Origin of the sequence: Halomonas sp. GXIMD04776 (assembly GCF_049808615.1) — a bacterium.
GTDB lineage: Bacteria > Pseudomonadota > Gammaproteobacteria > Pseudomonadales > Halomonadaceae > Modicisalibacter.
The window spans coordinates 1-47602 of sequence record NZ_JBNCAN010000030.1 but is presented as its reverse complement, the minus strand read 5'-3'; the positions used below and the strand labels follow the sequence as shown (position 1 = coordinate 47602).

The following is a 47602-nucleotide window of genomic DNA, read 5'->3' as shown; positions in this document are numbered from 1 at the left end:
CGCCATGGTTGGTCCTCCCCGGTATGCGTTCAGCGGGTGAGACGGAATCGGCGGTCAGAAAATGCTCGCTGGCGGTGATAGGGGAAGTGTCGACGCCGGCATCACGGATTCAGGAATTATCAAGAATGCAACATTCAGCCGGACACCGAAAAATCAATAGAGAAGAAACCTGCATTGATGCCAATCATTTTAGATACCTAGTCTTGATGAATTATGACTATCTCCAGTTCCTTGATGGCGACATCAACTTGTCAGTCAAGCATTTTAGCCAAGCAGCCTTTATTGAAAAAGACGAGCCAAAATTATCTTTTATCAGTGCAAAGAAATATTTTTTTGAACATTCCCCAAAATCTCACCCCCTGCAATGGCTCAAGGCCAAGTTTGCATGTTATTACGAAAACGAAGAATACCCATCAGTCCTTAACCTAAAAAGCGTGCCGATCTACGCTAAAGAATTGCTGGTCCCACGCGAGGTAATGCTTGACCTAATTAAAAATGAAAAAAAGCCAAATGAATCACTACCACCCGAGCTAACAGAGCATCTTCAGACATGGAAAAGCGAGTTCCTCTGCGCTTTAAACATAGCAGCATACAAGCTGTATTCAAATATCAATAAAAAAGACCTCATAGACTCAAAAGTCAAACCTTCACATATCAAGACAACAATAGAAAAAGAGTTATCCGCGAACAACACCAAAGATCAAAAAACGTCGTTATCTGCAACTCTTCTTCGACATGATCACGATCAGCAAAAAGCCAAGGAATACCTCAAACCAATAGAAACCGAACACTACCCTCACTACTTTAGCCATAAACTAATCTACCTTAACGAAAAGTGTAGAAAATATCTTGATGAGTACTCTCTCGACGAAAAGTCCACGCGTCATACAGCCACCAGCATTGAGAGAGATTTAACTGGAGATGGCATTATCCCTGAAAACACGGCCAGACGGATAGCTAGTGAAATAAAGCCAAAATATCATACGCTATGAGAAATGAATTTCCTTGGCCTCCCTCTACGCATGGTTGGTTTGGAGTCCTTTTGGGCTGAGCGAAACCATAGCCGCTCACCAGGAGCTTCGGCTGCCATGATAAAATCCGTCTTTACCATGTACTCAATCACCAGGTTAACCAAAGCGGAATATTTGGCGTCGTCGTAATAATCAAGCCTTCCAACGCCCAGATATCGGTAGTCATTTTTATGTCGGTTGCAATTATAATATCGCCCCTCACCTTCAGATACTACCTGATTATTCCAGTGTTCGCCCAGCATCCTAGCCAAGGTAATGTCTTCACGATGTTTTGACCCGTCAATGAGCACCACTACATGAAAGTGAAACCCACTGCGCACCCCATACTCCAGCTTGGCAAGATAGCCCAACACTCCGGGGACAGCAACGCCACCCACCAAGTCCTTCCGGAACATCTCCCAATTAAGCTTGACGTCCGCTAATGCCTCCGAGAAATTGTCGAGATCGACGTACTTTCCCTTGCGATAGCTCAAGTCGAGGCGCAGGACCTCCAGCCTGGCATATCTGTCTCGCAGGCCATATATGAGCTTGTGTGCGCCCTCCCTGCGCGCCTTCCTAGCATTATCAAGCTTGCGTAGATACCGCCTCATGGACTTGCTGCGGAGCACTCCACGGATCATCTCAACGGCAGCATTAAGTTTAGCTGTCTGGTCACCAGGATCACACACGCCCAGCGTCTCTAAGCCGAGCTCCTCACACGCTGTGTGGAAGGCTTCAACGTAGGGGTGACTATTGGCGATCGGTTTCTTTTTACATGCATCTTCACAGCCATTTAGGATTAGGGTCTTCAACTTCTTTCCAGAGAGGCTGCATGGCCTGACGCGCAATGCTCCACCTTTGTCTTGGCACGCCTCAAACAGTGCCTCATCCGTTTCAAGCAATCGCTCCACTACTGCTTCCACTTCTTTCAAATGGGACAACAGTCTTTCATCAGATTCCTTTTCCCATTCATCGAAAATAGTATCTACATGGAATTCTATTTGTGGCCACTCTACTGCTTCTTTGTCATAAGGTCGCATGACTGCCTCTCATCGTAGGGCATCCCCTCTGGGAAGGGCCTGCCCATCAGTGTACATGTGAGTAGATGAACCCCTAATAACATATACTCCAGAATTACAACAGACACTCAACTACTCTCAAACGCTATAATCATCGTGCCAAACAGAATATTTGGCTTCAGGAATCACGCTATAAGTTAGTGTCAGTAAATTCGACCCGACCCACCCAATGACATAGCCATTAAATGGTCTACTAGCAACCAAGGCATCACATCCACGCATTCGGTTTTATTAGCCATGTACCTGCAGACCTCTCCGCGAACCTCCAACCTCTCCAAAGTCATATTGAGCTTTTGCGAGCTCCGTAGTGCAGTCGGCACTCGCCTTCGGACATCATTCTTCCTAATATATCGCATTCCTTCTTGACGCTTCTTGTTGATCCAGCCAAGTAGCAACTCCTCCTCTTTCTCTTCTTTTGTTGTATATTTAAATATTTGCAGATGCTGCCCGGCAAAGTACATCCCCAAGTGAAGCGCATGATCGACAGCATCAACGCAAATATAAGAGTCAAGACCATTTTCGAAGCTATCCAAGAGGCATGCAAGACGTAATATCTTATCCGTCAACTTTGAAGCATATTCCTCATGGCCATGAAATATTCCTCCGGGATTCATTTCATGTTCAATGGCATTGCCGATGGAAATCATCTTTTTTTTAGCGTCTTCTGACAGCTTCTTTACCCTCCTTGAACCCTCGTCGGACAAGACATCGAGAAACTTCTCAAGATACCCTTCCAGCCTTTTGCAGTACTCCTCATAGTGGCCTTCTTGATGTTCCATTTCCATATAGTAACGACTCCCCACCTTCGAGGTAGGCATAGCCATAAAACATCGTGCCAAAAAACCCGACGAGTGCAAAATCTCGCCATTTTTCTCCAACAATGCGTAAAACACATCTGGCTGAGCATCTATGCTTATAGTGATCCTCGGCCCAACTACCATACTTGAGCCTGAAGTTTTCCTTGTTTTTTTTAAAGTTTCACCTCCATATCCACTATTAAGCAACGGGTAGTCTCTCATCACAGCGCTTGATAGCACTGAGCCACCTTCTCCTGACGCGATGGCAACATATTTACATCCGCGACTCATGCCATCGATGAAAGCTTCAGATGTAGTGTCAGTGTAAACCAACTGCATTTCACGGGGACACTTTGGCCAGTCCTCAAACAAACCATGCATCTTCCTCTCAGCCTCTTCTGAATCTTCTCCTTTTGCCACACTCCTCCTCAACTCTTTCTTTAACACCTTCTCCTTTTCTTCAAAAACCACCAAATCTCTTTGATAGATACGCATGCGCTCAACATACAACTCATCTAGCTTTTCTTGAAAATCATTAATAGGTTGAAAAACTTTACTCTCCACCCCGCTCTTTCGCTCACCTGACTTTGCAAGGATGATAAAATAGCATGATGATGGAATTATTCTCCCATCAGGTGTTTGCGCATCCAGCAGGGGTTGCAAACAAGTAGAAACAGCCGAAATTATCTTAGCCATTATAAGGCCCCGCGGAGCCTTAATAGTCGCCTCAAGATCGTCTGCCAACTTCTCAATCAGCACACCTCCATATAGACACGGGCCTTCCATGGAATTATATCGTGGAAGTATTGTTCGACTATTTTCTATGTCATTCCTAATGTCGTGATAACCAGTCATATTTCTTCCCTTATCTCCCCTCCCTCATTTTGATCCGAGAATCAATCCACTCCTCTACCTCTTGCTCCACCCAAGCGACTGACATGGCCCCACGGCTAACCTGGCGGGGAAATGTTGGATCGTAGTAAGGTGATTTTATGTCCATCCTGTTATAAACACTCGACCTTGATAGGCCTGTACGTAGCACTACGTCTTTCATCTTCAAAAGCACTAGCGGTCTTTTGCCATCTGTGGAATCGCTCATTGCCTTGCTCCCTGTTGATTCGATGGGGCAAGCATGACCAACGAATCTCTAGGGCGCATCTGTTAACAGGTGTGAGGAGATGTTAGCCCAGCGCCAACAGCTGGAAAAAAACGGGACGAATACGACCGACCCTCATGCTATTCGTGCTACCAGTAGCAGGAGTAGCGGCGTAGCGGCGCTGTCCCAATTTTTTTGAGGCCTATATCACTCCTGAGAGCCCAGCCCTTCCAAGGCTTCTCCCAACACCACAGGAGCTCTGATATGCCCCCACCCTGCTCGCGCTGTGTCTCGCAGCGCGTGATCAATCTCGAGACCGCCCGCAAGTTGGGGACCGCTGCCGGCGCACTGACCGGCTCCCTCAAGGGGGCCTATACGTCGATCTACTCCCCTGGCCATCTACTAATGGCACCTACGCAACTTCCTCTCAATCGGGTCGCTTCGGCTGTCATGGCGGCCGCTACAGGCGGCATTGCCGGAGCCGCCGCCGGGCATCAGATGGTGCAGAACCTGTTTCCGCCTGGAGATGGCACACCCTGGCTTTGCCTGAGCTGCGGCCACGCCTTCCGGCTGACGGCCTGATCCTAAAAGCTATGTTCATCAACTATCTGCCGGCGTATTGCCGGCTTTCTTCGTCTAGGAGATTTCTCATGGCACATCTGATCGAACAAATAGCCTATGTCGGCGATACCCCCTGGCATGGTTTGGGCCAGCAGCTCTCCCGTCACCAACCGCTGGAGGTCTGGCGGCAGCAGGCCGGCATGGACTGGCACATCGAGGAATCCCCGGTGCGCTTCATCACCGATGGGGCCGGCCATCTGGGCAGCATCCACTCCTTCCCGGAGCAGAAGGTGCTCTATCGCTCCGACACCCGGACCCCGCTGTCGGTGGTCTCCCAGCGTTACAAGGTGGTGCAACCGGAGGAGGTGCTGGAGTTCTACCGGGATCTCACGGAATACGCGGGTTATGAGCTCGAGACGGCCGGGGTGCTCAAGGGTGGCCGCAAGTTCTGGGCCCTGGCGAAAAGTGGCCTGGGCGGAGCTCTGAAGGGCCAGGATCAGGTCAACGACTACCTGCTGCTGGCCACGTCTTGCGATGGCTCACTGGCCACGATGGCGACGCCGACCTCGGTCCGGGTGGTCTGCAACAACACCCTGACCATCGCCGTGGATGGCATGTCGCAGGGGGTAAAGGTGCCACACAGTACCGAGTTTCGCCCGCAGCTGGTCAAGCAGCAGCTGGGGATCTCGGTATCCCAGTGGGACGACTTCATGTATCGCCTGAAGACGCTGGCCGAGCGCAAGGTCAGCCAGGAGGAAGCGAGGGCCTACTTCCAGTCTGTGATCTGCAATGCCGAAGCACCGCTGGAAGACCCCTCCAAGCTACCCAACGTTCGTGCCCTGAATCGCGTCCAGAAGCTTTTCCAGGGTGAGGGGCGTGGCTCTCGGCTGTGCACGGCGCAAGGCACCGCTTGGGGGTTGCTCAACGCGGTTACCGAGTACGTGGACCACGAGAAGCGCGCCCGCAGCAACGACTACCGCATGGACTCCGCCTGGTTCGGCCAGGGCGCCGGCCTCAAGGACAAAGCGCTGGAGTCCGCCCTTGCGCTGGTGTCCTGAACGGCGTCCTGCGTTCTCCCATTCCTGTCTTTCCCTTACCACAGCATAGAGCCCGGCCCCGCAAGGCCGGGCGTTCCTATTTCTGGAGGTATCGATGCAATCGCCCATGACTTTCGAGATCTGTCATGCCCTGACCCAGCTGACGCGTCAGCTGCTGGAGGCTGGCGAACAAGCGACCGAGACCCACGTGCTGGCCAAGGGCCAGGTCTATCGCGTGGCCGTGTCCCTGGAGCCGGTCCCGACCGAGGAGCTCCCTGACGTCATCCAACGCTATCGATAAAGGAGGCCACCATGGCAACCCCCATTCATCCCAAGACCGACGAGCAGGCACCGATCGCTCAAACCACCCAGGACAGCACCGCGATCATTCAAGTGATCGAGCGGGCCGCCCTCAACCCCGAGGTCGATATCGACAAGATGGAGCGCCTGCTGCAGATGCAGGAGCGGGTGCTCGACCGCCAGGCGCTGATGGCCTACAGCGCCGCGATGGCGGCCATGCAGACCGAACTGCCGAGCATCGCCGAGCGTGGAAAGACCAACAACGGCCACTACGCCACCTTGGAAGACATCGTCGATACCGTGCGCCCGATCATGAAGAAGCACGGCTTCGCGCTGAGCTTCCGCATTCAGACCCAGGAGCGTGGCATCCAGGTGACCGGCGTGCTGATGCACCAGGACGGCCATCGGGAAGAGACCAGCATGCTGCTGCCGGCCGATACCAGCGGCAGCAAGAACGCCGTCCAGGCGTTCGGCTCCTCCACTAGCTACGGCAAGCGCTACGTGCTCTGTGCCCTGCTCAACATCACCACCCGCGGCCAGGACGACAACGGTCACGCCGCCGCCCCGGTCAAGCTGGTCACCCCCTTCCAGGCTGGACAGATCCGGCAGCTGATTGCCGCTTGTCCCCCGGCGACTCAGGAATGGTTCGCCGGCAAGTACGGCGACGCCGAGCAGGTGCCGCGTGGCGACTTCGACAAGCTGCGTGCCTCCCTGCAGAAGCGGTCACAGCCCAACCATCAACATCACTGACCGGCCGGCGCGGGGCCTCCCCTCGCCGGCTTATGCCGTGTCATCGAGAAGGAGAACGTCATGCAAATCCTGACACTGGACCAAGGCACGCCAGAGTGGCATGCCGCCCGTCTGGGCATCATCACCATGTCCGAACTAAAGACTCTGCTGGTCAAGGGCAAGGGGCCGGGAGGCTTCGGTGCCGGTGCAATGAGCTACATGCACCAGCTGATCGGTGAGCGCATCACCGGCGAGCCCTCCAATACCTTCCAAGGCAATGCTCATACACTGCGCGGCCACGAGCTGGAGCCGGTGGCCCGCGATCTTTACCACGAATCCGCTGGGCTGCCACGCCTGGAGCAGGTCGGCATCATCTTGAACCACGGAGTCGGCTATTCGCCGGATTGCCTGGTAGATGGCAACGGCCTCCTCGAGATAAAAACCAAGCTGCCCAAGTATCAGATCGAGCTGCTGTTAGCAGACGAGCTGCCCCAGGAGCATGTGGCGCAGTGCCAAGGAGGGCTGTGGGTCAGCGAGCGGGAGTGGATCGACTTCGTCAGCTACTGGCCAGGCATGCCGCTGTTCGTGAAGCGTGCCTATCGGGACGAGCGGCTGATCCGCAACATCGCCGAGCGCGTCGAGGCTTTCCACGAGGAGCTGGAGCGCCGCATGGCCATGGTCATGGCGGCCTGAGGAGCAACACCATGAACCACCGCAAGCTGAGTGCCGGCGAGACCGCCGGCACCTATCGCATCACCGACACGGTGACCGAAGCTGAGCTTTTGAGCATCGCCAAAGCATTCGCTCGTCGTCGGCTGGCCAGAGGACGCAAGATCACCCAGCCAGCGCTCGCTTTCGAGTATCTGCAGGTGCTGCTGCAGGACTATGAGCACGAGGTCTTCAGCGCCCTGTTCCTCGACAGCCAGCACCGTGTGATCAGCTTCGAGGAGCTGTTCCGCGGTACCATCGACTCGGCCAGAGTCTACCCGCGTGAAGTAGTCAAACGGGCCCTGGCCTGCAACGCTGCTGCGGTGATCCTGGTTCACAACCACCCCTCGGGTGATCCTGAACCCAGTGATACCGACCGACGCATCACCCAGCGGCTTAAGGAAGCGCTGGGACTGGTAGAGATCCGGGTCATTGACCACATTGTGGTGGGCAGCGAAGGGTGTGGGTCTTTTGCGGAGCTGGGGTATCTCTGATTGCGAGTTGCGTCATAAAGCCGGTGCTGCCCCACAGGGCGGCACCGGATATCGTGCTACTTTTTTCCTTCTCAGAGTCCTTGAGCGAATGGCAGCGCCTCCAGAGCGGCGTCGCCGCATTCACGCTCGACCTCGCCGAAGGCCGCCCCGAGCTCTACCCCGAAACCCCGGTCACGCTGGCAAGATGGAAGCGCGAGATCGACGCCACCGCCTGGCTGATCACCGAGATCAGCCACGACCTCAACGATCGTGCGCTGACCAGCTCGGTGGAGATGGAGGTGAGGCAGTATTAAAAAAATCAGCACCACTCCGTTGGTGTTTGGCCGCTCCTTTTCTACCTTTAAATATAACAAACAAAAATAAGAGGACCTCACAATGAAAACCGCCCCCAATAAGCCAATACTTCGTCGCAAATTCTTACTTGGATTCAGTGCAACTCCCGCGCTACTCATAGCCGCTCAACGCCAAGCCTTTGCGGAATGCATCAGCGATGCAGAGACTTACAACGAAATCAGAAGAATTATCCGAAAAGCAACCATGCAAGGAATAAAGGTTTCACTGCAAGGAACGGACGAAGCAGTAGAATCAACACTGAACCAAAAAAGAAGACTAGAAAAAAGAATATCAAACCTTATTAATGAAAGAATATCACGCAACATAAGCGACTACTTCGCAAATGAAACCTGGACATTAACAAACATTCCTCTTGAGGCGATAACTGACTACAGCAATGGCGAACCAATAATCCTGGGGCCAGACCATTTCGAGTACACCAGAGTCAACAGCGCCCCTCCGCAAGAGCCAGAACATTGTGGTTACGTCATAATCAGCTTCATAGGTGAAATGATTGGACTGAGCTTAGACGGAATTGATGCATTCAGAAGAACATGTGAAGAAAACGGCCTTAAAGACAAATTAGAAGACCTTATTTCAAGCATTCGCAACGGAGAGTTTGCAAGGTCGCGCTCGCTCCTAGAATATATTTTGGAAACATTAAACACCAGCGAAAACATTTCTTCCCTTATGGACATTTTAAGCCGAAATGACGCCCGAAAAATAGCCACTTGGTTTGCGGGAAGATGTGTTCCTTTATTTGGATGGGCACTGGTTCTATGGGACTTCGTCAATGCCTTTATCGAATATAGAGAAAGATTCCAAGAGTGCGAGTTATCGTAAATTAGCACTTCTGCCGACAACTAGCTTGTTCACCACCCATACCGCCTGGCCTGGCTCGCCACCACGCCCCGCAGATCCGACTGCCGGGCCCAGATCAACTCATCAGGCCCGGCAGTGGGCATCAGTCGCATCCGCCCGCCAATCCAGTGGCTGCTGAACAGCCGCTGCACTCTGTCCAGCTCCACCACCAGGTCGGCGTGCTGGGCGGGCTTCTGCTCGTCGACCACCAACAGGTCGCCTTCCATCAGCGGGCCGCCCACGCCGGCGTCCTCGCTCACCTCCACCAGGTAGCAGCTCGGGCGGAAGCGCGAGAGGTCGTAGCCGTCCAGCGCGGGGTGGTCGATGCCCAGACACGCCGGGCCCAGGTAGTTCACTCGCATGTCGTCCCTGCCAATTCGTGATCCTGCCACCAGCCGCGCCATACCGGGCCCGGCCGCCTGCGACCCCGGCGCCTTGTTCATATTAGCGTTTGCCTAAGGGTGTGCTGTTGCCGAATACTGTATAAACGAACAGTCTTTGACAAGAGGCACCGCCATGCGTGATCCCGAGATCCGCCATCCGCACCCGGCACCGCCGTACCGGGCCCTGCCCCATCCGCTGGCTACCATTCGCGCCGGCATCTCCGGCTTCCCCTCGCCGGCGGAGGACTACGTCGGCCGCACGCTCGACCTCAACGAGCGGCTGGTGAAGCGCCCCGCGGCCACGTTCTTCATGACCGTCACCGGCGACAGCATGGTCGAGTTCGGCATCCAGGACGGCGACACCCTGGTGGTGGACCGCTCGATCGACGCCCGCCCCGGGCACATCGTCGTCGCCCTGGTCGACGGCGAGGTGATCGTGAAGCGCTACGAGATGATCGGGAAGCGGCCCTACCTGTGTTCCGGCAACAGCCAGTACGCGCCGATCCCGCTCGCCAACCTCGACTGCCAGGTATGGGGCGTGGTGCGCTCGGTCATCCACGAGTACGCCGTATGATCGGGCTGGTGGACTGCAACAACTTCTACGTCAGCTGCGAGCGCGTCTTCCAGCCGCGGCTCGAGGGCCTGCCGGTGGGCGTGATGTCCAACAACGACGGCTGCGTCATCGCCCGCTCGAACGAGCTCAAGGCCCTGGGCGTGGTGATGGGCACCCCGGCCTTCGAGCTGCAGCGGTGGGCCAACCAGGGCCGCATCCACCTGCTCTCGTCCAACTACGAGCTCTACGGCGACATGAGTGCCCGGGTGCGCGAGGTGCTCGAGGAGTTCTCCGCCGGCGTCGAGCCCTACTCCATCGACGAGATGTTCGTGCGCTTCGACGGCTTTGATGCCGCCGCCACCCAGGCCCTGGCGCGCACGCTCTACCGCAACGTGCGCCAGTTCACCGGCATCCCCGTCTGCGTGGGCGTCGCGCCCACCCGCACCCTGGCCTTATCCGTAGAAACGCAAACTTGACTAAAAGCTCTATCAAGTGTGTGTCCTGACTTGTGCAAGTAGTGATATTCACTAGAACCTCAAGCCCAGCCCCAGCCCGTTCACCAGGCAAAGCAAAACAACTGCGTCACTTCCTTGGTGAAAGTCTGAGCGCTGAGCTTGAGCCCCTCCACTATGGTCTGGTAGGGAAACAGTGATCTTGCTCAGTCGCCATTGCCCACTCGCAGGGCCACGAAGTAGGCACGGCCGTCGCGGTTGAGCAGAACCGGCACCGTTTGGTCGTCCGGCAGGTTGGCCAGCAACTCCGTCAGCTGTTGCGGGCTCTCTATCGACTGCTGGCCTAGGCTGACGAGTACATCGCCGGGGCGGATACCGGCTGCCGCGGCGAGGCCGGTCGGGTCGACCTTTGCAATGCGCACCCCGTGCTCGATACCGAGCCGGCGCTTCTCCATCTCGGTTAAGGGCTGGACCGCGATGCCGAGTCGAACCGAGTCGCCATCGGATTGCTCGGGGCCAGCATCCGGCCACTCGCCGACCTCTAACGTGATGCGCTCTCGCTGGCCATCGCGCAACACTCTGAGGTCGACCTCCTCACCAGGACTCGTCTGACCGACCAGGCGCGGCAGCGTGGTGGAGTGGTCTACTTCCTGACTGTTGACCTCGAGAATGACATCACCTGCCTTGATCCCGCCTTTCGCCGCAGGGCTGCCGGGCTCGACCTGGGCGATCAGGGCACCCTCGGCCTGTTCCATGCCGAAGGACTCCGCCAGGTCCTTTGATACCGGCTGTATGCTGACGCCCAGCCAGCCGCGGCTCACATAGCCCTCTTCGCGGAGCTGGTTGGCCACGTCCAGCGCCACATCAATGGGAATGGCGAAGGAGAGGCCCATGTAGCCGCCGCTGCGGGTCAGGATCTGGGAGTTGATGCCCACAACCTCGCCATCAAGGTTGAACAACGGTCCGCCGGAGTTGCCCGGGTTGATCGCCACGTCGGTCTGGATGAAAGGAACGTAGACGTCCTGGGGCAGGGTGCGGTTGATAGCGCTGATGATGCCGGAGGTCACCGAGTGGTCGAAGCCGAAGGGGGAGCCGATGGCAGCGACCCATTGGCCGACTTGAAGGTCGTCGGAGTTGCCCAGCTCCAGGGTAGGCAGGTTGTCGGTGTCGACCTTGAGCACCGCCACATCAGTCTTCTCGTCGGCCCCCACGAGCTCGGCCTCGAGTTCGCGACGGTCGTTTAGTCGCACCAGGATCTTGTCGGCGCCCTTGACCACGTGGGCGTTGGTCATGATGTAGCCGTCTTCATCGAAGATGAAGCCCGATCCCAGTGACTGACGTGGCTCCTCATTGCGATTGGGCGCACCGCCGGGTGGCATCGGGATGCGGTCACCGAAGAACTCTCGAAAGATCTCCGGCACCTCCTGCCCCCCAAACTGCCGAGAGGACGTCATGGACCTCTCGATCTTCCGTGAGGTGGAGATGTTGACGACGGCTGGCGCGGCCTTGTCGACCAGTTCCGTGAAGTCTGGCAGCCGTGGCTCGGCGAGGACTGGCGTCGACAGCATCAAGAGTAAAGCTAGGCTCATCAGCCAGGTGTGCGAGTGAGGCTTGGGTATCACAATGAGCTCCTTCCGGGGCATGGGAGATGGTAACCATGTCTGGTACAGCGCCCACTATGCAAAGTTCCACCACGCCTAGCCCTGGCTCGGCATTCATTATAATTCGAGCTTGAACCTTGAGTTGGTATAGGTTTTATACTATCGCGTCATCAGGTGACACCACAAGGATGACGCATGGGACATCATCACGATCATCCCCATCTTGACCCCACCTCTGGTGACCGTCGGGTGAGCATTGCCATCTGGGCCAACGGGATATTGACCGTTGCTCAGATTGTTGGGGGTATCCTGGCCGGAAGCCTCGCGCTGATCGCGGATGCGCTGCATAATTTTTCCGACATGGCTGCCCTTGTCATTGCCTTTGCGGCCCGCAAGATCGCGAGGCGACCTCCTGACTCTCAGATGACGTTTGGCTATGGACGAATCGAGATTGTCGCAGCGCTGATCAACTACACGACCCTCATTCTTGTTGGGCTTTATCTAATTTATGAAGGCGTCATGCGCATGATCGATCCGCCAGAGATTCAGGGCTGGATAGTCGTCATCATCGGCATTGTCGCTCTTCTTGTCGACGCGCTAACGGCCTTGCTCACCTGGTCGATGCAAAAACATAGTGTCAACATTCGGGCTCTCTTCCTGCACAACCTGTCTGATGCGTTTGCGTCCATCGCGGTGATCATTGGGGGCTCGCTGATTCTGCTTTACGATATGCGCTGGGTAGACCCCGCGATTACGATCGGTATTGCACTCTATATTCTCTATCTTGCCTTTACGGAGATAGGTACCCCTATCCGGACACTGATGCTGGGCTCGCCACCCGATGTCGATGGTCAATCAGTCATTGATCTCCTGCGCAGCGTCGAAGGGGTTGAGGATGTGCATCATGTTCACCTATGGCAAATGCAGGAGAATACCGCCGCACTTGATTGCCACGTGGTGACGACGGAAGAAGGCTGGCAGCAGCTCGAGGCGATCAAGGCGGATATCAAGGCTCAACTGAAAGCGCGCTTTGACATTGGCCACTCCAGCTTGGAATTCGAGCATATTGATCATGCGCACGAGGGAGCCAATCTTTATGGGCATGGATGATACGCCACTATTCCCCGAATTAGGCACCCATCAGCGGTTGAGACCCACTCAGCAGTCCTCTGGTCGTGCTTTCCGCTTAACCATTTGAATTGGAGAAGTCAATGTACAAAAAAGCGACGTTTATCCTGGTTGGTGCGTTGATGCTGATCGCCCTTATCGTGATCGTAGCGAGACCCTCGCTGTTGGGCATGGGCGCCGAGGCGGCCAGCCAAGATGGCGCTCAGGCCGACAATTCGTTGGTGCGCTCACACTCGCCTGTTCTGGGGCCGGAAGAAGCGCCGGTGACCATCGTGGAGTTCTTCGACCCGGCCTGTGAGGCCTGCCGTGCCTTCTATCCGCTGACCAAGCGCATCCAGGAAGAGTATCCCGACCAAGTGCGGTTGGTGGTGCGCTACACGCCCTTCCACGGAGACGTGTCCGATACCGCCATTCGCGTGCTGGAAGTCGCCAGGCGCCAGGACGTCTTCCAGCCGGTGCTGGAAGCGTTGCTGGCCCGGCAGAGCCAGTGGGCGGCTCATGGCAGCTTCGATGAGGCCGCTATTCTGGATATCGCCAGCGAGGCCGGTCTGGACAGGGCTGCAGCAGAGGAACAACTTGACTCCCCTGAGGTACAAGCGGTCATTGACCAGGACAAGGAAGACGTCAAGGCCAACCAGATCCGCCAGACGCCGACCTTTTTCGTCAATGGTGAGCTGTTGGACCCCTTCGGCATGCAGGAACTGGTCGACGCCGTCAATCGTGAGGTGACCGAGGTCGCTGGCGAGGACGATGCGTCATGACACGGCGCTGGTTGCTGCTAGGATTGGTGGGTCTGGGCCCTCTGCTGGCCGAGGCCCATTGGCAAGAGAACACCTTGCTATCCCCGAGCGAACCGGCATCGGCCAGGGCACAGGCTCTCGCACAGAGGGGCTCAGCGCCCTTGGCCGTTCAGCCACCTGAGAGCGTCGCCCAGGAGCTAACTGTGGCGCCTGGGGATACCCTGAACGCACTGCTGCAGCAGCTTGGCGTGAATGCCGAGACGCGCACCCAAGCGTCGACATCGCTGGCGGAGAGGTTCGACCCAAGACGCTTGCGGCCTGGAGACCGTCTCACTGTCACCTCTCTGACGACCGGACAGCCGGTGTCGGTGGCCATCGAGCGTGACTCGGGTATTCAATACGTCGTTACGCTGGGGGAGCGGCCGTCGACGCGGATTGTCCCGCCTCGTCTCGACACCCTGACTCTGGGCCGTGAAGTGGACATCGAAACGTCCCTCTATGCCGCCTTGGCGACAGAGGGGATACCCACGCGTTTCGCCATGGACCTCGAGGTGCTGCTAGGCGGACTCATGGACACAGCCCGAGATATTTCGGGCGCGGAGCGCCTGCAGTTACTGTGGGAAGAGGATCGCCGAGAGGATGGCACGCGAGTCGGGCCTCCCCGTCTGACCTATATGGGATTGGCTGACCCGTCGGCACGACTGGAGATGGTGTGGCCGAAGGACCAGAGAGCCGCCGTGATGCTCTTCAAGGACGGTAGCCTTGTGGAAACGAAGCGGTTCCCGGTGCTCGGCGCACGCCTGACGTCCGCCTTCGGCAATCGACGCCATCCCGTTTACGGTGGGGTACGTCGTCATGACGGTGTCGACCTTGCCGCCCCTCGCGGCACCACGGTCATGGCGACGGCGCCGGGGCGGGTCTCCTTCGTCGGTCGCCGTGGAGGTTATGGTCGTGTCGTGGAGGTAGAGCACGAGATGGGCACTCTCAGTCGCTATACGCATCTCAGTCGCTTCGCCTCCGGCCTGTCGGTCGGGGACGCCATCAATGCCGGCGACACGCTGGGTGAAGTCGGGGCCTCCGGACTCACCACGGGGCCCAACCTGCACTACGAAGTGAGAGTGGGTGACCGACCTGTCGATCCCCTGGAGGAGGGGCAGCGCATCATTCTGGGGGAGTCACCGACACCCCAGGATTATCGAAGCGCGCTCTTCGAGGCTCGTGGTCGTCTGAAAAAAGCCATCGGTACGTCTGGTCTGGTCGCCTTGGATAATCGATAGGCCGCCAGGCTGGCTTGTTGTATGAGACGCAGCGGTGGCCATGTAATGGCTATCGTCGTGTGACTCAACATTCCCTGCAGTACCAATCCTCCAAAGGGGAAGGGTCTATGGAAGGTGTCTCTCCAGTCACGCTGGGGTTTTTGGGTAGTCTTGCCGCCGGTTCGATGACCGCGATCGGAGCGCTACCTATCCTGATCAGCAAGGCGCCCGATCGTGCCGTTCGCGACCTGGCACTCGGATTCGCCGCCGGTGTCATGCTGGCGGCGTCCTTCTTTTCACTGATCATTCCCTCCCTGGAAGCCTCTGGACTGCGCTATGGCGGTAGCGTCTTGCCTGCCGCCATTGCCTGCGCGTCGATACTGATGGGGATGGGGCTGGTCGCCCTGCTGAATGAGCGACTCCCCCACGAGCATTTCGAGCAGGGGCGTGAAGGGCCACAGGCGGCATCGCTTCGCCGAATCTGGCTGTTCATCATTGCCATCACGATCCACAACCTGCCAGAGGGTCTGGCGGTTGGTGTGGCCTTTGGAGCAGGGGGAAGCGAAGGGGGACTTCCCCTTGCCATCGGTATCGGCCTGCAGAATGCGCCGGAAGGCCTGGCGGTGGCAGTGGCATTGCTGGGTGAAGGCTATTCACGCTGGCGATCCTGGACCATTGCCTCCCTCACCGGGCTGGTAGAGCCGCTGGGTGGCCTGCTAGGTGCGGGAGTCGTCAGCATGTCACAAGTGCTGCTCCCCTGGGGGCTGGCCTTCGCCGCCGGCGCCATGCTCTATGTCATCAGCCATGAGATCATTCCCGAGACCCACCGAAGCGGCCACCAGAACAAGGCAACGCTGGGGCTCTCGGTGGGATTGGTACTCATGCTGTTCCTGGATGTCTCGCTGGGCTAGCATGCCGATCCGTCCAGATGCCTACCCCAGATCGTGAGCGCCTCCGTGGGCCCGGTCGCTGATACAAAGCTGATGATCGCTCAACACTTCGATGATCCGGCAGCTTTCGACCTTCCCCCCGGCACACTGGCTGACCATCCGTTTGAGCTCGTCACGCAGTGCGGAGAGCCGCTGCAACCGCGACTCGACCTCCTCCAGGTGGTGCTTGGCAATGGCGTCGACCTCCTGACACGGCATGTCGGGCTGGTCTGACATGGCCAGCAGTTCACGCACCGCTTCCACCGAGAAGCCGAAGTCCCGGGCATGGCGGATGAAGGTCAGCCGCCTGACGGCTTCCTCTCCGTAGCGGCGTTGACCGCCCTCGGTACGTGTCGCGTCGCTCACCAGCCCGATGCTCTCGTAATAGCGAACCGTTTCGGGCTTGCAGCCGGCACGCCGGGCCAGTTCGCCGATGCCGATATTCCTATCCGGGACGTGGGACGTGTCGACAGAGTTGGTCATGGTGGCATCTCCGTAAAAACCATCAGCGTCTGAACTACCCCAGAGTTGCAAGGGAAGGAAAGAGTCCCACCATGAAACTTGAAAGCTGGGTCATGGTTCCTGTCGCGATCGCAATCCCCATGACGATCACGATCGTGCCCGCCACAGGTCTTGTATAGGCACTCCACCTACCGAGCTTCCGGCTGTTTTGCGTCATGACGTTCAGAAAGATCGTGCTAGCCAAGAAAGGAAGTGCCAGACCAAGCGAATAGCTTGTCAGATAGACCATGCCGGCCTGGGCGCTGACAGCACTGCCGGTCGCCATCAGGATGGCTCCCAGGATGGGACCGATACAGGGTGTCCAGCCAATGGCGAAGGACACGCCAAAGATGGTTGCCGATAGCGGTGAGCCACCCTGGACATTGGGTGAAAACTGCAGCGTTCGTTGCAGCAGTGGCAAGCGAAGTATACCGGTCATGAAGACGCCTAGGAGGATGACCACGCCTCCCGTAATCCAGTTGAACTCGTTCCGATAGCCTCGAAGCAACTGACCTATGCTGCTGGCCCCCAAGCCCAGCATGATAAAGATCATGGTGAACCCCAGGATGAAGAAAGAACTGAGAATCAGGGCTTCCAGTCGCTTGTCCGTTTTCCCGGCGCTTCCTCCCGTGACCACCGACAGGTATGCCGGGAGCAAGGGCAGGGTACAGGGGGAAAAGAATGAGACTAGGCCACCCGCGAAGGCGCCCAGCAAGCCAATGGACGACAAGGATTCCAAAGCACCCTCCCTCCCAGAGAACAGCCCGTTGGGATGGAACCGACGGGGCTTGAAGCTATAGCTGCTACAGAGTTTATACTTTTGAAGAGTACATCATCTTACGGAGCCACACCATGACGAAATCGACACGCTTTGAGGATTCATCACCCTTTAAGCTCCGCGTTGAGGGCATGGACTGTGGCGGCTGCGAGCGCAAGGTGGTGGCCGCGCTGGGTCGGCTGGAAGGCATCGAGGAGGTGTCGGCCAGCTCGGTGACCGGATCGGTCACCATACACCCCGAACCACACAGGGCTCCGTCTCATCAGTCGATCGAGCGGATCCTTAACGAGCTTGGCTACCGGCTTGCCGCCGATACCGAGAAGGATGGGTCAGATACCCCTCCAGCGCCCTGGTGGCAGACCGCCAAGGGACGCCTGGTCCTCGTCACGGGGGGCCTGCTGGCTCTGGCCTTGGTCCTTCGCATGACCTGGCCGGTCCTGGGGGGCTGGCCCTTCGTCGCCGCCACCCTGGTGGGCCTGGTGCCCATCGCACAGGGCGCCTGGGGCGCTCTGAAGATGCGCAACCCCTTCACCATCGAGATGCTGATGACCATTGCCGCCCTGGGCGCCCTGGCCATCGATGCCGCGGCCGAGGCGGCGGTGGTGGTCTTCCTGTTTGCCGTGGGCGAACTGCTGGAGGGCGTGGCCGCCTCACGGGCGCGACGCAGCATCTCGGCCCTGGCCGACCTGACGCCCTCCACCGCGAGGCTGTTGGAGGAGGGTGAGACCCGGGAGGTCCCGGCCGCCACGCTCACGCCCGGTCAGCGGGTGCAGGTGCGACCGGGCGATCGCGTGCCCTGCGATGGACGCATCCTGGTCGGCGAGTCCGATCTAGATGAGTCACCGATCAACGGTGAGTCGGTGCCCCGCTCGCGTGCCCCGGGTGACGACGTCTTCGCCGGCACGGTCAACCTCGATGCCGCCCTGGAGGTGGAGGTCACCCGCGGCGCCGAGGACAACACCATCGCGCGGGTCATCCGCCTGGTGGAGGAGGCCCAGGCCGCCAAGGCACCGGTGGCCCGCTTCATCGATCGCTTCGCTTTCTACTACATGCCGGCGGTGGTGGGGCTCGCCCTGCTGATGGCGGTGGTGCCGCCGCTGGTCTCGACCATGGCCTGGTCGGAATCGGTCTATCGCGCCCTGGCCCTGCTGTTGATCGCCTGCCCCTGTGCCCTGGTGATCTCGACCCCCGCGGCAATCGCTGCCGGCCTCTCGGCGGGCGCCCGGCGGGGCCTGCTGATCAAGGGCGGCGCGGTGCTCGAACAGCTGGGCAAGCTGCGCACGGTGGCGTTGGACAAGACCGGCACCCTCACCGCCGGCACTCCCCAGGTCACCGACGTGGAGGACTGGGCTACCGGCCAGGGCGAAAACGAGATCCTGAGACTGGCAGCCGCGATGGAACGTGATTCTAGCCATCCCATCGCGACGGCCATCTTCTCGCATGCACAGAAACTGGGCCTTTCCATCCCCCAGACGAACGGTAACCGCGCCCTTTCGGGGCGTGGCGTCGCCGGCTGGATCGAGGGACGTGAGCTGAGCCTGGTCGCCCCTCGGCACCTGACAGCGCCGACTGCTCTCGATGATGGTCTGCGTGCCCGAATCGCCGAGCTGGAACATGCCGGCAAGAGTCTCGCCCTGCTGGTCGAGAATGAGCGTCCCTTGGGGCTGATCGCCGTACGCGATGAGCCGCGTGAGGACGCCCGGGAGGGGCTGACGGCGCTGTCACGCCTGGGTGTGCAGGCAGTGATGCTCAGCGGTGACAATGCGCGTACCGCCGCTGCCATCGGTGACAGCCTGGGCATCGAGGCGCATGGCGAGCTGATGCCCGAGGACAAGGCGCAGCGCGTTCGTGACTGGCAGGCCGACGGCCGAGGCCCCGTCGGCAAGGTGGGTGACGGGATCAACGATGCCCCGGCATTGGCGGCAGCCGATGTCGGCATCGCCATGGGCGGCGGCACCGACGTGGCACTGGAAACGGCGGATGCGGCGCTGCTCAAGAACCGCGTCGGCGGCATCGCCGAGCTGATCGACCTGTCCCGGGCCACGCTGCGCAACGTCAAGACCAACGTCGCCCTGGCGCTGGGCCTGAAGGCCATCTTCCTGGTGACCACGGCATTGGGCATCACCGGCATGTGGATCGCGGTGATGGCGGATACCGGCGCCACCGTGCTGGTGACCCTGAACGCCATGCGGCTGCTGGGATATCGCTTCTCCCCAGGCAATGCCACGACTGGCTCGGCAAGCCCGCGCTACCAGGCAGCCACGTCATGAGAACGAAACGGATAGCGATGGCGCCGCAGAGCCGCTACTGGTTGGCACTGGCCGTTATGGTCGGCCTGGCCGACCAGGTCATCAAGGGGCTGGTGCAGGCGCTGATGCCTTATGGCCAGACCATCCCGCTGACCCCATTCTTCAACTGGGGTCACTGGTGGAACACGGGGGCGGCCTTCAGTTTCCTCGCCGACTCAGGTGGCTGGCAGCGCTACCTCTTCCTGTGCCTGACAGGAATGGCGGCTATCGTGCTGACGTTCCTGTTGTGCAGGCCCAAGCCCCGCCTGGAGGCGCTGGGGTACAGCTTGATGCTGGGTGGCGCGCTGGGTAATGGTATCGACCGCCTGGCGCGAGGGTATGTGGTGGACTACCTGGACATCTACTGGCGAGAGTGGCACTGGCCCGCCTTCAACCTGGCGGATATCGCCCTGTTCCTGGGTGTCATCGCCTTTGCGATGGCGGCCTTGCATGAACGTCCCTCCCCCAGATTGTCTGAGTGACGGCATGGATGCACAGAACCCGCCAGTCCGGGACATGACGCCTGTCGGACGGCTCTCTCCGGTCCTCGGCTGTTTGTTGGCCCTGACCGCCGGAGGGTTGACCACCCTTAGCGCCGCGCCCTTCACGCTGTGGTGGCTGGGCCCGATAGCGGTGGCTCTGGTCTATGTCAGCATCCATGCCCTGACATCTGCTCAGGCCGCCCTCCGCGGCTGGTGCTATGGCGTGGGCCTGTTCGGCTCGGGGACCTCCTGGGTCTTTGTCGCAATCCACGACTATGGTGATACCGGGGTCCCCCTGGCGCTCTTCCTCACTGGTCTGTTCGTGGCCGGCCTGGCGCTGTTCTATGCCGTGCCCTTCTGGCTCTATCGCCGCGTCGCGGGCCCACGCCTGGCCTTCCTCAGCTTCGCCGGCGCCTGGGTACTCAGCGAGTGGCTGCGCACCTGGCTGTTTACCGGGTTTCCCTGGCTGCTGCTGGGCACCTCTCAGGTGGACTCGCCGCTGGCGGCCTGGGCCCCGGTGGGCGGCGTCTATCTGCTGTCGCTGATCACCGCCCTGACCGGCACCCTGGGCGTGGAGCTCCTGCGCCGCCGCTGGTGGGCCGCGGCGCCCATCGCCGCTCTCTGGCTGACTCCCTTGGCCCTGCCGTCCCAGTGGACCTCGCCGGCCGGCGAGCCGCTGCGGGTCGCCCTGCTGCAGGGCAACCTGGCTCAGTCGATCAAGTGGAAGCCCGAAGGCCAGCGCGAGGCGGTCAACATCTACACGTCGTTAACACGGAAGCAGCCCGACGACCTCGACCTGATGGTCTGGCCCGAGGCGGCCCTGCCGATGTTCGAGGAGAACGCGCGGCCCATACTGGAGCGGGTACAGTCCAACCTGTCGCCCGACACCGCCCTGCTCACCGGCATCCTGCAGCGCGACGGCGGCGACAACTACAACGGCGTGATCGGCCTGGGTAACGCCGAGGGCCAGTATCGTAAGGTGCGTCTGGTGCCTTTCGGCGAGTACCTGCCGCTGAAGCGCCTGCTCGCCGACACCATCGCCTTCTTCGACCTGCCCATGCCGACCATGACCCCCGGGGCCGAGGCTCAGGGGCCGATCCACGCCGCCGGAACCACCATCGGTAACGCCATCTGCTACGAGATCATCTATGCCGATCGTGTCGCCGAGCAGGCGCGCGATGCCGAGCTGTTGCTGACGGTCTCCAACGACACCTGGTTCGGCCGCTCCATCGGCCCCCTGCAGCATCTGCAGATGGCCCGCCTGCGTGCGCTGGAGAACGGCCGGTACCTGATCCGCGCCACCAGCAACGGCGTGACCGCCATCGTCGATCCTCAGGGCCGTCTCATGGCCCGTGCACCACAGTTCCAGGCGACGAGCCTTCGCGGCGAGGTGCTGCCCATGGTGGGAAACACGCCGTTCACCCGAATTGGTAGCTGGCCCACCTGGCTGTTGGCCGCCTTACTGGTGCTGCCTGGATGGCGATTCAACACACGTCGGTCTGGATGATAAGGGTCCAGCCGAAAAGGGAGAGAATGATGGCGTTATCCGAATCCCACTCTGGCACAGCGAGGAAATCTCCATGCTGGCAGCTTCGAACACGCACGCTGATGGGAGTGCTGGCAGGCTGGCTTGTGTTCATTGGCGTTGCTCAGGCCCAGGAGGAGAACAAGTGGCCACTCGGCCACTATCCGCTGCCTGAAAAAGGCAATGTGATCGGCGACACCTACCGCATAGCGGTGGAGGATCGCGAGGATACCCTGCTCGATATCGCCAGGCGACACAACCTGGGGTACAGGGAGATCGTGCGCGCCAACCCGGACGTGAGCATCTGGATTCCCGGCGAGGGTACCGAGGTGACCATACCCGGGCGCTTCATCCTGCCCGCCGCAGAGCGCACCGGGATCGTCATCAACATCGCCGAGCTGCGCCTTTATTACTATCCCGAGGTGGATGACGACGAGACATCACGTGTCGAGACCTATCCTATCGGCATCGGTCGCGAGGGCTTCGATACCCCCCTCGGTGTGACCAAGACCACCATGAACATCAAGAACCCCGCCTGGTATCCACCCGAGTCGGTTCAGCGCGAAGCCAGGGCACGCGGTGAAGAGGCGCCCAGTGTGGTGCCCCCAGGCCCGGACAATCCGCTGGGAGACCATGCCATTATCCTTGGATTCGATGGCTACTTGATCCATGGGACCAACCAGCCGGATGGTATCGGCATGCGTGCCAGTCGTGGCTGTATTCGCATGTTCCCTGGGGACATCGAGTCGATCTTCGACCGCGTGCCCGCCGGCACCCAGGTCCGAATCGTCAACCAGCCCATCAAGATCGGCTGGCATGAAGGGCAACCGCTGGTTCAGGCATTCCCGCCCCTTGAGGGGGAGGGGCACAGCATGTCCACGTTGGTAGAGACCGTCACACGCCTCAACCAGCGCAAGGCCGAGGGCTGGAACTTCGATTATGAACAGCTTCGTGGCCTGTTGGATGACCCCAGCGGTCGCATGGTAGCCCTGAATCCCAAGCCGGAGCCGGATAAAACACCTGACCCTGACTACCAGGGTATCTACGCAGAAATTGCGCTGCGCAGGCCATGACGACGACAACATGTCGGGTCCTGTCAGTCTCGTGATGTTGACTTCAGTCGTGGCTGATACAGGACCTATCGCCCTGTGCAGGGTCACTGGCGGCGCGTTGGCGGTATACCCAACCACTGAACTGGTGCCGTGCCTTGGGGCGCGGCCTTCCTCGCCTCCCAGGCACCGAGGTGCGGGCTCTGACTTCGTCTGCGTTTATAGTCCCACCTTGCCGCATGCCACGGTGGGCTCCTAGTCTCACCGTTGGCATGCCGATTCTGGGGAGGGAAGGGCTATCGACCTCGACGTTGCTCTGGGCTACCTGCTGCCGTGGGAGTTCTCGCTGGCCTGGTCGGGGGCCTGCCTGCTGGCCATCGCGCTCTACCTGCGTGGCCTCCGGCAGCGCCGACGGCGTGGCGAGGCCACCGGCGCAGGCCGAGTCCTTGCCTACCTGCTGGGTGTCGCCACCATCTATGGCGTCACCCAGACCCATTACGACTACCTCGCCCAGTACATGTTCTTTACCCACCGGGCACAGCATCTGGTATTGCATCACGCCGGTCCCTTCCTGATTGCCCTGGCCGCCCCCCTGCCGGTACTGACAGACGGCTTGCCGACCCGAATCAGGCACTTTTCAGGATGGAGGCCGGTCGCGCGCCTGCTGCGCCCCCTATACCTGACGCTTCAGCATCCACTGATCGCTCCCGTACTGTTCGTCGGGCTGATCTATTTCTGGTTGATTCCCGAGGTCCACTTCGATGCGATGCTGAGTACCGACCTGTATCAAGTGATGAACTGGAGCATGGCGCTGGATGGGTTGCTGTTCTGGTGGTTGATTCTGGATCGCCGCACGCCGCAGCAGGGCGGCCTCGGTTACGGCAAGCGCATCGCCATCCTGCTGGTGGTGATTCCGCCGCAGATCGTGCTGGGGGCCTATATCGTCTTCAGCCGGAATGTCATTTTCGATGTCTATGAGGTGTGCGGGCGTGCCTGGCCGCTGGACCCTCTGACTGACCAGCTCCTCGGTGGCCTGTTGACTTGGGTACCGGCCACGATGATGAGTGCCATCGGGGTTCTGATCATTCTCAGCTTTCTGTTCCGTGATGCCCGCAAGGAGGATGCTGCTGATGTCTCTCACGCCACACCCTAGTCTGCCGCGACTAGCGAAACACTGGTGCTCGACCTTCCTGCTGCTGATCGCGACGTCCGGCACGCTGGCGGCTGCCGAACTGGAGGTCAGCGAGGCGCGTCTTAGGCTCCTGCCCGGGGACCTGCCCGCGGCAGGCTACTTCACCCTCACCAATACCAGCGAAAAGGGCGTCACCCTGACAGGAGCGGATAGCTCCGCTTTCGGTAATGTCATGATGCACCGCAGTGTCAATCAGGATGGCGTCACCCGCATGGAGCCCGTCGCCCAGCTGGAGCTGGCGGCTGGGGAGCAGGTCGAATTCGCTCCGGGTGGCTACCATCTCATGCTCATGAAGCGGGCTCGCCCCCTCGTCGTTGGTGACGACGTCGAGGTGAACCTTCATTTCGCCGGCAATCAGCGACAGCGTGTCACGTTCCGCGCCGTGGCGCCGACAGCACAGTAGGGGGAGCAGGATGCGCCGATGCATCATGGCACTATTCGTGACGCTATGGGTTGCGGGCTGCAGCGATCCAGACTGGCAGACCAAGGATATCTCGGGGCTGATGCCGTCCCTGGCGTTCGAACTCATCGACGAGAAGGGGAATACGGTGAGCGCCGATCAGTTCCTCGGCAAGACGACGCTGCTGTTCTTCGGCTTCACCCATTGCCCCGATATCTGTCCGACCACTCTTGCGCGTCTCGACGCGGCCACCCAACGCATGGATGAGACCGCGCGCGATGAAATCCAGGTGCTCTTCGTTTCGGTGGATCCTCGCCGCGATGATGCCGAGACGCTGGATAGCTACACCGACGCCTTCGGCCCCCAGTTCGTCGGCCTCACGGGGGATAAAGCGGCACTCGATAAGCTGACACGCCGCTATCGGGTGACCTACGGGTATGGCGAAGAAGACAGCGAAGGCAACTATGATGTGTCGCACTCCAGCGCTGTCTTCGCCTTCAATGCGCAGGGAGAGGCGCGCCTGCTGATCCGCGACAGCGACCCCATGAAGGCCGTGGTTGCCGACCTTGAAAGGTTGACCGGCGAGGCCTAGGGTGACTGGCTCTCATCTGCAGCAGCTCAGTCCGCGACGAGGCTACCGTTCACATCATGCGCGCCACACTGGAGCAGCATCAGGTCTGGATCTATCTCACCGCGATCCTGGTCGGCCTGGCAATCGGCTGGGGATCGCCGGATACGACCCAGCGTTGGGAGATATGGCTCTGGCCACTGCTTGGCGTGCTGCTCTATACCACCTTTACCCAGGTGCCCCTGCTTCATCTGACCCGGGCATTTCGCGACCGGCGATTCATGATGGCGCTAATGGTGGGCAATTTCCTGCTGGTTCCGCTGGCCGTTGCTGCCTTGTCGCTGCTGTTGCCAGAACAGCCTGCCATTCGACTCGGTGTGCTCCTGGTACTGTTGGTCCCCTGCACGGATTGGTTTATCAGTTTTGCCCATCTGGGTAGAGGAGATAGTGCGCGGGCGATTGCAGCCGCCCCGTTGCTGCTGCTGGTTCAACTGGTGATGCTGCCGCTGTATGTTTGGTGGTTGATAGGCGATCTGGCCATCGAACTGACAGCCGGCAGCCACCTGCTGGCGGCCTTCTCTGGCCTGATTGTCACCCCCCTGATACTAGCCTGGCTGACCGAACGGGTGGCCGAGCGACACATCGTCATCGAGGAAGTCGTCGATGAGCTGGGCTGGCTCCCCATCCCCCTGCTGGCACTGGTGGTGTTCCTGATTGCCGGCTCCCAAGTCAGCCTGGTGGTCGACAACGGCATGCTACTGTGGCGGGTTGTAGCGGTTTTCGTGCTCTACCTGGTGGTCGCGGCGGCCCTCGGCAAGCTGTTGAGCCAGGCGTTCCGGCTTCCTGCTGCCACGGGCCGCACGCTCACCTTCAGCCTCGGCACACGCAACTCCTTCGTCATGCTGCCACTGGCACTCTCCTTGCCTGAGGCCTGGAGCGCAGCAGTCGTTGTGATCGTTTTGCAGTCGCTGGTGGAACTGTTCGGCATGGTGGCCTTCCTGCGCTGGGTGCCGACTAGGCTGATAAAATAGTGCGTAACATCGCGTTGAGCAAAAGCATGAAGTTTTATCATTTCCCAACACTTCCTGGATAGCTAGAAGGCTCTAAACTGTTATATCTATATCTTCTTTAAAAGGATGACTCTAGACCCAGTTTTTCCTGGATGATCCGGTCGCGCAGGACTCCATTCGATTTTTCTGAGCAAGCCAGCTCCCGCTCAACAGCGATAATTCGAACGGCCAGTTCAGCTTTGGTTTGGCGCATCAAATAATGCATACGTCGCCGCTCCGCATCGGTGGGACTTTCCACTTCGCGAGCAAGCGACCGACCAACAGCACGCCGCCGGCGAACGGGTTGGGCGGCTTCTTCGTATAATTGATGGCATTCGGGATTTCGAAGAATAGTGGACTCGGAGATACCCATTCCCGTGTCGGAGAGTTCACGCGATATTCTCGCAATTCGTCCCAGCGTCACGGGACTTCCGATCTCCTGCAACCGACTGATCGCTCGACGCACGATCGTTACGCTTCGATTGCGTCGCTGCTGATGACTGCGCTTCAAACCGGCCATTGCAGCCTCTGGACGCGCCTTATGGGATTGTGGTGTCACCTCTCCTCCCTCCCGATGGTCAGTATGACGGGATCGGCAGCCGCCTGATCAGCTTGTTCCAGCAGTTCCATCTCGGCCAATACATCGTCGCAGCTCGCCATGGCTTCCTTTGCCTTGCGCCCTTCGGCGGGCAGGTTCTGTGCTTCTGCCATCTCCGCCATCTGCGCACAGGCCTGCCGGTAGACAATGACTTGGTCACGCTTGTGCCAGTCGGGCGCATTCCCGGCACAGCCAATGCAGGCGAACTTGATGGGACACTGACTGGCCACGGTGCACCGTCCACCGATAACTGGTATCAGTGCGCCCACCTGCTCCTGTGCGGCTTCGACCTGTCGTCGGATCTGTCCTGGGGATCGCACATGGGTACGAGACAGATCCACACGACTTTCAAAAATCTTTTGTTGCAACTCCATTAGCCGGGCCGGCGTCGGCTGGGAATAGTACTCGGTCACTCGCACATCTCGCTGCTTCATGAGTAGTGCGATCACATCCACGGGCGTGTTTAACGCCCGCATTTCAGTGGCAAAGCCGTGGCGCAGCAGGTGGGACGTGACCCGCACGGCCTCACCGGTAGCAGTTTGCAACGAGATGCCGTGCAACATAATGGACATCGTCGCGTTGACATCCTTATGACTGAAATGCCTTCCGGCATTCTGCCATATGTAGGGCGCCGGACGAAGCTTGTGACGCAAGCTTCTGGTAGGCGGAATAGTCTCAAGGTTCTGCCCCCGCTCACGTTGAAACTTCCACCAGGCGTGTAGCGCCTTCATGCAGCGCTCGTCAATATAATAGGGCTCCTCTTCCCGGCGTCCCTTGGGAATCGCGCGGAAGGCAATCGCTTCACGTTCCTTCGCAAGCAGCACTCGTGATAAATGCTCTGGGCTCAATCTAATCTGCAGGAATTCGTTCATGCGAGCGCCAGTCTTGGTCATGATCTGAATGGCCGCATGCCCGACGAGAGCGGCTAGCCTGAGTGCCTCCAGTGGAATAAAGGTTATGCCAAGGTCCCGCGAGATTCGCTCCAACCAATGGGATGTAGACAGCCCCCAAGTTGATTGTGGTGGAAGTTGGAATGCCCCCTTTGAGTAGCCATTGTGCGTCAGAAAGTCAGAATGGGTAACTTGAGACTTCAGTACATTGGCTTGCAGCAGCTCGATGAACCAGTAGGGCTCTATCAAAGTGGCATCATCGCGAGCATGGCCATCCTCATAGCTTAGGAAGTAACGTGCCTGGTCACCTACCTTCGCACGTATACGCTGGCGTTGATCCTGATGATAATAGAAGTCTTCTGCCACGGGCTCATGCACAGAACGCAATGTTGCGGAATCCCAGAGCCTGAAATGCTGCTGTGTGGGCTGAACTCGACCTGATGTTGATACCATCTCATCGGTGATCGAAAATGACATCGGCAGCGATTCTCCCACTTGCTTATGGTGAGATATGGCATCCAAGAAGGCTGTATGCAGGCGCTCAACCTGAATACACCGACGCTCGGCCACATCACGAAGCAGATAGAATCGATCGTGTACAACGGCGGTCGCGGCCTTACGACGCCTCCTCTGCTCGCTCCTCACGTCTCTGTGGATGGTGGAGCGGTGCCAGAAGTGGTCATCCTTCAGTCCACTGAGACGCCAAGGCGCCACGGCCCGGCGCTGCTCGGGCGTCAATCTGAGTAGATAATCCTCTTGCTTGCGCAGCAAGCGAAAGTAGGTCTGCAGGAACCGACCGCGTTTGGGTGTGCCCTCTTCGGGGAGCACCTCTCCGTCATGGTATCTTCGGTAGAACATGTCGGGATCTAGTGCATCGATATCCGGTAGCTTCAACCGTTTCAGATAACGCGATATGCTGGCAAAAAAGGTGATATCGTTAAGTCGATTTCCGTCGGCGAAGGTCATGACAAAAAATGCCACATCCCGAAGTTTCGGCTGCGAAATGGAGTGGATCATCCGTCTTTGGGATTCATTGAAGGGCCGTCCCATGGTCGGTGATTCCAGAAAGGTCATCGGTAGGTGATGGAGCGCCGGCGATACCCTGTCGAGCACCATCTCTAGCGTGATCTCCTTCCATGCTCGCAGCGGCCTGGCCTGATGCCCCGTTTCTTCTTCCCAACGCCGGATTTCTTGTTTAATGTGACGATCATTGTGCTCGGAAATCCGCAGTACCTCGCTGTAGGCTACCGTATGTCCCTCGCGGTGTAGGTGCTCAATGGTCAGACGTGTGAGCCGCGTGAGCACTTCACGTGAACGCCGCGTATTGGGAAGCGAATAGCGAAAGGTATTGAAGTCCCGACGCCAGCCCTCATAGGCCTCACGACTGTCGACCGGGGCGCTCAAGAGCTCATCGGCCAATGTTGCCACATAGTGGCGCGAATACCCCGACACGGTGGCTACGCTGAATCCTAAGCATCTACTGATGTCGGCCAGCTTGAAGGGAGTGCCGAGCCGGCGACGACGGTCCAGTTCCGCCCTGATCGATTCGTTTCGCTGGTTCAGCGCATGATTTTCGCCCACGAGGAAGGTAGTACCGTAGGTGTCGAGAGATTTCCAGGCAACCGTGCGCGCTACTTGATGGCCGGTCTCCTGCTCCCAGATAACCAGCTCTTCATTCAGTATCCGTCTTCGTCCACCCGTAATGCCTTCAACTGCGTTCACCGTCATCAACGCGTTCTCGCGATGCAGCTGTTCGATGACCAGCCGCGCAAAGCGTCGGAACAGCGCCGGCCCACTCTCCGTGCGTGTGATAAAGGAGCGAAAGGTGCGGTAGTCACGTACCCAGCGTGCATAAGCTTCTTGATTCTCGACTGCCGTGTCCAACAACTCCGCTGCCAGTTCACGGACATAACGCTGGGTAACGCCACTGATCGTCTTGCGATCGTAGCCGGTTACCACCATCACTTCCTGGTTCACGAAAGCCTCACCCAGCTCGCGTCGACGATCAAGCTCGGCACGTATCGTAAGCCGTCGACACTCTGGATCGGCGCGTTGTTGCCGGGCCGACGGCGTCATGGTTTCAGCATCTCATCTAACATTTGCTGGCTCTCGGTTATTGACTCGGGACGAGGATCCGGTTGGGAACGGCGAGCCCTATCCCGCCGGTGCTCACGTTCGATGCGCGCATGAATGTGATGAGCCAACTCCGGCAGGTTATGCCGGCGGATAGCTTGGTCATAGATTGGCAGCATGTCGCTTGTCCAGGCCATGAGCTCACGTAGGGCACCACGCAGGCTCTGCAGTTCCTCGGCGGATCGGGCACGCTGGTGGATGTCATTGAGCGCCTGTGTTACGAACCAGTGGCGGACCTGATGGCAACGCACTTGTAGGCCCGCGGCGTTTAGCGCCGGTGCCCAATAGTCGCGGCGGAAGTGGTCCGGGTTCATTGATGTGCCACGTCGCGTCAGAAACAGTGGAATGCGGTGAAGGGCTTCCACAGGGAGTTCAGCGAGTTCCGACAGCCCATATCCTCGGGGATCTAGCCGAGCACGCTGCTCGTCCACATATCGTCGCAAGACCTTGGCCGTGCGGTCGGTAATGAACAGCCGTTTCACTCGGCGTCCATGACTTCCCTTGCTGATCGCTAGCATCTCTCGCATAAAACCACTCTGTACCCAGTCCGCCACGCTGAGTTGACACGCCTCGTGCACACGGCAGCCGCTATCAAAGAGGATACGTACCAAGGCGGTTTCACGTAGTGTCCACCCCCACTGCTCACCAGCTGACATGACCCTGTTCATCAGGGCTGGTTCATCCAGGATCTCGGGTAACCATTGATTCCCTTTCAGCCGGAAATAACTGGCAGAAAGGCGCATCTCTCGAACGCCGTCTACGCCACTGTCAGCAGGCATGGGCATTCGACCATGGGCATCGACAAACGCTCGGAGTTGCCGGCGGCGCTCCTCTTCGATGTAACGGCGGGCACCGTCGGCATCCATCGGATTGCCATGGTGATAGTGACCGTGCTCATGCAGTACCGTGTAGAACGATCTCAGCGCCGCCAGGAGCCGTTCTAGGCGCCGGCCAGTCTGCCAAGTCGGTTCGATCCGACGGGTTTCGAATCCACCGCGATCTCGACCTAACGCCACGATGCACTTCATTTCCGAAGCCAGGAAAAAAGCCAACAGTGCCCGCACTTGAGCCGGTGGCCCCAGCAACTGCCAACCCTGTCGAATCACGACGGGATGATCTGTCGCCCATGAAGCAAAGGAAACCACTTCCCTCGTGTAGGCTCTTGCCGTCAGCGATGCATGGTGACGCACGGACATGCAGGCATAGAGGGTCAGCTCTGGGTGCGGCAACCCTTCTCGATCTACAACATGAAAGGGAAAGTCCCCTTCGGCACGTAGGACCCGATAAACCGGCATGAGAGAGGTTACCTCATCAGGGAAGGCGTACTAATGCTACCTGCACGTGTCCGATGACTGTGTTATAGCATCATCAGTCAGAAAGAGTCTGCTCTGTAGTATCAAGCAAAGCTGGCCAACCGCGCCGCCAAGAAGCTGCCCGAATTCCAGGGCGTGTGCGTGATGCACGCCGATGGCGACGATACCCGCCGCCTGCTCGAGCGCACCGCCCTGAGTGACGTCTGGGGCGTCGGCCGGCGGCTGGTCGAGCGGCTGGCCCTCCAGGGCATCGAGACCGCCTGGGATCTCCGCCAGGCCGATCCCAAGGCCATCCGCCGGCGCTATTCCGTCACTCTCGAGCGCACCGTGCGCGAGCTACAGGGTACGCCCTGCATCGAGCTCAACGACGCCAGCGAGCCCCGCCAGCGCATCATGACCTCGCGCTCCTTTGGCCGGCTGACCGGCGAGCTGGGCGACCTGCAGGACGCCATCCGCCAGCACGCCCAGCGCGGCGCCGAGAAGCTCCGCCAGCAGAACAGCCATGCCCGGGCCGTGCTCGTGTTCCTCAAGACCAACCGCCACCGGCTGGATCTGGCCCAGTATTCGCCCAGCGTCGTCATCGAGCTCCCCGAGCCCACCGACGACAGCCGACCGATCCTGGCCGCCGCCCAGCAGGGGCTTGAGGCGATCTATCGCCGCGGGTATCGGTTCATGAAGGCCGGCGTGATGCTGCTCGACCTGGTGGACGCCAACCGCGAGCAGCTCTCGCTGCTCGGCACACCCGAGCGGGAAGCCCAGCGCGAGCGCGAGCGCGACCAAAAATTGATGGCCGCCCTGGACGAGCTCAACGGGAAGATGGGCAAGGGCACGGTGCGCCTGGGCGTGCCGCGAAAGAACGCCGCTTGGCACCTGCGCTGCGCGCATCGCACGCCGCGGTGGACGTCACGATGGGACGAATTGCCAACAGTAAGCACTTGACCCGCCAGGTCTAAGCAATGTACTAAGGAAATTTCGACAGCTTGAGATGAAATTGACACGGAGGTCACTTGAAAAAACGGCTTATCACAACTGTCACACTATTGGCAGTATACGCGACTGGCGCACAGGCAGATTTTGACAAGAACGATGCATCTAGGATGGTGCAGAATTTCAGCGAAGCTGTTGCGTGCCAGGTTGAATCACCATTTGATGGAAACTCCCTTCAGTTCAAGGCGATACGCATTCATGACGGCTTTAACAACCCAGGCGGACTAGAGGAAGCATTCGCAGTATTCTGGATAGGCGATTATGGTTGCAGCGGGGGGGAATGGCACTGCACTCCCCCAATTGACACTCATTAAACGAAGTGGGTTTTCGTCTGCTGATCCCGTTATCAAGACAGAGTTTCGCACGCCTTCAGATATGATTATGAAGCGGGTCGATGATTTCTATCCTGGTGAAGAAGAGAATACGTTTCACATTGAGGGTGTTAAGTATGGAGAGAATGATCCTCAAGTAAACCCATCTCAGCATGTGCACTATCTGATCAAAGCCAATTACGATGGGTTTGAAGTGTTGGACACACTGTAAGAAGTAATACAGCAAGAGACATCGCCATGCCTGCCCAACAGGTATGGCAGTCAGTCAACCGGCTCAATCAAGCTCGCGTCGTCGTTGCCCGGCCGGTTGACGCGCGTGCTCACGGCCCAGTGGGTGATCCGCTTAGCAGGCAAGTGGTGGACGACGTGGCGAATCGTCTCGCGATCGGTCAGGTGGAGATCGAGCCAGGGCTCGAGGCTCTCGTCGTCCAGGGCCAGTGGCATGCGCGAGTGGATCTCCGCAGCCACGCCGCGGGCCGGCTCGGTAAGGATCGCGCAGCTGGGCTTGCCGTCCGGCCGATCGCTCCAGATGCCCGCCAGCCAGATCGGCTCGCGATCCTCGCGGCACAGGAAGTGCGGCTGCTTCCTGCCGTCCTCCGGCAGCCACTCGTACCAGCCATCCGCCGGCACCAGGCAGCGGTGATGGGCGAACGCCCCTTTGAAGTAGTTGGAGGTGGCAACCTTCTCGATGGTGGCGTTGATGGGCTCGGGCGCCTTCTCTTTCGCCCAGTGCGGATGGTAGCCCCACCACACCTCGTCCATTACCAGCGGCACGTCATCGCTGGGGTGCCGCAACGCTGAGATCCAGGTGCCCGGCGCCACGTTGTAGCGTGGCGTCAGCTCTCTCGGCTCCAGCGGCAGGCGCAACGCCTGAGAGAGCTTGGGATAGGGGCTATAGAGAGCGAAGCGGCCACACATAGCGATACCACAGAAACACCTAAGTTATTTAATCAGAATAATAACAACATTTTTGAACTTAGCTCCTGCAGTCAAAAAAGACAAAAGCGAAATAATCAGCAATCCGGCAGCCAGTGAAATCGAAAAATTCTTCTGGAAGTCATCAGAAAGAACATGACCACCTATCGAAACGACAATAGTTACAAGCAAGAAGCTGGCTGTTTTAAACAACTGGTTTACAAGCACTTTATAGTGCCCTGTAAGCCTTAAATTTTTTATAAAGTCTCGATCAGAGATAGCCACCAAGATAGACAGCGATGTCATCAGGAAACCAAACAGCGTTGCTGACAACGTTGCGAACGTGGTTGCTGTGAGCCTTACATCTTCATAAGCATCAAGAGCTCCAAATGTAACGTACGCGCCCAAAAATGCTATAAAAAAGCTACCTAAGGCGGCGACCCGGCTGTCCAAAAATTTCATTTATATCCTCCCGCCTCTCATCGTAGGCTTCTTGGAGAGCAGCAAACATTGTATCAGGGACAGGGTATCTACCACGCATTTCAATCTGCTTAGGCTCAAAAATCCTATCAGCAATCAGATCAATGGGGTAATCGACGTTACCATCGGTTACTTTGACACGTGCCACACTTGCTCGACGGCTACGCGCCAGTGCCGCTGCTGACTCCTTTATCCTACCTCTTAAAGTATGCTTTTCTTCGTCAGCAGAACGACGATCAGCTGATAGTGCAACCCTAACACGGGAACCATTAGCAAGATCTGCTAAAACAGCAAGATTTCTGCCCCACTCATCTTCCGGAAAAAAATCAGGATTAGTTGGCGGCGCATAGGAAAGCTCAACACTAACAGGCTTTAAATCATCATTAAGCATTCTCTCGATAGAATCCCGCTGTAGAACCGGATTAAAAACGATCGTTTCACCAGAGAAATTGGTCAGGTATTCAGACAGCCTCTCAACCCTTCCCGCATGCCCGTTCCTTTGAAAAACCACCACATTTTTATCTCTCTTTACGATGAAATGGTTTTTCTCTATCAACCCTTCCCTTTCTTCAAGATCAAGCTCACGCTCATGCCCATCAAGACTACCTGCGTGAGGAAGGTCCGATGTCCTAAATTTCGCCAAAACACCTTTTATAGTATTACCGGCCTGAACTAAATCCCGTAATTGGTAGTCGAATGCACCAAGCTTGTAGTGAGGAGCATTTTCAAGACGGCTGACTTCTTCAAAGACTGAGAAAATACAGAAATCAGGATCATCTGAATGCGATTCACCTGAGAAAAAATCAAGATTAAATGTTTTTAACTCATATCTGGCATCCTGCATAACAACCACCGTAAAAATAATTGTATTAAAACACCCGCCAATCTTAATTTCACACCGCCCCAGGATCTCCATGTCCTGCGGATTGATCAGTTCCTTCTCATAGCGCGGGTTGTCGCTGATCAGCAGCCAGGCGCCGCTCACCTTGCACAAGCAGCAGTAACACTCCCTCCTAGTGCGGGTCGCGGCTGCTGCGATCCACCAGCACTTAGTCGCCATTGCAAACCGGCGCGAAGGGCATGATGGCCCCTGCATTGATGCTGTCGCTGCATTGTCGCTGATCCATCAACTCGGCACCCCACCATTGGCAATCCACGTAGTACGACAGTATCGAAAGCCTGCACTGCTGTCATGCCTGAATTAGGAAACAGCAGGCCAAGGTGGGAATGGAATAAAGGTAGGGCAAGCGCTCAGGAAGGGCAGTAATCCAAGAGCGTCCTGAAGGAGCCTATGGAAGCCAGGTGCTAGGTGTGGGTCAAAGTGTGGGTCAAAAAGATACAGGAAAAGAAAAAGCCGCTGGAATCAGCGGCTTAATCAGAACTCTTGGCGGAGGGGGAGGGATTCGAACCCTCGAAGCCTTTCGACTTACACACTTTCCAGGCGTGCTCCTTCGACCACTCGGACACCCCTCCGCATTTTGATTCTGTTTGGAGCGTTTACCGCTCCTCAAGAACGGCGCAAATGGTAGCGAGCTAAGCCCGCGATTGCAAGCCACTTTTCGGGTTCAGGATGCAGGTGACTCGGGAAGAACGGCATAGTCGCTTTCAGCTTCGAGGCATAGTGTGTCGCTGGCATAGAGTCGCTGAATCAAGGCGATGCGCCCTTTTCCCTTGATATCCAGACGTTCCTGCAACTGCTCGGACCCGTCAGCGTCTTTAGGTAGGCATTCCAGGCGATAATCGCCGGTCACAGGGGCCAGAAAGCGCTGGCTGGCAGTGGCCACCACCACATCCTGCAGGCGCCCATGAGCGCGTAACCACAGCGTCGTCCAACACCAGCCGATCAGGGTGGTCTGGGCAGTCAGAGAGCCGCCGAAGCCAGTGCCCTTGTCGTTGAGGTTGGGATCAAGTTCCAGGTTCCAGATCAGCCCATCGCCCTGCCAAGCCATATCGCTCAGCCCCAGGTGGTTGACCATGGGAATGGCTTCCCCCAGCCAATGCTGGAACACGGCGAGATCGTCTTTCTGTCCTGCCGCAGGCAATGGCAAGCGTGGATGCGGTACACCAATCTTGCGCATCATAGTCAGTTCCAGCGTTCGACGAAGTCGCAGGGGTCCCGCTCGGGAAGGGGCTTGTCGCGACCACCGGGGTGTCCGAGGTAAAGAAATCCAACGATTTCGTCATAGGTATCGAGACCCAAGCCTTCGCGAACTGTTTGATTGAAGGCGAAGTGTCCTGTTCGCCACATCGCGCCTAGCCCCTGCGCTTGGGCTGCCAGCAGAATGCCATAGGCGGCGCAGCCGGCTGAAAGCACCTGCTCTTGTTTAGGCACCTTGGGCAGATTCGGGGTGACCTTGGCGATCACGGCGATAACCATAGGCGCACGCAGCGGCTTCTTTCGCACCGCTTCGAGTTTTTTCTCGGGGATATCCGGGTCTTCTCGATGTTCTGCCTCGGCAAAAAGATTACCCAACCGCTCAAGGCCTTCACCAGAGAACTCGATGAAACGCCAGGGGGTGAGCTGCTTATGATCCGGGGCGCGCAAGGCGGCACGGTAAAGCGTATCGAGCTGTTGACGATCCGGCGGCGGCCCCATCAGTTTGCCCATCGAATTACGTTCGTGCAGCAGCGTCAATGCATCCATAGCGCCTCCTTGAGACGAGAATATTTCTCAATACTTTATCCCGGATCGCTACTGCCGTGCCAGCCGCAGAGGTTCGGGTGGCCGCTCCCCGGGCGTGGCGCGCCAAGGGCTGATATCCAACCCGCCGCGACGCACGTAACGCGCCAGCACCAGCAGCCGCTCAGGCCGGGCGCGCGCCATCAGGTCGGTGAAGATATGCTCGACGCAGTGCTCATGAAAGTCCTGATGCTGACGATAAGAGACCAGATACTTGAGCAGCCCTTCGCGATCGATCTTGGGGCCGCAATAGCGAATCAGCACGCTGCCCCAATCCGGCTGACCGGTGACCGGGCAGTTGGACTTGAGCAGATGCGAATAGAGGCTCTCCTCGACGATCTTGCCGCCGGCCGTCAGCAGTTCGGGGTTGGGCGTGTAATCATGAATCTCCACATCGAGAGCGTCGATGCACTCTCCCGGCAGACGCCGTGGCATCAGCGCCTCATCATCTACATCCAGTAGCGTTACCTCGACATCGTCGCCGGCTGCCTTGGAAAGATCGTGCACGAGCGCCTGGCGCACCTCATCACGGCTGGCAAAGCGGCTCTGGTTGAAGCCGTTGAGATAGAGCTTCCAGGATTTCGATTCGATCAGGTTCGGCGAGCTTGCCGGCAAGCGAAAGCGCGCCACGGCGACAAGCGGCTTGCCCCTGGGATCGAGCCATGAGAGTTCAAAGGCATGCCACTCGTCCTCGCCATCGAACGGCAGGTCGGCATCGTCGATACCTAGGGGCGCGCGATTGGCAGCTCGAGGAATGGCAAACAACAGCGCCGGGTCGTAGCGCTCCGGATACTCGGTCGCATGGCCCAGCGGTGCGTCTTGCAAGTTCATGACCGAATCCCCTTACCGCGCCCGAGCATCCATAACGCCAGCGCGAAGAACACGACGATGAATGCGGCGGTGGCCACTAGCGCCCCAAGCACGGGAATGTCGGAAACCCCGAGTATGCCGTAACGGAAGGCATTGACCATGTACAGGATCGGATTGGCCATCGATACGCCCTGCCAGAACTCCGGCAGCATGTCGATAGAGTAGAACACCCCCCCCAGGTAGGTCAGCGGCGTAAGCACGAAGATCGGCACGATGGAGATATCGTCGAACTTGTTCGCCAGCAGCGCATTGATGAAACCGCCGATGGAAAATAGCGTCGCGGTCATGAGCACCACGCTCAAGGTCACCAGCGGATGATGGACCGTCACATCGGTAAAGAAGAACGACACCCCGGTGACGATCAGGCCCACGCCCAAGCCGCGTGCCATGCCGCCGAGCACGAAGCCAGCCAGGATCACCCAGTTGGGCATCGGCGACACCATTAACTCCTCGACGCTACGTTGGAACTTGTTGGAGAAGAACGACGAGGCAACGTTGGAGTAGCTATTGGTAATCACCGACATCATGATGAGCCCAGGCACGATATAGGCCATGTAGCTGATGCCATCCATCTCGCCGATGCGCGAGCCGATCAGGTTGCCGAAGATGATGAAATACATGGTCATGGTGATGGACGGCGGCAATAGCGTTTGCGGCCAGATGCGAGTGAAGCGCCGCACTTCCTTGACCACCAGGGTCCAGAGAGAAACCAGAATCTGACGAGGGTTCACGATTGCACCTCCGTCGCGGCTTCCCGAGCCCGGGCGTTATCACCCTCGACCATGGACACGAACATCTCCTCGAGTCGGTTGGCACGATTGCGCATCGACACCACGTTGATGTTCTGTTCGGAGAGCTGCTCGAAGACATCGTTGAGGCGCTGCCCCTTCTTGACCGAGAGTGTCAGTTGGGCGCTTTCCGATTGTTCTACCTCAAAACCGTCAATCCGGGGGACACGTTCCAGCGGCTCGGCCAGATCGAGGATGAAGGTTTCCGTATCGAGTTCAGTAAGCAGACTGCGCACCGAGGTGTTCTTGACGATCTCGCCATTGTTGATGATGGCGATGTTACGACACAGGCTTTCGGCTTCCTCGAGATAGTGCGTGGTGAGAATGATCGTAGTGCCTTCTTCGCGGTTGATGCGGCGCATGTACTCCCACATACTGCGGCGCAGTTCGATATCCACCCCAGCGGTAGGCTCGTCGAGAATCAGCAGGCGCGGGCGATGAATCAGGGCGCGGGCGATCATCAAGCGGCGCTTCATGCCACCTGAGAGCATGCGCGCCGGCCCGTTGCGCTTGTCCCACAGCCCGAGATCCTTCAACAGCTGATTACAGCGCGGCTTGGCTTCGCGCAGGGGCATGCCGTAGTAGCCTGCCTGGGCGTGAATGATGTCCTCGACCTTCTCGAACTGGGAAAAATTGAACTCCTGAGGCACCACGCCCAGGTTGTACTTGGCCTTGGCGAAATCGCGATCGATATCGATGCCATAGATCGACACCTTGCCCGCGGTTTTTTGGACCAAGGAACATACCACGCCCAGCGTGGTGGACTTGCCGGCCCCGTTAGGGCCCAGCAAGGCAAAGAAATCGCCTTCAGGCACATCCAGATCGATCCCCTTCAGCGCATGAAAACCGTTGTCGTAGACTTTGGTCAGCCCACGAATGGACAGTGCCGGGTCGGCCATGGGCAATCCTTGTCACAAATTAATGAATAATGAGCCTGATAACATCAGGGCAAAATGTAAAAATTCAAGCTGCTGGCTAACTAGCTAGTAATGAAGTATTGAAATAGCCAACGGTTGCGCTTGGATGAACGCATGGGAGGCAAACTCCCATCCGTCAATTGCTTGACCCCGGCACACCATCGCTCTACGCTTGCGCTCATTCCTGGGGGAGTCCGAACGGACTGAGATTCCGCTGCCAGAGGCATGAACATAGGCAGCGGTAACCCTTCGAACCTGATCCGGATCATGCCGGCGAAGGGAAGGAAGTGCCACCTGCCACGCTTCTAACCTAACGCAAATGCGCCTTCATACGGCGTTTGGCATCGTGCCGGACGTTTCTCACGCTATGGAGACGATCATGCTCACGACCGCTCACGCCTTCTGGTGGCTGATTGCCTTTGCGGCATTGTTCGCCGTGCCAGGTATGCTCTATGCCCGTCGGCACCACGAAAGTCTGGAAGATTTCATCATTGCTCGCAACAGTCAGGGTGCCACCGCGACGGTACTGACGTTGATGGCCTCGACCCTTGGCACCTGGATACTGTTTGGCCCCGCCCAGGCGGCCACCTGGGGCGGACTCGCGGCAATCACCGGCTACGCACTGGGGTCGCTGGCCCCGCGCCTGGTGATGATTCCACTGGGCCGGCGCTTGCGCGAGCTTTCCCCCGGCGGGCACTCACTCACCGAGTTCGTCATGAGTCGCTACGGGCGCCCCATGTATGCCTTCACCCTCGTCATCATGCTGTTCTACCTATTCATTTCCCTAGCCGCCGGGATCACCGCAATTGCTCGAATGGTGGAACTGCTCGCGCCGGTGCCACTGTGGGTGACGAGCTCGATCGTCATGCTGGCCACCCTGCTCTATACCCTGTATGGCGGGCTTCGTGCCTCGATCTTTACCGATAAGGTACAGATGGTCGTGATCCTGCCGCTATTGATCGTGCTGCTGATGTTTGGCTGGCAGGCCGCCGGCGGCCTTGCGCCTACCCTGGAAGGGCTCAAGACCCAAGCGCCGCAGCTTCTGAACATTGCCGACCTGGACGGATTCAAGGCCGGCATCACCTTCTTCGTGGCGGTGCTGTTGACCGGACTCTTCTACCAGGGCAACTGGCAGCGCGTCTATGCCGCGAGGGATAACCGGGCCGTGCACCTGGGCTTTCTGCTTGGCGGACTGCTGAGCGCGCCGCTGATTTTCGTGATGGGTCTGTTCGGGCTGGCCTTTGTGGGGCTTGGATTGCCCGGCGACGGCTCAGTGGCACTCTTCAGCGTATTGCTGACCGACATGCCCATCTGGTTTGCCGTGGGGTTGATCTTCCTCGGACTCGCCCTGGTGATGAGCAGCGCCGACACCACCATCAGCGCCGCCTCCAGCATGATCGCGGTCGATGGTGGTCGTCTCGTGCCCCAGGCCAGCGACAGCCAATTGATGCGCCTGTCCCGCTGGCTCATCCTGCTGCTCGCGCTGCCGGTTACCTTCGTGGCTGCCCAGGGCTACAGCGTGCTGTACCTGTTTCTGCTGGCGGATCTGTTCTGCTGTGCGGCGGCGTTTCCGGTGTTCTTTGGGCTATTCAATCGTCGCTTCGACGGGCGTGCCGCGGTACTGGCCACTATCGGTGGCTTGGCGGCGGGCCTCGTCATGTTCCCCGCGCCCGGCGACGCCCTGGATACGCTGATGGAATCCTTCCTGCTCGCCACCTTCGTGCCGGTGATCGTGGCGCTGGTCATGCTTCTGATCCTGCCGGCTCGGGAGCGTTTTGATTTCGCGAGCTTGAAGTCCGGCGTGCGGCACTTTGAGAGTTAAGGGCTATCAACTTGTCCGGGGAGCAGGACTTCGTGAGGGCGCTGTGAACCCCTCCCTAGGCGCTACTTTTGCCATCCATGGCAAAAGACCCTCACTGCGCCTACTCCCCGAACTACTATTTCGGTCAACCCGCCGGACGCTCGAGCCCGAAATGCCCGCGCAGGGTCGTGGTCTCGTATTCCTCGCGGAACAGGCCCCGGCGCTGTAGTTCCGGGATGACATGCTCCACAAAGTCCTCAATGCCAGAAGGCAGTGAGGGCGGCATCAGGTTGAAGCCATCCGCGCCGCCCTCGCGAAACCAGCGCTCCATTTCATCGGCGATGCTTTCCGGCGTACCGATCATGGTGCAGTGACCGCCGCCAGCGGCCAATCGACCCAATAGCTCGCGCAGGGTGGGATTTTCCGTCTCGATAATGCGCAGAATCGTGGAATAGCGCCCCTGAGGACCGGTGAACTCGGTAAGTGGCGGCAATTCCGGCACCGACGCATCCAAGTCCCAATCGCTGCAATCCTGTTCGATGAACAGTCCCAGTTGGCGCAATGACGCCGCCACCGGCAGGCACTCATCCAGGGCGCGCTGCTTGGCCTTGGCTTCTTCCAGGGTGGACCCCACATAGGTGACGAGCCCAGGCAGAATGGGCACCGGAGCGCTGCGCCCCGCGGCCTTCACTCGCGCCTTGATGTCCTGGTAATAGCGCTGGGCGGTGGGCAGATCATAAGCCACCGCGTAAATGGCTTCTGCGTAGCGGGCGGCGAGATCACGGCCCTGCTCCGAGGCGCCGGCTTGCACCAGCACCGGATGCCCCTGGGGCGGACGCGACAGATTTAGCGGCCCATCGACAAGAAAATGCTCGCCATGATGATGGATCTTTCTCACCTTGGCCGGGTCGGCATAGCGGCCCTGACGGTCGCGTTCGATGGCGTCGTCGCTCCAGCTATCCCAAAGCGCCAGCACCGTCTGCACGAACTCCTCGGCACGAGCGTAACGTGTGGCATGATCTGGCATGGTCTCATAGCCGTGATTGCGCGCCTCCGCATCGAACATCGAGGTCACCACGTTCCAGCCCACGCGCCCGCCGGAAATATGATCCAGCGACCCCACCAGCCTTGCGGCGTGGAACGGCGTATAGAAGGTGCTGGAAATGGTGCTGATCAAGCCGATGTGTCGGGTCGCCCGACTCATGGCGGAAAGCGCCGTCAGCGGCTCGAGATGCCAGTGAAAGCCGTCCTCCACGCTGCCGGCACTCATGCCGTCGGCGAAGAACACCGCGTCCAGCTTGCCCCGCTCGGCGGTTTGGGCGAGGGATTCATAATAGGCGATATCCGTCAGCCGCTCGGCGCAAGAATCCGGATGCCGCCAGGCGGCCCGGTGATGGCCGCAGCCCATGATGAACAGATTGAGATGCAGCTTTTTCATGTCGTGACGCATCGTCATCAGCCCTTTACCAGCCCGCCATCGACGATCAGGTTCTGCCCGGTGACCGCCCGCGCCCAAGGCGAGGCGAAGAACAGCGCCGCATCGGCGAATTCCTCCGGGGTAGTCACCCGGCGCAAGGGGGTGTTCTGGGCGATCAAATCGAAGACCGCTTCCGGCGTGGCGCGAGAGGCGTCGGTAGTGCGCAGAAGACCACCGGAAATCATGTTCACGGTGATATTATCCGGCCCCAGATCCTGAGACAGCGTACGAGTCAGCGATAGGAGCGCCGCCTTGCCGGCGGTGTAGTCATGATAAGGCACCACCGGATTCTGGAACAGATTGGTGCCGATATTGATGATGCGTCCGCCACCCTGCTCGCGCATGCCGGACAAGGCTGCCTGGATGGTATTGAGCGCCCCGCGATTCACACCTTCTATCTGCTGATTCATCTGCGCCCAGCTGAGACTGTCTGCCTTTGGCCGCGCCTCGCCGTTAAAGGAGAAATCCGGCAGCGCGTTGTTCACCACGGTTGTGATTGGTGCGCCAAAATGCCTGCGGGCCTTGTCGAAAAGTACCCTTACTGCCTCTTCATCGGTCACATCGGCCTGCACGGCCAGTGCCCGCTCGGAGGCTTCTTGCACCATTGCCTCGGCTGCCTCGCGACTGTCCAAGTAATTGATCACCACCCGAGCGCCCTGGGCGAGAAACGCGCGGGACAGACAGGCACCGAGACCCCGGGCGCCGCCGGTAACTAGCACGATTTGCGTATCGATTGCGGGAAAGGAAAAGGCCATCAGGAGACTCCTGTACGGCGAGGGAAGCCGCAGCGGAGTCGGCCGACATCCCTTCGCCAGTATGAACTGGATCAGGTTCGACGGGTATCATCTCAGCGGCCGCAGCCACACCCCGTGTCCGGTCGACACCATAGCGCATCGGCCCGCGCAATGACAGCCATCGCTCCGAAAGATCGGATCGATGTCATGTGACGTGGAAAGAGTCAAAAAACGGCAAGGAAGTGGCGTCCCGTAGGGGGTTCGAACCCCTGTTACCGCCGTGAAAGGGCGGTGTCCTAGGCCACTAGACGAACGGGACGTAATGACGTAATAAGGCGGGATGAATATCTGGAGCGGGAAACGAGATACGACCGGGCTGGCGCTCCAGCTTGCGACCCTCGCTTACCTTTATAACCAGATGATCCTGGAGCGGGAAACGAGAACGACCGGGCTGGCGCTCCAGCTTGCGACCCTCGCTTACCTTTATAACCAGATGATCCTGGAGCGGGAAACGAGATTCGAACTCGCGACCCTCGCCTTGGCAAGGCGATGCTCTACCACTGAGCTATTCCCGCATATTTCCAAATTTTCAATCACCTGCGAAGAGGAAGTGGCGTCCCATAGGGGGTTCGAACCCCTGTTACCGCCGTGAAAGGGCGGTGTCCTGGACCACTAGACGAATGGGACGCAGTGCCTTGCCTCGTCGAGGTGGCGCGTATATTAATTAGCCATGTGATGGGTGTCAAGCATGAGTGGCTTCGAGTAACGGAGACTGGAAAACCTTCGCCCTCTTGTTGTCTCATGACACTCAGCCAAGCACGAAACCGGAGAACTTCATGAGCGACAAGATCAGCAAGAGCGATGCACAATGGCGTGAACAGCTCACGCCGGAACAGTACAGGATAACACGCGAAAAAGGGACGGAACCGCCCTTCACCGGCGACCATCAGACAAGCGACGAACACGGCATCTACCACTGTGTTTGTTGTGGTGCGGCGCTGTTCGAGAATGAGCGAAAGTTCGAGGCAGGCTGTGGCTGGCCCAGCTTTGATCGGCCCTTGGCCGATGCCGCCGTGGAGGAACATTTCGATGACTCTCATGCCATGCGCCGTGTCGAGGTCGTCTGCTCACGTTGCGACGCCCACCTGGGCCATGTCTTTCCGGATGGCCCTGCTGAGACCACCGGGCTGCGCTACTGCATCAATTCCGTAGCGTTAGACTTCCATCCTGGGGAATAGACTCACCGGCCAATCACACATGGGCGCCAATCTGCTAAGATGGCGCCCATCTCATACGCACTACATAAGGGTTCATTGATGCTTGGCTGGTACCCTGGACACATGAACAAGGCACGCCGCCAGATCAAGGAGGCATTGCCGGAAATCGATGTGGTGCTCGAGGTACTCGATGCCCGCCTCCCCTACTCCAGCGCCAACCCCATGCTCGCCGTACTCACCGAGCACAAGCCGGTGCTCAAGATCCTTTCCCGCGCCGATCTGGCCGACCCTACCCGCACCGAGGAATGGGTCGCCCACTTCGATGCCCAGGAGGCGACTCGCGCCCTGGCGGTGACCACCACCAATGGGCGTGAGCTCAAGCGCATTCCCAAGCTGTGCCATGAGCTGGCCGGCAAGGTACGCGCCGACCGGGACGTGCGGGTCATGGTCATGGGCATTCCCAACGTGGGTAAATCGACACTGATCAATGGACTGGCGGGACGCAAGATCGCCAAGACGGGTAACGAGCCGGCGGTCACCAAGCGCCAGCAGAAGATTCGCATCGAGGGGCGCATCGCCCTCACGGACACTCCCGGTGTGCTGTGGCCGAAGATCGAAGATCAGGCCAGCGCCTATCGCCTGGCGGCCAGCGGTGCGATTCGCGACACCGCCATCGACTATCTCGATGTGGCAATGATTACCGCCGCCGAGCTGGCCAAGCGTTATCCGGATCAGTTGACCGCGCGTTTCAAGCTCAAAGAACTACCGGTTTACACTCCTGCTCCGCAGGTTGGCGAGGCAGAGGTCGATGGTCCACGCAAGCCCGATCTGCTGGCATTGGCGGGCTTCGATGGGCAGGCCATCATCAAGGAGATCGCCAGTAAACGCGGCGGTCTGCGGCCCGGTGGCGAGGTCGATCTGCATCGCGGCGCCGAGGTGTTGCTGCACGAATTACGCGACGGCAAGCTGGGTCGCCTGACCCTGGAAACCCCTGCCGATATTCCAATGCCCCATGTGGATGAAGTCACCACGGAATAGGCTCGGTCTCGCGCCCTATTGATGCTTTGGCGATATTGCCGCATCGAGTATGCTGAGCGAGACCCGTACCCTCGTTAACGGAACCCCCATGTCTATCCAAACACCCCTTGGCCAAGCGCCTGTTGGGCACACCCTCATCAGGAAATCCCATAAGCTCGACAATGTCTGCTATGACATTCGCGGCCCGGTATTGGAGCATGCCAAACAGCTCGAGGATGAAGGTCACCGCATCCTCAAGCTGAACATCGGTAACCCTGCGCCGTTCGGCTTCGAGGCGCCGGAAGAGATCCTTCAGGATGTGATGCGTAACCTGTCAACCGCCCAAGGCTATTGCGATTCCAAGGGGCTCTACTCAGCGCGCAAGGCGATCATGCAGGAATGCCAACGTAAAGATATTTCCGGTGTCGGCATCGAGGATATCTACATTGGCAACGGTGTCTCGGAACTGATCGTGATGGCCATGCAGGCCTTGCTCAACGACGGCGACGAAGTCCTGATTCCGGCGCCGGACTACCCGCTCTGGACCGCCGCGGCCAATCTTTCCGGCGGCCGGGCGGTGCACTATCTATGCGATGAGCAGGCGGACTGGGCACCGGATATCGCTGATCTCCGCGACAAGGTAACCAGCCATACGCGTGCCCTGGTGCTGATCAACCCCAACAATCCCACCGGTGCCGTCTACCCACCGGAGGTGGTCAAGGAACTGCTGGCGATCGCCCGGGAACATCGCTTGGTGGTGTTTTCCGACGAGATCTACGACAAGATCCTTTATGACGACGTGGAGCATGTCTCCACCGGCGCCCTGGCGGATGACGATCAGCTGGTGGTGACGCTCAACGGTCTGTCGAAGAGCTATCGCTGTGCCGGTTTTCGCTCTGGCTGGATGATCTTCTCGGGCAATGCCGCCAAACAGCAGGCCCAGGATTTCATCCAAGGGGTCAACATGCTGGCCTCGATGCGCCTGTGCGCCAACGTACCGGCTCAGCACGCCATACAAACGGCTTTGGGCGGCTATCAGTCGATCAACGACCTGATCCTGCCTGGAGGTCGTCTGAGGGCCCAGCGCGATATAACCTTTGAAAGACTCAACGCCATTCCAGGTGTGTCCTGCGTCAGGGCCAAGGGGGCGCTATACGCCTTCCCACGACTCGACCCCAAGGTATTCAACATTCACGACGATGAAAAACTGGTGCTGGATCTGTTGTTGCAGGAGAAGATCCTGCTGGTACAGGGCACCGCATTCAACTGGCCGAGCCCGGATCATGTGCGCATCGTCACCCTGCCCTGGGCCGACCAGCTCGAGGATGCGCTGGATCGTTTTGCGCGCTTTCTTTCTCGCTATCGTCAATGAGTTCGCTTGGCGAGTCTTGAAACTCAAACCGGCAGGACGCATCTAACAGGCCAATAACGAAAAAAATGTCATGTCTTATGCGACATAATTCTTGATAAGCGAGGGCAGCAATCCATGATGCGTATCATTTTGTTTCTGGCCACCAATCTGGCGGTGGTGCTAGTGGCCAGTGTCACTCTGCGCCTGCTTGGCGTTGAACCTTATCTGAACGCCAATGGGCTGAACATGAACAGCCTGCTGATATTCTGTTTCGTGTTCGGTATGGCGGGTTCGCTGGTCTCGCTGTTCATTTCCAAATGGATGGCCAAGCGCAGCACCGGCACCCAGGTCATCGACACGCCGCGTAACGAGTCGGAAAAATGGCTGCTCGATACCGTTGCCGAACTGGCTCAGCAAGCCGGCATCAAGATGCCCGAGGTCGGCATCTTCCCCGCCCAGCAATCCAACGCCTTCGCCACCGGCTGGAACAAGGACGACGCCCTGGTCGCGGTCTCGGCGGGCCTGCTTAATCGCATGCGCCCCGAGGAGGTACGTGCTGTCCTGGCCCACGAGATCGGCCACGTCGCCAATGGCGACATGGTGACCCTGGCGCTGATTCAGGGCGTGCTCAACACCTTCGTGATGTTCTTCGCCCGAATCGTTGCGCAACTGGTGGATAGTTTCCTGCGTCGCGATGACAGCGGCGGCGGCCTGGGCTTCATGGGGTATTTCGCGGTGGTCATCGTTGCCGAGATCGTCTTCGGCCTGCTCGCCTCGGTGATCGTCGCCTGGTTCTCGCGCTTTCGCGAGTACCGCGCCGATGCCGCCGGCGCCAAGCTGGCCGGAAGCGGTGCGATGATCAACGCCCTTGCACGGCTCAAGGCCGAGACCCAGATGCCGGATCAAATGCCGGACACACTGACTGCTTTTGCCATCACCACCGGTCAGAGCCGCAAAATCATGGAGCGGCTGTTCGCCAGTCACCCGCCGTTGGATGAACGCATTCGCGCCTTGAAAGAATCCGCTTACCGCGAATGAGCACGAGCATATAACGAAAAAGCTCCGGCCTTCGCGTCGGAGCTTTTTTATGAAAGCGAAAACAATTACCTGAATCCGTGAGACCGGCCCCCAGGAATGCTTCTAACCTACTGAACTGCATGGCAATATAGCGAATATCGCCATTCACCCAGACAGTGCCATGCCCAACGTCAAGTTCCGCGCCA

At 58.7% G+C, this 47602-nt stretch carries 48 protein-coding genes, 4 tRNA genes, 1 pseudogene and 2 riboswitches; of the genes and pseudogenes, 29 read left to right on the top strand and 24 right to left on the bottom strand.

Translation table 11 applies throughout. The features are described 5' to 3' along the window. Positions 1–992, top strand: a 992-nt coding sequence (locus ACPF7Z_RS17485; protein WP_425194519.1) for a hypothetical protein, incomplete at its 5' end; no start/stop codon positions are given. Here the strand turns inward: ACPF7Z_RS17485 and ACPF7Z_RS17480 are convergent. The 3 genes from ACPF7Z_RS17480 to ACPF7Z_RS17470 form a co-directional block, all read right to left on the bottom strand. After that, a complete protein-coding gene (locus ACPF7Z_RS17480) occupies positions 980–2050 on the bottom strand; it encodes a hypothetical protein (protein ID WP_425194518.1) in 1071 nt (356 codons plus the stop codon). The genes ACPF7Z_RS17485 and ACPF7Z_RS17480 overlap by 13 nt on opposite strands. 182 nt (positions 2051–2232) lie before the next feature. Next, positions 2233–3741: a YfjI family protein gene (locus tag ACPF7Z_RS17475; RefSeq protein WP_425194517.1), complete on the bottom strand. Its 1509-nt coding sequence runs from the start codon at positions 3739–3741 to the stop codon at positions 2233–2235. A gap of 10 nt (positions 3742–3751) precedes the next feature. After that, positions 3752–3940, bottom strand: coding sequence for a helix-turn-helix transcriptional regulator (locus ACPF7Z_RS17470; RefSeq protein WP_425194523.1), 189 nt, complete (start codon positions 3938–3940; stop codon positions 3752–3754). A 306-nt stretch (positions 3941–4246) separates the two neighbouring features. Between ACPF7Z_RS17470 and ACPF7Z_RS17465 the strand changes: the two genes are divergently transcribed. The 8 genes from ACPF7Z_RS17465 (at position 4247) to ACPF7Z_RS17430 (ending at position 8987) form a co-directional block, all read left to right on the top strand. Further along, positions 4247–4564, top strand: coding sequence for a hypothetical protein (locus ACPF7Z_RS17465; RefSeq protein ID WP_425194516.1), 318 nt, complete (start codon positions 4247–4249; stop codon positions 4562–4564). A gap of 68 nt (positions 4565–4632) precedes the next feature. Further along, on the top strand, positions 4633–5601 hold the full coding sequence (locus tag ACPF7Z_RS17460; protein ID WP_425194515.1) for a DUF932 domain-containing protein: 969 nt from the start codon (positions 4633–4635) through the stop codon (positions 5599–5601). Between the two features lie 94 nt (positions 5602–5695). Next, a complete protein-coding gene (locus ACPF7Z_RS17455) occupies positions 5696–5881 on the top strand; it encodes a hypothetical protein (protein ID WP_425194514.1) in 186 nt (61 codons plus the stop codon). An 11-nt stretch (positions 5882–5892) separates the two neighbouring features. Next, positions 5893–6630, top strand: coding sequence for an ERF family protein (locus ACPF7Z_RS17450; protein ID WP_425194513.1), 738 nt, complete (start codon positions 5893–5895; stop codon positions 6628–6630). Between the two features lie 60 nt (positions 6631–6690). Beyond that, positions 6691–7302 (top strand): lambda exonuclease family protein, encoded by a 612-nt coding sequence (locus ACPF7Z_RS17445; RefSeq protein WP_425194512.1) that lies wholly within the window; start codon positions 6691–6693, stop codon positions 7300–7302. An 11-nt stretch (positions 7303–7313) separates the two neighbouring features. After that, positions 7314–7811, top strand: a complete 498-nt coding sequence (radC, locus tag ACPF7Z_RS17440) for a RadC family protein (protein ID WP_425194511.1) — start codon at positions 7314–7316, stop codon at positions 7809–7811. A gap of 53 nt (positions 7812–7864) precedes the next feature. After that, positions 7865–8104 carry a hypothetical protein gene (locus ACPF7Z_RS17435; RefSeq protein ID WP_425194510.1) on the top strand — a complete coding sequence of 80 codons (240 nt, stop codon included), beginning with the start codon at positions 7865–7867 and terminating at the stop codon, positions 8102–8104. Between the two features lie 82 nt (positions 8105–8186). Further along, positions 8187–8987: a hypothetical protein gene (locus ACPF7Z_RS17430; protein WP_425194509.1), complete on the top strand. Its 801-nt coding sequence runs from the start codon at positions 8187–8189 to the stop codon at positions 8985–8987. A 29-nt stretch (positions 8988–9016) separates the two neighbouring features. Here ACPF7Z_RS17430 and ACPF7Z_RS17425 read toward each other — a convergent pair whose 3' ends face one another. After that, positions 9017–9448: a hypothetical protein gene (locus tag ACPF7Z_RS17425; RefSeq protein ID WP_425194508.1), complete on the bottom strand. Its 432-nt coding sequence runs from the start codon at positions 9446–9448 to the stop codon at positions 9017–9019. Positions 9449–9521: 73 nt separating this feature from the next. Here ACPF7Z_RS17425 and ACPF7Z_RS17420 point away from each other — a divergent pair, with 73 nt between their 5' ends. Then, positions 9522–9962, top strand: a complete 441-nt coding sequence (locus ACPF7Z_RS17420) for a LexA family protein (protein ID WP_072821689.1) — start codon at positions 9522–9524, stop codon at positions 9960–9962. After that, positions 9959–10393: pseudogene (locus tag ACPF7Z_RS17415) on the top strand (Y-family DNA polymerase); the annotation flags it as partial. The gene ACPF7Z_RS17420 and the pseudogene ACPF7Z_RS17415, both read left to right, overlap by 4 nt. 206 nt (positions 10394–10599) lie before the next feature. On the opposite strand, the gene ACPF7Z_RS17410 reads toward ACPF7Z_RS17415, so the two are convergent. Then, on the bottom strand, positions 10600–11982 hold the full coding sequence (locus ACPF7Z_RS17410; RefSeq protein WP_253939583.1) for a DegQ family serine endoprotease: 1383 nt from the start codon (positions 11980–11982) through the stop codon (positions 10600–10602). Positions 11983–12189: 207 nt separating this feature from the next. Between ACPF7Z_RS17410 and ACPF7Z_RS17405 the strand changes: the two genes are divergently transcribed. The 4 genes from ACPF7Z_RS17405 (at position 12190) to ACPF7Z_RS17390 (ending at position 16029) form a co-directional block, all read left to right on the top strand. Next, entirely contained in the window at positions 12190–13104 is a 915-nt protein-coding gene (locus ACPF7Z_RS17405; RefSeq protein ID WP_152483049.1) for a cation diffusion facilitator family transporter, read from the top strand. 101 nt (positions 13105–13205) lie between these two features. Further along, complete coding sequence (locus tag ACPF7Z_RS17400) at positions 13206–13883, top strand: DsbA family protein (RefSeq protein WP_089680905.1); 678 nt, start codon at positions 13206–13208, stop codon at positions 13881–13883. Continuing rightward, complete coding sequence (locus tag ACPF7Z_RS17395; RefSeq protein WP_152483048.1) at positions 13880–15139, top strand: M23 family metallopeptidase; 1260 nt, start codon at positions 13880–13882, stop codon at positions 15137–15139. Before ACPF7Z_RS17400 ends, ACPF7Z_RS17395 begins: the two co-directional genes overlap by 4 nt. Positions 15140–15246: 107 nt before the next feature. Next, a complete protein-coding gene (locus ACPF7Z_RS17390; protein WP_152483047.1) occupies positions 15247–16029 on the top strand; it encodes a ZIP family metal transporter in 783 nt (260 codons plus the stop codon). 21 nt (positions 16030–16050) lie between these two features. Here ACPF7Z_RS17390 and ACPF7Z_RS17385 read toward each other — a convergent pair whose 3' ends face one another. Continuing rightward, positions 16051–16530, bottom strand: coding sequence for a MerR family transcriptional regulator (locus ACPF7Z_RS17385; protein ID WP_152483046.1), 480 nt, complete (start codon positions 16528–16530; stop codon positions 16051–16053). A 34-nt stretch (positions 16531–16564) separates the two neighbouring features. Next, positions 16565–17287, bottom strand: coding sequence for a cytochrome c biogenesis CcdA family protein (locus ACPF7Z_RS17380; protein WP_152483045.1), 723 nt, complete (start codon positions 17285–17287; stop codon positions 16565–16567). Positions 17288–17400: 113 nt separating this feature from the next. Between ACPF7Z_RS17380 and ACPF7Z_RS17375 the strand changes: the two genes are divergently transcribed. The 8 genes from ACPF7Z_RS17375 to ACPF7Z_RS17340 all read left to right on the top strand — a co-directional run bounded on the left by ACPF7Z_RS17375 (position 17401) and on the right by ACPF7Z_RS17340 (position 25861). Continuing rightward, complete coding sequence (locus ACPF7Z_RS17375) at positions 17401–19596, top strand: heavy metal translocating P-type ATPase (protein ID WP_152483044.1); 2196 nt, start codon at positions 17401–17403, stop codon at positions 19594–19596. Continuing rightward, positions 19593–20096 (top strand): signal peptidase II, encoded by a 504-nt coding sequence (gene lspA / locus ACPF7Z_RS17370; RefSeq protein WP_152483043.1) that lies wholly within the window; start codon positions 19593–19595, stop codon positions 20094–20096. Before ACPF7Z_RS17375 ends, lspA begins: the two co-directional genes overlap by 4 nt. 4 nt (positions 20097–20100) lie before the next feature. Continuing rightward, complete coding sequence (gene lnt, locus ACPF7Z_RS17365) at positions 20101–21603, top strand: apolipoprotein N-acyltransferase (RefSeq protein WP_425194522.1); 1503 nt, start codon at positions 20101–20103, stop codon at positions 21601–21603. Between the two features lie 29 nt (positions 21604–21632). Further along, positions 21633–22694 (top strand): L,D-transpeptidase family protein, encoded by a 1062-nt coding sequence (locus ACPF7Z_RS17360; protein ID WP_152485249.1) that lies wholly within the window; start codon positions 21633–21635, stop codon positions 22692–22694. 274 nt (positions 22695–22968) lie between these two features. After that, positions 22969–23823, top strand: a complete 855-nt coding sequence (locus ACPF7Z_RS17355) for a cytochrome c oxidase assembly protein (RefSeq protein ID WP_216645083.1) — start codon at positions 22969–22971, stop codon at positions 23821–23823. Next, positions 23801–24265, top strand: coding sequence for a copper chaperone PCu(A)C (locus tag ACPF7Z_RS17350; protein ID WP_152485248.1), 465 nt, complete (start codon positions 23801–23803; stop codon positions 24263–24265). The genes ACPF7Z_RS17355 and ACPF7Z_RS17350 overlap by 23 nt, the downstream gene beginning before the upstream one ends. A gap of 25 nt (positions 24266–24290) precedes the next feature. Next, positions 24291–24854, top strand: coding sequence for an SCO family protein (locus tag ACPF7Z_RS17345; RefSeq protein WP_253939544.1), 564 nt, complete (start codon positions 24291–24293; stop codon positions 24852–24854). A 56-nt stretch (positions 24855–24910) separates the two neighbouring features. After that, positions 24911–25861, top strand: a complete 951-nt coding sequence (locus ACPF7Z_RS17340; RefSeq protein ID WP_425194507.1) for an arsenic resistance protein — start codon at positions 24911–24913, stop codon at positions 25859–25861. A gap of 97 nt (positions 25862–25958) precedes the next feature. Here the strand turns inward: ACPF7Z_RS17340 and ACPF7Z_RS17335 are convergent, their stop codons facing one another. Genes ACPF7Z_RS17335 through ACPF7Z_RS17325 form a run of 3 tightly spaced genes read right to left on the bottom strand, consistent with a single transcriptional unit; the run spans position 25959 to position 30795 of the window. Then, positions 25959–26438, bottom strand: coding sequence for a hypothetical protein (locus ACPF7Z_RS17335; protein WP_152483038.1), 480 nt, complete (start codon positions 26436–26438; stop codon positions 25959–25961). Continuing rightward, on the bottom strand, positions 26435–29443 hold the full coding sequence (locus tag ACPF7Z_RS17330; RefSeq protein ID WP_152483037.1) for a tyrosine-type recombinase/integrase: 3009 nt from the start codon (positions 29441–29443) through the stop codon (positions 26435–26437). Before ACPF7Z_RS17330 ends, ACPF7Z_RS17335 begins: the two co-directional genes overlap by 4 nt. Further along, the gene (locus tag ACPF7Z_RS17325; RefSeq protein ID WP_425194506.1) at positions 29440–30795 is read right to left on the bottom strand and encodes a tyrosine-type recombinase/integrase; all 1356 of its coding nucleotides are present in this window, start codon (positions 30793–30795) and stop codon (positions 29440–29442) included. The genes ACPF7Z_RS17330 and ACPF7Z_RS17325 overlap by 4 nt, the downstream gene beginning before the upstream one ends. A gap of 162 nt (positions 30796–30957) precedes the next feature. On the opposite strand from ACPF7Z_RS17325, the gene ACPF7Z_RS17320 reads away from it, so the two are divergent. Continuing rightward, complete coding sequence (locus tag ACPF7Z_RS17320) at positions 30958–31752, top strand: DUF4113 domain-containing protein (RefSeq protein ID WP_425194505.1); 795 nt, start codon at positions 30958–30960, stop codon at positions 31750–31752. A gap of 641 nt (positions 31753–32393) precedes the next feature. Here the strand turns inward: ACPF7Z_RS17320 and ACPF7Z_RS17315 are convergent. The 9 genes from ACPF7Z_RS17315 to ACPF7Z_RS17275 all read right to left on the bottom strand — a co-directional run bounded on the left by ACPF7Z_RS17315 (position 32394) and on the right by ACPF7Z_RS17275 (position 38764). Beyond that, a complete protein-coding gene (locus ACPF7Z_RS17315) occupies positions 32394–33050 on the bottom strand; it encodes an SOS response-associated peptidase (protein ID WP_425194504.1) in 657 nt (218 codons plus the stop codon). A gap of 24 nt (positions 33051–33074) precedes the next feature. Beyond that, positions 33075–33509 (bottom strand): hypothetical protein, encoded by a 435-nt coding sequence (locus ACPF7Z_RS17310; protein ID WP_425194503.1) that lies wholly within the window; start codon positions 33507–33509, stop codon positions 33075–33077. Then, complete coding sequence (locus ACPF7Z_RS17305; RefSeq protein ID WP_425194521.1) at positions 33472–34512, bottom strand: DUF6731 family protein; 1041 nt, start codon at positions 34510–34512, stop codon at positions 33472–33474. The genes ACPF7Z_RS17310 and ACPF7Z_RS17305 overlap by 38 nt, the downstream gene beginning before the upstream one ends. Positions 34513–34912: 400 nt before the next feature. Next, positions 34913–35000 (bottom strand) — tRNA-Ser (locus ACPF7Z_RS17300). A 92-nt stretch (positions 35001–35092) separates the two neighbouring features. Further along, complete coding sequence (locus ACPF7Z_RS17295) at positions 35093–35605, bottom strand: YiiD C-terminal domain-containing protein (protein WP_425194520.1); 513 nt, start codon at positions 35603–35605, stop codon at positions 35093–35095. A 5-nt stretch (positions 35606–35610) separates the two neighbouring features. After that, positions 35611–36171 carry a nitroreductase family protein gene (locus ACPF7Z_RS17290; protein ID WP_425194502.1) on the bottom strand — a complete coding sequence of 187 codons (561 nt, stop codon included), beginning with the start codon at positions 36169–36171 and terminating at the stop codon, positions 35611–35613. Positions 36172–36219: 48 nt separating this feature from the next. Then, complete coding sequence (gene queF / locus ACPF7Z_RS17285; protein ID WP_425194501.1) at positions 36220–37038, bottom strand: NADPH-dependent 7-cyano-7-deazaguanine reductase QueF; 819 nt, start codon at positions 37036–37038, stop codon at positions 36220–36222. Then, positions 37035–37808: an ABC transporter permease gene (locus tag ACPF7Z_RS17280; protein ID WP_425194500.1), complete on the bottom strand. Its 774-nt coding sequence runs from the start codon at positions 37806–37808 to the stop codon at positions 37035–37037. Before ACPF7Z_RS17280 ends, queF begins: the two co-directional genes overlap by 4 nt. Next, positions 37805–38764 (bottom strand): ABC transporter ATP-binding protein, encoded by a 960-nt coding sequence (locus tag ACPF7Z_RS17275; protein WP_425194499.1) that lies wholly within the window; start codon positions 38762–38764, stop codon positions 37805–37807. The genes ACPF7Z_RS17280 and ACPF7Z_RS17275 overlap by 4 nt, the downstream gene beginning before the upstream one ends. Positions 38765–38958: 194 nt before the next feature. Then, a riboswitch (TPP riboswitch) is annotated at positions 38959–39081 on the top strand. 80 nt (positions 39082–39161) lie between these two features. Here ACPF7Z_RS17275 and ACPF7Z_RS17270 point away from each other — a divergent pair. Beyond that, complete coding sequence (locus ACPF7Z_RS17270; protein WP_425194498.1) at positions 39162–40604, top strand: sodium:solute symporter family protein; 1443 nt, start codon at positions 39162–39164, stop codon at positions 40602–40604. Positions 40605–40728: 124 nt separating this feature from the next. On the opposite strand, the gene ACPF7Z_RS17265 is transcribed toward ACPF7Z_RS17270, so the two are convergent. The 5 genes from ACPF7Z_RS17265 to ACPF7Z_RS17245 form a co-directional block, all read right to left on the bottom strand. Continuing rightward, on the bottom strand, positions 40729–42021 hold the full coding sequence (locus ACPF7Z_RS17265) for an LLM class flavin-dependent oxidoreductase (RefSeq protein ID WP_425194497.1): 1293 nt from the start codon (positions 42019–42021) through the stop codon (positions 40729–40731). A gap of 17 nt (positions 42022–42038) precedes the next feature. Then, the gene (locus ACPF7Z_RS17260) at positions 42039–42815 is read right to left on the bottom strand and encodes a 3-oxoacyl-ACP reductase (RefSeq protein WP_425194496.1); all 777 of its coding nucleotides are present in this window, start codon (positions 42813–42815) and stop codon (positions 42039–42041) included. Between the two features lie 31 nt (positions 42816–42846). Then, positions 42847–42940, bottom strand: a riboswitch (TPP riboswitch). A 97-nt stretch (positions 42941–43037) separates the two neighbouring features. Continuing rightward, positions 43038–43113, bottom strand: a tRNA-Glu gene (locus ACPF7Z_RS17255). A 181-nt stretch (positions 43114–43294) separates the two neighbouring features. Then, positions 43295–43369, bottom strand: a tRNA-Gly gene (locus ACPF7Z_RS17250). Between the two features lie 36 nt (positions 43370–43405). Then, a tRNA-Glu gene (locus ACPF7Z_RS17245) sits at positions 43406–43481 on the bottom strand. Between the two features lie 149 nt (positions 43482–43630). Here ACPF7Z_RS17245 and msrB point away from each other — a divergent pair. The 4 genes from msrB (at position 43631) to htpX (ending at position 47417) form a co-directional block, all read left to right on the top strand. Beyond that, on the top strand, positions 43631–44032 hold the full coding sequence (gene msrB / locus ACPF7Z_RS17240) for a peptide-methionine (R)-S-oxide reductase MsrB (protein ID WP_425194495.1): 402 nt from the start codon (positions 43631–43633) through the stop codon (positions 44030–44032). A 78-nt stretch (positions 44033–44110) separates the two neighbouring features. Then, positions 44111–45049, top strand: coding sequence for a ribosome biogenesis GTPase YlqF (gene ylqF / locus ACPF7Z_RS17235; RefSeq protein WP_425194494.1), 939 nt, complete (start codon positions 44111–44113; stop codon positions 45047–45049). An 88-nt stretch (positions 45050–45137) separates the two neighbouring features. Next, positions 45138–46400 carry a pyridoxal phosphate-dependent aminotransferase gene (locus ACPF7Z_RS17230; protein ID WP_425194493.1) on the top strand — a complete coding sequence of 421 codons (1263 nt, stop codon included), beginning with the start codon at positions 45138–45140 and terminating at the stop codon, positions 46398–46400. Positions 46401–46514: 114 nt separating this feature from the next. Beyond that, positions 46515–47417 carry a protease HtpX gene (gene htpX / locus ACPF7Z_RS17225; protein ID WP_425194492.1) on the top strand — a complete coding sequence of 301 codons (903 nt, stop codon included), beginning with the start codon at positions 46515–46517 and terminating at the stop codon, positions 47415–47417. The last annotated feature ends 185 nt before the right edge of the window (positions 47418–47602 follow it).

What these genes read in the sequence shown, in the direction of transcription:
- ACPF7Z_RS17480 (WP_425194518.1), bottom strand. Translation starts at nt 2,050, where the DNA reads ATGCGACCTTATGACAAAGAAGCAGTAGAGTGGCCACAAATAGAATTC.
- ACPF7Z_RS17475 (WP_425194517.1), bottom strand. Translation starts at nt 3,741, where the DNA reads ATGACTGGTTATCACGACATTAGGAATGACATAGAAAATAGTCGAACA.
- ACPF7Z_RS17470 (WP_425194523.1), bottom strand. Translation starts at nt 3,940, where the DNA reads ATGAAAGACGTAGTGCTACGTACAGGCCTATCAAGGTCGAGTGTTTAT.
- ACPF7Z_RS17465 (WP_425194516.1), top strand. Translation starts at nt 4,247, where the DNA reads ATGCCCCCACCCTGCTCGCGCTGTGTCTCGCAGCGCGTGATCAATCTC.
- ACPF7Z_RS17460 (WP_425194515.1), top strand. Translation starts at nt 4,633, where the DNA reads ATGGCACATCTGATCGAACAAATAGCCTATGTCGGCGATACCCCCTGG.
- ACPF7Z_RS17455 (WP_425194514.1), top strand. Translation starts at nt 5,696, where the DNA reads ATGCAATCGCCCATGACTTTCGAGATCTGTCATGCCCTGACCCAGCTG.
- ACPF7Z_RS17450 (WP_425194513.1), top strand. Translation starts at nt 5,893, where the DNA reads ATGGCAACCCCCATTCATCCCAAGACCGACGAGCAGGCACCGATCGCT.
- ACPF7Z_RS17445 (WP_425194512.1), top strand. Translation starts at nt 6,691, where the DNA reads ATGCAAATCCTGACACTGGACCAAGGCACGCCAGAGTGGCATGCCGCC.
- radC (WP_425194511.1), top strand. Translation starts at nt 7,314, where the DNA reads ATGAACCACCGCAAGCTGAGTGCCGGCGAGACCGCCGGCACCTATCGC.
- ACPF7Z_RS17430 (WP_425194509.1), top strand. Translation starts at nt 8,187, where the DNA reads ATGAAAACCGCCCCCAATAAGCCAATACTTCGTCGCAAATTCTTACTT.
- ACPF7Z_RS17425 (WP_425194508.1), bottom strand. Translation starts at nt 9,448, where the DNA reads ATGAACAAGGCGCCGGGGTCGCAGGCGGCCGGGCCCGGTATGGCGCGG.
- ACPF7Z_RS17420 (WP_072821689.1), top strand. Translation starts at nt 9,522, where the DNA reads ATGCGTGATCCCGAGATCCGCCATCCGCACCCGGCACCGCCGTACCGG.
- ACPF7Z_RS17410 (WP_253939583.1), bottom strand. Translation starts at nt 11,982, where the DNA reads ATGAGCCTAGCTTTACTCTTGATGCTGTCGACGCCAGTCCTCGCCGAG.
- ACPF7Z_RS17405 (WP_152483049.1), top strand. Translation starts at nt 12,190, where the DNA reads ATGGGACATCATCACGATCATCCCCATCTTGACCCCACCTCTGGTGAC.
- ACPF7Z_RS17400 (WP_089680905.1), top strand. Translation starts at nt 13,206, where the DNA reads ATGTACAAAAAAGCGACGTTTATCCTGGTTGGTGCGTTGATGCTGATC.
- ACPF7Z_RS17395 (WP_152483048.1), top strand. Translation starts at nt 13,880, where the DNA reads ATGACACGGCGCTGGTTGCTGCTAGGATTGGTGGGTCTGGGCCCTCTG.
- ACPF7Z_RS17390 (WP_152483047.1), top strand. Translation starts at nt 15,247, where the DNA reads ATGGAAGGTGTCTCTCCAGTCACGCTGGGGTTTTTGGGTAGTCTTGCC.
- ACPF7Z_RS17385 (WP_152483046.1), bottom strand. Translation starts at nt 16,530, where the DNA reads ATGACCAACTCTGTCGACACGTCCCACGTCCCGGATAGGAATATCGGC.
- ACPF7Z_RS17375 (WP_152483044.1), top strand. Translation starts at nt 17,401, where the DNA reads ATGACGAAATCGACACGCTTTGAGGATTCATCACCCTTTAAGCTCCGC.
- lspA (WP_152483043.1), top strand. Translation starts at nt 19,593, where the DNA reads ATGAGAACGAAACGGATAGCGATGGCGCCGCAGAGCCGCTACTGGTTG.
- lnt (WP_425194522.1), top strand. Translation starts at nt 20,101, where the DNA reads ATGGATGCACAGAACCCGCCAGTCCGGGACATGACGCCTGTCGGACGG.
- ACPF7Z_RS17360 (WP_152485249.1), top strand. Translation starts at nt 21,633, where the DNA reads ATGGCGTTATCCGAATCCCACTCTGGCACAGCGAGGAAATCTCCATGC.
- ACPF7Z_RS17350 (WP_152485248.1), top strand. Translation starts at nt 23,801, where the DNA reads ATGTCTCTCACGCCACACCCTAGTCTGCCGCGACTAGCGAAACACTGG.
- ACPF7Z_RS17345 (WP_253939544.1), top strand. Translation starts at nt 24,291, where the DNA reads ATGGCACTATTCGTGACGCTATGGGTTGCGGGCTGCAGCGATCCAGAC.
- ACPF7Z_RS17340 (WP_425194507.1), top strand. Translation starts at nt 24,911, where the DNA reads ATGCGCGCCACACTGGAGCAGCATCAGGTCTGGATCTATCTCACCGCG.
- ACPF7Z_RS17330 (WP_152483037.1), bottom strand. Translation starts at nt 29,443, where the DNA reads ATGACGCCGTCGGCCCGGCAACAACGCGCCGATCCAGAGTGTCGACGG.
- ACPF7Z_RS17325 (WP_425194506.1), bottom strand. Translation starts at nt 30,795, where the DNA reads ATGCCGGTTTATCGGGTCCTACGTGCCGAAGGGGACTTTCCCTTTCAT.
- ACPF7Z_RS17320 (WP_425194505.1), top strand. Translation starts at nt 30,958, where the DNA reads ATGCACGCCGATGGCGACGATACCCGCCGCCTGCTCGAGCGCACCGCC.
- ACPF7Z_RS17315 (WP_425194504.1), bottom strand. Translation starts at nt 33,050, where the DNA reads ATGTGTGGCCGCTTCGCTCTCTATAGCCCCTATCCCAAGCTCTCTCAG.
- ACPF7Z_RS17310 (WP_425194503.1), bottom strand. Translation starts at nt 33,509, where the DNA reads ATGAAATTTTTGGACAGCCGGGTCGCCGCCTTAGGTAGCTTTTTTATA.
- ACPF7Z_RS17295 (WP_425194520.1), bottom strand. Translation starts at nt 35,605, where the DNA reads ATGCGCAAGATTGGTGTACCGCATCCACGCTTGCCATTGCCTGCGGCA.
- ACPF7Z_RS17290 (WP_425194502.1), bottom strand. Translation starts at nt 36,171, where the DNA reads ATGGATGCATTGACGCTGCTGCACGAACGTAATTCGATGGGCAAACTG.
- queF (WP_425194501.1), bottom strand. Translation starts at nt 37,038, where the DNA reads ATGAACTTGCAAGACGCACCGCTGGGCCATGCGACCGAGTATCCGGAG.
- ACPF7Z_RS17275 (WP_425194499.1), bottom strand. Translation starts at nt 38,764, where the DNA reads ATGGCCGACCCGGCACTGTCCATTCGTGGGCTGACCAAAGTCTACGAC.
- ACPF7Z_RS17270 (WP_425194498.1), top strand. Translation starts at nt 39,162, where the DNA reads ATGCTCACGACCGCTCACGCCTTCTGGTGGCTGATTGCCTTTGCGGCA.
- ACPF7Z_RS17265 (WP_425194497.1), bottom strand. Translation starts at nt 42,021, where the DNA reads ATGAAAAAGCTGCATCTCAATCTGTTCATCATGGGCTGCGGCCATCAC.
- ACPF7Z_RS17260 (WP_425194496.1), bottom strand. Translation starts at nt 42,815, where the DNA reads ATGGCCTTTTCCTTTCCCGCAATCGATACGCAAATCGTGCTAGTTACC.
- msrB (WP_425194495.1), top strand. Translation starts at nt 43,631, where the DNA reads ATGAGCGACAAGATCAGCAAGAGCGATGCACAATGGCGTGAACAGCTC.
- ylqF (WP_425194494.1), top strand. Translation starts at nt 44,111, where the DNA reads ATGCTTGGCTGGTACCCTGGACACATGAACAAGGCACGCCGCCAGATC.
- ACPF7Z_RS17230 (WP_425194493.1), top strand. Translation starts at nt 45,138, where the DNA reads ATGTCTATCCAAACACCCCTTGGCCAAGCGCCTGTTGGGCACACCCTC.
- htpX (WP_425194492.1), top strand. Translation starts at nt 46,515, where the DNA reads ATGATGCGTATCATTTTGTTTCTGGCCACCAATCTGGCGGTGGTGCTA.